Below are 56,811 nucleotides of genomic sequence, written 5' to 3' on the forward strand. Positions count from 1 at the left end.
GTCTATACCGGACTCGGCTTCTTCCAGGTGCTGGAGGGCCGGCGCGCCGCCGTGCAGCCGATCTTCGAGTCGATCCTGGTCGACCGGCGACACCACACCCTGGCGGTGATCGAGATGGATTTCGCCGCCGAGCGGCGCTTCCCGGGCTGGACCATGGGCTTCCTCGGCACCACGCCGGAACTCGACGAGCGATTGAACGGCGACGGTTCCTGTCCCGCCGGCGGCCCGAAGGCCCTCGACCAGCTCCTGCGCCGGGCGCTGCTGCTCCTCGTCGACAGCCCGATCAGCACGCCCTGGCATTCCGGCGCGGCCGGCCGATAGGATCTCCGACACGCCGACCAGGGCTCGCTCCTCGGATCCGCTCGATCGGGCGCTGAGGTCGGCAGGTCGACTATCTTCCAGAACGCTCCGTCCTGCGTCGTGCTCACCCCGCCCGGGCGGACGGCTCGGCGGCGAGGAGCGCCACCGCGACCGCCGGCCCACAGGTCGACGCGAAGGCCGCCGCGTCGGGGGCAAGGCGCGGCGCGATCAGGTCGCTCAGCTCCTCGGCGGGCCGCCGGAGGCGGGCGGCGAGGCGGGCGGCGACGAAGCGGCCGGCGCCGCAGATCACCACCGGCGCCTCCTCCGGCACGTCGCCCCGGGACAGGATCGTGGCGGCGGCATCGTGCAGGAGCCGCAGCTGCGCCTCCGCGAAGACCCCCGCGAGGCGGATCCAGTCTTCGGCGGAGCCCTCGTGGCGGTCGCGCCCGATCATCCGTGCCAGGCGGATCTCGGTCTCGGGCGTCGACTTGCCCTTGAGGTCGGCGGTGTCCTGCTGGTCCTCGGCCTCCGGCAGATCGGAGAGGAGCCGGTAGGCATCCGCCGTGGTGGCGAAGCACTCGGCCATCAGGGCGGTGCGACGGCCGCGGAACGGGACGGCTTGCGCCAGCGCCAGCAGCGGGGTGCGCACCACCCCGGTATAGACGAGTTCCCCGGTCTCCAGCCGCTCGGCATCGCTGTAGCCGAGGGTGCGGGGCTGCCCGTCGCGGATCGGGATCAGGTCGCCGGTGGTCGAGCCGAGATCGACCAGGAGGGCTGCCGGCCGGAGGCGGCCGACGAGGGCCGCGGTGGCGTGCCAGTTGGCGCTGGCGACGTCGGGCGCCCTCCCTCCCGCCTCCCCGGGCGTCACGAAGCCGGCGCGCCCGGCATAGACCGCGACGGTGCCGGGCAGGTGCGCGCCGGCCCAGCCGGCGATCTGCGTCACCCCGTCGGCGCGGTCGGAGAAGCAGTCGGTCAGCTCGCCGGTCATCGTCACGGCGTGGTGCGCCGGCCGGCGCGCCCAGTCCGGCAGGGCCGCGACCGAGGTTTCCAGCGCCGGCAGGCCGTTCCAGAGCGGGCACGGCACCTGGACCACCGCCTGGACGCGCCCGCCCTCGACCAGGGCCGCCTTGACATGGACCCCGCCGAAGTCCCAGCCGATGATGCGCTCGCGCGAGGAAACGGAAGGGGCGGAGGAATGCGGATCAGTCACGGTCGATTCTCGGTCGCGGCGCGTCGGGACCGGGTCGCATGAGCGGCGCTCCCTTCGCAACCCGGACCGAGGTGGTGCCGGTCCTCGACCTGCGCGGCGGCCTCGTCGTGCGGGCCCGGGCCGGGGACCGCGACGCCTACGCGCCGATCGTGACGCCGCTCAGCCCCGGCCCCGCTCCGGCCGACGTCGCCCGCGGCCTCCTCGCCGCCTGGCCGGCGCGCCGGCTCTACGTCGCCGACCTCGACGCCATCGTGGACGGCGCCCCGCCGGATCTCGGCGCGCTGCGGGCGATCCTCGCGGCCTGCCCCGGGATCGAGCTGTGGGTCGATGCGGGGTTTTCGAGCGAGGCCGGCGTCACAGCGTTCCTGGCCTCCGGCCTCGGCCGGCCGGTGCTCGGCAGCGAGAGCCAGGTCGACGACGCCTTGGTGCGCCGCATCGGCGACCGGGCGGTCCTGTCCCTCGACAGCCGCGACGGCGCGCCGATGGGACCAATGGTCCTGCACGAGGATCCGTCCGCCTGGCCGCCGGAGGTGATCGTGATGACGCTCGCGCGCGTCGGCAGCGGCGCCGGGCCGGACCTCGCGGGCCTGCGGGCGTTCAGGGCGCGGGCGCCCCACGTCGCCTTCTACGCCGCCGGGGGCCTGCGCGGGCCGGAGGACCTGCCGGCCCTCGACGAGGCCGGGGCCGCCGGCGTGCTCGTCGCCAGCGCGATCCACGACGGGCGGCTGCGGGCCTGAGCGCCGCCATGCGCGCGGCGGCATCCCCGCCCGACATGGCCGCGCTTGTTCCCTCGCCGCCCCCGTGCTCCGCTGCCGCGATGCCGCTCCAGGACCCCGCGATGCCCGCCACCGATCTCGTGACGATGCGTGCCACCGACCTCGCGCGGGCGATCCGCGATCGGGCCGTCTCGGCCCGGGAGGTGATGCAGGCCCATCTCGACCAGATCGCCCGCCACAACCCGGCGGTGAACGCCATCGTGTCCCTGCGCGACCCCGACGCGCTCCTGGCCGAGGCCGAGGCGGCCGACCGGGAGCTGAAGGAGCGTGGACCGCGCGGGCCGCTCCACGGCCTGCCGCACGCGGTCAAGGACCTCTCGCCCACCGCCGGCCTCCGCACCACCCAGGGCTCGCCGCTGTTTCGCGACACCGTGCCGGAGGCGGATGCCCTCCACGTCGCGCGCCTCAGGGCGGCGGGCGCGCTGCTCATCGGCAAGACCAACGTGCCGGAATTCGGCCTCGGCTCGCACAGCACCAACCCGGTCTTCGGCCCGACCCGCAACGCCTACGACCCGGCGAAGGCCGGCGGCGGCTCGAGCGGCGGCGCCGGGGTGGCGCTGGCGATGCGGATGGTGCCGCTTGCCGACGGCAGCGACCACGGCGGCTCCCTGCGCAATCCCGCCGCCTGGAACAACGTGCTGGGCCTGCGCCCCGCCGCCGGCCGCATCCCGAACGGCACCGAGGAGGTCTTCCTGCCCCAACTCGGGGTGCTTGGCCCGATGGCGCGCTGCACCGCCGATCTCGGCCTGCTCCTCTCGGTCCAGGCCGGCTACGATCCCCGCACCCCGACGGCGTTCCGCGAGGATCCCGCCGCCTTCGCGGTGCCGCCGCCCCGCGACCTGAAGGGGCTGCGGATCGGCTGGATCGGTGATTTCGGCGGCCACATCCCCTTCGAGCCCGGCGTGCTCGCCCTCTGCGAGGACGCCCTGCGGGTCTTCTCGGGCGAGGGCGCGGCGGTCGAGCCGGTGCTCCCGGCCTTCGATCCGGAGGCGATCTGGCAGAGCTGGACGCGGCTGCGCCAATGGATCATCGGTGCGACCCTCGCGGTGCATTGGCGGGACGAGGCGAAGCGCGCCCGGATGCGGCCGGAGGCGATCTGGGAGGTCGAGCAAGGCCAGAAGCTCTCGGCCTTCGACGTCCACGCCGCCAGCCTCACCCGCACCGCGTGGTACCACTGCGTGCGCGGGCTGTTCGAGCGCTTCGACGTGCTGGCGATGCCCGCCGCCCAGGTCTTCCCGTTCGCGGCCGAGGAGACCTGGCCGCGGGAGGTCGGCGGGCGCGCCATGGACACCTATCACCGCTGGATGGAGGTGGTGGTGCCGGCCACGCTGTCCGGCTGCCCGACGATCAGCCTGCCGGCGGGCTTCAGCGCGGCCGGCCTGCCGATGGGGATCCAGCTCATCGCCCCGAACCGCGGCGAGGCGGAGCTGCTGGCCATCGCGGCGGCCTACGAGGCGGTCACGGGCTTCGACCGGGTGCTGCCGCCGGCCCTGCGCGGCTGATTCCGGCCACCGGTCACTGCGACCGATCACGGCGGCGTGAACGGGATAGGCTGTCTGCTGCGCTTGCCGCCTGTCAGGCCTCCCGGCATACATGGCGGGCAACAAGCTCGGCCACGCCGCAACGGCCGAGATCCGGAGGAAATCCCGATGAAGCCCTTCCTGCTGGCGCTCGCCGCCGGCGTCTCCTTCGCGAGCGCCGCCCTGGCCCAGGACACGACCGCCGGGGACACCAAGGCCAAGGTCGACAACCTGGAGAAGCTCGGCAGCTTCAAGCAGACCGGCGTCGCCGAGCCGGCGCCGATCCCGCAGACCGGTCGGCGCGCCGACGCGATCAACAAGACGCTCCAGAAGATCAAGGTCCCGGACGGGTTCAAGATCGAGCTCTACGCCGTGGTGCCGGATGCCCGCGCGATGGCGGTCGGCCCGAATGCCGGCGTGGTCTTCGTCGGCACCCGCAAGTCCAAGATGTACACCGTCACCGACCGCGACAAGGACCGCGTCGCCGACGAGGTGAAGGTCTACGCCCCGGGCGTCGACTTCAAGATCCCGAACGGCGTCTGCTTCTCGCGCGACGGCGTGCTGACGGTGGTGGAGCAGAATCGGGTCCTGGCCTTCCCGGCCGCCGAGTTCTTCTACGAGGGCACGGACGGCCCGGCCGTCGTGGTGGTCAAGCAGGGCGAGCTGATTCCGCCCGCGGAGGAGAGCTACAACCACACCGCCCGGATGTGCCGCATCGGGCCCGACGGCAAGCTCTACGTCTCGCTCGGCCAGCCCTACAACGTACCGCCCAAGGACAAGGCCGACCTCTACGCCAAGACCGGTATCGGCGGCATCATCCGCATGGATGCCGACGGCAAGAACCGGGAGGTCTACGCCACCGGCATCCGCAACTCGGTCGGCATGGACTTCGCGCCCGACAAGACCCTGTGGTTCACCGACAATCAGGTCGACGGCATGGGCGACGACCAGCCGCCCGGCGAACTGAACCAGATCACCAAGCCCGGCCAGAACTTCGGCTTCCCGTGGTACGGCGGCGGCGGCGTGCGTACCGTCGAGTACAAGGACGACAAGATCCCGGCCGACGTCGTGGCGCCCAAGGCCGAGCTGCCGCCGCACGCCGCCGACCTCGGCATGATCGTCTACAAGGGCAAGTCCTTCCCCGAGAAGTACCGCGGCGGCATCTTCACCGCCGAGCACGGCTCGTGGAACCGCACCACGCCGATCGGCGCCCGGGTGATGTTCGTGCCGGTCAACAAGGACGGCAGCGCCGGCAAGCCCGAGCCCTTCGCCGAGGGCTGGCTGACCGAGGGCGGCGAGTATCTCGGCCGCCCGGTCGACGTCGCGACCCTGCCGGACGGCTCGCTGCTCGTCTCCGACGACACGGCCGGCGCGATCTACCGCATCTCCTACGAGAAGTAGGTCCTTTCGGGGTGGGGCGGCCGCGCCGCCCCACCCCCCCCTTCAGGAGACGCCGATGACCCGCACCCTCGCCCTCCTCCTGCTGCTCGCCGCCACCGCGCCGGCCGCCGCCGGGGACGCCAAGGCCGGCCGGGCCAAGGCGATCGCCTGCCAGGCCTGCCACGGCCTCGACGGGCTCTCGAAGCTCCCCGACGCGCCGAACCTCGCCGGCCAGGTCGAGCCCTACCTCGTCAAGGCGCTGACCGAGTTCCGTAGCGGGACCCGCAAGAACGAGGTGATGTCGGTCGCCGCGCAGGACCTGTCGGATGCCGATATCGCCAACCTGGCGGCGTATTACAGCGGGATCCAGATCGACGTGATCCCGCCGGGGTGAGCCGCGTCCGCCAGAGCATTTTTTCGACGAAGCGGGCACCGGTTCGTCGATAGAACACGCGGCAAAACCGATGACTTGGAGCGGCGCCCGGTTGCTGGGCCACGGCACACGACACTGAGAGCTTGTTTGACTTGCGGCGACATGATCGCGAGGGGATTTTCTATCCTATCCTCCACCTCATCCTGAGGTGCGAGGCGATCGAAGATCGCTGAGCCTCGAAGGAGGGATCCAGTGATCTCTGAGGCTTCTGGAACCCTCCTTCGAGGTCAGTCGATCTCCGATCGCCAACACCTCAGGATGAGGTTGCTGATGGGAGAGAGTAGATCTATCGGTCAAACAGGCTGTGAGAATGTGGAGGCCGTCCGAGGGCTTTCCGAGAAGGCTCGCCCCCCCTTTCCCGGACGACTGGAGCGAAGCGGAAGGAGATCCGGGATCCAGCGGAAGATGTGCCGCGAAGCGGCTCTGCTTGGTTCACCGTCGCAGCCGCACGGACGCTTCGCGGCTTGTCGTGCTGGATCCCGGATCTCCTTCCGCTTCGCTTCAGTCGTGCAGGCCCGTACCGGGCCCGGAAAGGGGTTGGCCGACGATGAGCCGGGGAGCCCGGCCACGGCCAGTGTCGTGTGCCGCGGTGCAGAGCGATCGGTTACCGCTCTAGTCGCCGCCCCCGCCGCATCCCCCGCAGCCGCCTCCACCACCGCTTCCGCCGTCCCCGCCGCTTCCGCTACCGTCGCCGCCCCCGCTGTCGGTGACGAAGAAGCGCCGGAGCGACGCGAGCTCGGTGCCGGCGAGCGCCGCCGCGCCGCCGAGCGCGAAGGCGAGCGGGATCTCGTGGCGCAGGGGCGCCCGGGCGGCGCGGGCATGGCGTGCGCGGTGGCGCTCGAGCGCCTGCGCGCCGGCCGTCGTGCAGGTGATCGGCCGGATGTGGAGGCATGTCGCGGCGATGACCGTCGCGATCATCAGGCCGACGAGATAGCCGACCGGGCGCCCGGTGCCGGCGACCCAGGCGACCTTGGCGAGACCGAGCGCCAGCACCAGCGCCACGGCGCCGAGCGAGACGACGAGCGTCCGGCGGTGCTGCTCGGCGCTCGGGCACAGGCCGCGCGCGGCGAGCCGCTCCGCCAGCCGCTCGGTCGGTGCGGTCAGCCTGCCCATCAGCTGGCCGCGGGTCGTCAGCCCGTCCGGCGGCCGGAACGGCGCGAGGTCGGGCGGCAGGGCGATGCCCCGCGCATCGACCCAGATTCCCCGCGGCGGGTCGATGCGTCCCGCACCGGACGTGTGGAGGGCGAGCGCCGTCACGTCCGCCACCCGGTCGGGGCCGCCGGCGAGATAGGCGAGCTCCGGCAGGCCGAGTTCCGCGTCCGGCGCCGATCGCATGGTCTGCCGGCAGCGCGCCCGTGCGACGATTCCGACGAGGAGCGCGCCCGCGGTCAAGGTCCCGTCGAGCCACAGGAACGGCGCCCCCGGCCAGTCGAGGGGGTTGAGCGGCAGGGCGAGCGCCGGCCGCGGCGCGAGGAGGAGCGTCCCGGCGAGTCCCGGCAGCAGGAACCGGCCGAGGCGCGGCAGGCGGAGGATGGAACGGGGGATGACGAGCGCACGCCGCGTGTCGACGGTGCGGTAGCGCGGCCGGCGGCCGAAGCGCTCCCCCGCGCAGGGCCACAGGGCGGGATCGGGCGGGCCGAAATAGGCCTCGTGGCGGGCGAGCGTCGCGGCGTATTGCCGGGCGTAGCGGGTCTGCTCCACCGGTCCGCCGGAGGTCGGCTCATGATGGAGGGCGGTGCACAGGACCGCCCCGCACCACACCTCCCAGTAGTCGCGCGAATAGGTGAGGTGAAGGTGCCAGACCTCGTCCACCTCCTCGCTCGGCGTGACCGGCTCACGGCCGGTGCAGGCGAGGAAGCAGAACCGGCGATAGGCCTCGACCGCCGCCCGCGCGAAGGCGAGGGACCAGTCCCGGTCGCGGGCGAGCCGCCGGGTGAAGTCGAGCGCCCGGTCCGGGTGCTCGAACGGGTGCGCCCGGATGCGCGCCCAGAGCGCGGCTTCCGCGTCCGACCAGGTTGCGGGCAGGATGCACGGCATGACACCCCCGAACGCCGATGGTGGTCCCCGTCGTCAGGGTAACGCGTCCGGGTGCGGAAGGCTCGGCCGGACGCGCGCCGTCTAACCGTTCATCCGCGCGATCACCGCCACCGGCCCGCCCCCGTCCGGCCCCTGGTGCTCGGCCCCGCCGGAGACGAACAGGTCCGTCCGGCCGATCGCCGCGGCGGCGACGCCGCCGACCAGCGCCCGGGCGTGGCGCGTGGCGTTGATGTCGCTGTCGTCGTTCATGATGTGGCGGCGGCCGCGGATCAGGCCGTCGCCGGTCGGCTCGGCCTTGGCGAGCAGTGCGACGACGCGCTCGGCCGCCTCGGGCGGGAGCTGGCCGCAGGCCGGCAGGCCGAGATCGGCGAGCGCGCCCTGGATCGCCGGAAGATCGATGCCGTCGCGCATCACCCGGTGGGCGATGCGCAAGGGGCCGCTCCAACCCGGCGCGTTGCCGAGCACGATCACCTCGTTGCGCATCAGCTCGATCCCCGCCGAGGCGCTGGCGCGGCCCGAGAAAAGGTCGGGGCGGGTGCCGATCACGCCGTCGTCGAGGGCCTCGTCCGGGATCTCGCCGAGCGCCAGCCCGATGCCGAGCGCCGAGGCGCCCCGCGACAGGCCCATCGACGCGTAGGTGTCGTGGGTGGAGACGCCGTGCCCGCGGGCGGCGGCCTCCTGGATGCGGGCGCTGGTGAGGAGCGGGCACTTCACCTGGACGAAATGCACGTCGGCCGGGTCGGTCAGGCCCGCCGCCGCCATGGCGCGCGCCATCGCCGCGGCGGTCGCCCGCACCTGCGCCATGCGGCCGATCTCCTCGGGGAGAAAGTCGTCCGTGAAGGCGGTGCCGACCGCGAGCGCCGTACCGGGACCGCCGGCCCCCTCGCGCCGGGCGACGACCAGCAGGTGGGGCGAGAGCCCGCCCTCGGTGCCGCCGGACATCACGAGCGCGACCCGGGCGCCGATCTCGGCCGGGGTGAGCCCGAGCCGGGCGCCGAGCGCGGCCTCCAGCGCCATCACGGCGAGCGGCCGGGTGAAGTCGTTGACGCAGCCGTTGCCCTCGGTCTTGCCGAACACCGCGACGACCTCCTCCGGGGCGAGCGCGCCGGACGCGAACAGGGCGTCGAGGCCCGAGACGTCGGCGGGGTGCCGGGTCGGCACGCGGAAGACGAGGCATTCGGGCATCGCGGATCCCTGACTTTTCTTGGCGGGAAGATGGGTCTTGGCGGAAAGATGGGCCCGTATCGCCCTGCAACTTCGTCGCCAACCCGCGCCGCTGCGTCGTCCCGGACGGCCGACGATGCGCCGGCGCCACAAGCCTGGCCATAACCGCCGGGCGATCCCGCGGCCCGGGTAGCCGGCTCGGGGGCGGATGCGCTAGTCTGGCCTCCCGCGCCCGGGAGAGCCGCCACCCGATGCCGAACCCGTTGAGCCGCATTCGGCCCGCCGTGTCCGCACGGGCGTGCTCCCTTGCCAGTTCCTGTGCCGGGACGGCCGCGTCCTCGCGGATCGCGACGCGCGCCTGATGGGGATCCCCTTCCCCGCGCCCGGCGCGTCCCCGCAGCGGGTGCTGATCTACTCGCACGACACGTTCGGGCTCGGCCACCTGCGCCGCGCGCGGGCGATCGCGCACGCGCTGGTGGCGGAGGCGCCGGAGCGGCGGGTGGTGATCCTGTCCGGCTCGCCGGTGAGCCACGCCTTCCGGTTCGCCCCGGGGGTGACCTGCCGACGGCTGCCGGGCGTGACCAAGCTCGCCTCCGGCGAGTACCAGAGCCTCGGGCCCGGCCACGGCCTCGACGAGGTGGTGGCGACCCGCGCCGCCCTGATCCGCCACGTCGCCGAGCGCTTCGACCCCGACCTCTTCCTCGTCGACAAGGAGCCGGCCGGCTTCCACGGCGAGGTGCTGCCGACGCTCCACCGGCTCAAGGCCCGCGGCTGCCGGCTGGTGCTGGGCCTGCGCGACGTCCTCGACGACCCGGACCTGCTGGCGCCCGAATGGGAGCGCAAGGGCGCGCTCGCGGTGCTGCCGCTCTACGATTCGCTCTGGGTCTATGGCCTCGAGGCGATCTACGCGCCCCTCGACGGGCTGACGCTGCCGGCGGGCGTGTCCGGGCGCCTGACCTATACCGGCTACCTCCGGCGCGAGGCACCCGAACCCGAGGGCTCCGAGGAGGCAGCGCGGGAGCAGTTCCTCCTCGTCACCCCGGGCGGCGGCGGCGACGGGGTCGAGCTGGTCGAGGCGGTGGTGCGGGCCTACGAGGCGCATCCCCTGGAGCACCCGGCGCTCGTGGTGTTCGGGCCGTTCTTCCCGGCGGCCGAGCAGGCCGACCTGAGCGCCCGCATCGCCGCCCATCCCCGGCTCTCCTCCCTCGGCTTCGATGCCCGGCTGGAGCGGCTGATGCGCCGGGCCGCCGGCGTGGTGGCGATGGGGGGCTACAACACCTTCTGCGAGATCCTGTCCTTCGATCGTCCGTCCCTGATCCTGCCGCGGGTCCGGCCCCGGCGCGAGCAGCTGATCCGGGCCCGGGCCGCCGCCCGGCTCGGCCTCGTCGGCGTGATCGAGCCCGGCGACGCCGACGAGCCGACCGCGGACGAGACCGCCCGGATGGCGGAAGCGCTCTCTGCCCTGCCGCACCGGCCCGCCCCCTCCGCGCGGCCGATCCCCGGCCTCCTCGACGGCCTGCCGGCGATCCGCCGCCTCGCCGCCACCGCCGACGCCGCCTGCGTGGCGGCCGAGTAAGCCCTCCTCTCCCGAACCCCCGACCGTATGGCCCCGCTCCGCATCGCCGTCCTCCTCAAGGGCTACCCGCGCCTGTCCGAGACCTTCATCGCCCAGGAGCTGCTGGGGCTCGAGGCACGGGGCCTCGACCTCGCGATCTGGTCGCTTCGCCGCCCGCATGACGGCGCCGTGCATCCGATGCACCGCAAGATCCGCGCGCCGGTCTCCTACCTGCCCGAATACCTCTACCAAGCACCCTGGCGGGTGCTGCGCGGCGCCGTCTCGGCCCTGCGCCGACCGGGCCTGTGGACCTTCCTGGCGCTCGCCCGCCGCGACCTCGCCCGGGACTTCACCGCCAATCGCGGCCGGCGCCTCGGCCAGGCCCTGGTGCTGGCCCGCGAGTTGCCGGCGCAGACCGACCACATCCACGTCCACTACCTGCACACCCCGGCCTCCGTGGCGCGCTACGCCGCCGCGCTGACCGGCCGGCGATGGAGCGCCTCGGCCCACGCCAAGGACATCTGGACCACGCCGGACTGGGAACTCGCGGGCAAGCTCGACGATCCCCGCCTCGCCTTCGCGGTGACCTGCACGGCGGCGGGCGCGGCGCGGCTGCGCGAGGTCGCGGCCGGGCCGGACCGGGTCTCGCTCGTCTATCACGGCCTCGACCTGTCGCGGTTTCCCGCACCCCCGGAGTCCCGCCCGGCGCGGGACGGGTCGGACCCGGCCGATCCCCTGCGGGTCGTCAGCGTCGGCCGCGCGGTGGCCAAGAAGGGGTTCAACGACCTTCTGGACGCCCTCGCGGCCCTGCCGCCGGACCTGCACTGGCGCCTCGCCCATGTCGGCGGCGGCGAGGAGCTGGCGGCGTTGCGGGCCAAGGCCGCCGCGCTCGGCCTCGGCCAGAAGGTAGTCTTCCTGGGGGCAAAGCCCCAGCCCGAGGTGGTGGCTCTCCTGCGCGAGGCCGACCTGTTCGTGCTGCCGGCCAAGCGCGCGCCCTCGGGCGACCGCGACGGGCTGCCCAACGTGATCATGGAGGCGGCCTCGCAGGGGCTCTGCGTCGTCGCGACCGACTTCGCCGGCATCCCCGAATTCCTGCGCGACGGGATCGAGGGCCGGCTGGTGCCGCCCGGCGACTGGGGCGCGCTCTCGAACGCCGTCAACCTGCTGGCCCGCGATCCCGTCGAGCGGGCCCGCCTCGCCGCCGCGGCGCTCGCCCGCCTCCGGGCCGAGTTCGGCGCCGAGGCCGGCTTCGACACCGTCGCGCACCTGCTCGGGGATGCGGCCCGGCGATGAGGCGCGTCGCCTTCTACGCGCCGCTCAAGGCCCCGGACCACCCGGTGCCCTCCGGCGAGCGCACGATGGCGCGGCTCCTCCTGCGGGCGCTGGCGGCGGCGGGCTTCGCCCCGGAGGTCGCCAGCACCCTGCGCACCCGCGATCCCGACGGGACGCGGCATCCGGGCGTGAGGGAAGAGTCGCTGGCCGAGGCCGGACGCCTGATCGCCGCCTGGTCCTTCGACCCGCCCGCGCTCTGGTTCACCTACCACGTCTATTACAAGGCGCCGGACTGGATCGGCCCGGCGGTCGCCGCGGCGTTCGGCATCCCCTACGTGGTGGCGGAGGGCTCGCGGGCGCCAAAGCGCGCGTACGGCCCGCACGCGCTGGGCCATGCCGGCGCCGAGGCGGGGCTCGATGCCGCCGACCTGATCCTGGCGATGAACCGCCGCGACCGGCCGGCCCTCGAGGCGGCGCGGCCAGCGCGCCAGATGCTGGCGGACTTGCCGCCCTTCCTCGATCCGGCCGATTGGCCTGTAGGAGCGGCCGACCGGATCCCCGGTCCCCTGCGCCTCCTCGCCGTCGCGATGATGCGCGAGGGCGACAAGCTCGCCTCCTACCGCCTGCTGGCCGAGGCCCTGGCACGGCTCGGCGACCTCGACTGGACCCTCGACGTCGCCGGCGACGGCCCGGCCGCGGCGGCGGTGACGGACCTCCTCACCCCCTTCGGCGTCCGGGTCCGCCGGCACGGCGCGGTGGCGCCCGACGCGCTCTCGGCCCTCTACTCCGCCGCCGACCTCCTGGTCTGGCCGGCCGTCAACGAGGCCTACGGCATGGCGCTCCTGGAGGCCCAGGCCCATGGCTGCCCGGTGGTGGCCGGCGCCTATGGCGGCGTGCCGGACGTGGTGCGGGACGGGCTGACCGGCCGGGTGACGCCCCCCGGCGACGCGGCCGCCCTCGCCGCCGCGATCCGCACCCTCGCCGACCGACCCGACCGGCTCGCCGCGATGCGCACGAGCGCCCTCGCCTTCGTGCACGGGGAGCGCAGCCTCGACCGGGCCGCCGCGATCCTGCGCGACACGCTCTCCCCCCTCCTGCGGGCGCCCCGGGCATGAGCCGGATCCTGATCGCCGTCACGCACCTGCTGGGCGCCGGGCACCTGACCCGGGCGGCCGCCCTGGCGCGGGCCTTCGCGGGGGCCGGCCACGCGGTGACGCTGGTGTCGGGCGGGATGCCCGTAGCGCTGCCGCGCCTCGACGGCGTGCGCCTGGTGCAGCTGCCGCCCCTGCGCATCGTCGGCACCGCCTTCACGACGCTGCTCGACCCCGACGGCGCGCCCGTGACGGCGGAGCGCCTGGCCGCGCGCCGCGACGGCCTCGCCGCCGCCTTCGCCGAGGCCGCACCCGACGCGGTGATCACCGAGCTCTACCCGTTCGGACGCCGGGTGCTGGCGCCGGAATTCGAGGCGCTGGTCGAGGCCGTGCGGGCGGCCGTGCCCCGCCCCCTGCTCCTCGCGTCGATCCGCGACATCCTGGCGACCCCGAGCCGGCCCGAGCGCATCGCCGCCACCCACGCGCGCCTGACCGCCTACGACGCCGTGCTGGTCCACGGCGATCCCGCCTTCCTGCCGCTCGACGCCTCCTGGCCGGTCGCGCCGGACCTGGCGCCGCGCCTGCGCTACACCGGCTACGTCGACGACGGCGAGGTCGTGCCCGCGCCGGGCGGCTCCCGCTCCGGCATCGTCGTCTCGGGCGGGTCGAGCGCGGCCGGCCTGCCGCTGCAGGAGGCCGCGGTCGCCGCCGCCGCCCTCACGCCCGGCCTGACCTGGCGCATCCTCGTCGGCCGCGCCGTGCCCGAGCCGGCCTTCGCCGCCCTGCGGGACGCCGCGCCCGCGAACGCGGTCGTCGAGCGGGCGCGGCCGGATTTCCGCGCGCTGCTCGCCGGGGCGGCGCTGTCCATCAGCCAGGCTGGCTACAACACCGTGCTCGACCTCCTGCGGAGCGGCTGCCCGGCCGTGCTGGTGCCGTTCGAGGCCGGGCACGAGACCGAGCAGCGCCTGCGCGCCGACACGCTGGCGGCCCGCGGCCTCGCCCGGGTGCTGCCGGAGGGCGCGCTGACGGCCGAGTGCCTGGCCGCAGCGGTCCAGGCCGCTCCGCTGCCGGGCATGCGCCACGCCGTCGCGTGCGACGGGGCGCGGCGGAGCGTGACGACCGTCGCGGCGATGCTGGATGGCGTCCGTTCCCATCTCGGCTGTCCTCCGTCCATCGACTTCACCCTCCTCACCGATGCGCTGAGCCGCGCCGCGGACGAAGGCCGCCCGATCGCGCTCTGGTGGCGCGACGACGACGCGGTCGCCCACACCCCGGCCCTCGACCGCCTGTTCGCCCTGGCGTCCCGTACCGGCTGGCCGGTGGCGCTCGCCGCGGTGCCGGCCCGGGCCGAGCCGTCGCTGGCCGCGCGCCTCGCCGACGAAGCCGGGGTCGATCTCCTGGTCCACGGTCTCGCCCACACGGACCATGCGCCGCCGGGGACCAAGAAGGCCGAGTTCGGTTCCCACCGCCCACTCGCGGTCTTGCGAGCCGAGGCCGCCGAGGCCCTGGCGCTCGCCCGCGCCTGCCTCGGCCCCCGCCTGCTGCCGGTGCTGGTGCCGCCCTGGAACCGTCTCGCTCCCGACCTGCCGGGAATCCTGCCGGTGATCGGCTATCGCGGCCTCTCGGCCGCAGCCCCCGTCGCCCCGGTGCCCGGCCTGGTCCAGGCCCATGCGGCGGTCGATCCGGTGGCATGGCGCTCCGGCGGCGGGCTCGCCGACCCGGACGGCGTCATCGCCCGGGCGGCCGCGGCGGTCGCGGGCGGCGGCCCGGTCGGGCTCCTCACCCACCACCTCGTGCAGGACGACGCGACCTGGGCGTTCTGCGCCCGGTTCCTCGACCACCTCGCGGATCGCGCGGCCAAAAGCCGGCCTCCAACAATATCGCGCGCCGCCGCATTGTTTGCGAACCCGCCGCTGCCCGTGTCACAACCGGGCCCTATCTTCCGCGATGATCCGGGGGCGCCCCCGCCCCGAGAGGACAGCACGGCATCAGGATGACGGCTCCGCTCCTGTCGATCCGCGACCTCCGGGTCGATTTCTCGGCCGATACCGGCGCGTTCCGGGCGGTCGACGGCCTGTCCCTCGACGTGCCGGCGGGCCGCACCGTGGCGCTCGTCGGCGAGTCGGGCTCGGGCAAGTCGGTCACCGCGCAGGCGATCCTGCAGATCCTGCCGAAGGTCGCGCGGATCTCGGGCGGGAGCATCCGCCTGTCCGATCCGGCCGGTCCCGCCGGCGGCACCGACATCGCGGCGCTCAAGGCCGATTCCGCCCGCATGCAGGCCCTGCGCGGCGGGCGCATCGCGATGATCTTCCAGGAGCCGATGACCTCGCTGTCGCCGCTCCACACCGTCGGCGACCAGGTCACCGAGGCCCTGCGCCTCCACGCCGACGTCTCGGCCGACCAAGCCACGGCGCGGGCGATCGAGGTGTTCGACCGCGTCGGCTTCCCGGATCCGAAGCGGGCGCTGGTCACCTACCCGTTCGAATTGTCGGGGGGGCTGCGCCAGCGCGCGATGATCGCGATGGCGCTGATCACCAGGCCCGCGCTCCTCATCGCCGACGAGCCGACCACGGCGCTCGACGTCACCACCCAGGCCCAGATCCTGGAGCTGATGCGCGAGCTGCAGGCCGAGACCGGCATGGCGATGCTGCTCATCACCCACGACCTCGGGGTGGTGGCCAACATGGCCGACGACGTCGTGGTGATGTATCGCGGCCGGGTGATGGAGGCCGGCTCGCGGGAGGAGATCTTCCGCCATCCCGGCCATCCCTACCTGAAGGCCCTGATGCGGGCGGTGCCGCGCTTCCACATGGCGCCCGGCGAGCGCCTGACCCCGATCCGCGAGGTGAGGAGCGCGGTGCTCGCCCGCAAGGCCGGCGAGCCGCACCGGCCCGATCCGGCAGGCCCCCTCCTCGCCATCGAGGGCGTGCGCAAGTCGTTCACCCTGCGCTCGGGCTGGTTCAAGGGGAAGACCCGCACCATCAACGCCGTCAACGGCGTGTCGCTGAGCCTGCATCCGGGCCGGACGCTCGGCCTCGTCGGCGAGTCGGGCTGCGGCAAGACCACCCTGTCGAAGGTGGTGATGCGGGCCCTGCGGCCCGATGCCGGCACCGTGACCTTCGACGACGGCTCGGGGCGCGGCCCCCGCGACGTCTTCGCCCTCAAGGACCGGGAGCTGAAGGACTTCCGCCGGGCGGTCCAGTTCGTGTTCCAGGACCCGTTCTCGTCGCTCAACCCGCGGATGACGGTCTACGAGCTCCTGACCGAGCCCCTGCGCATCCACGGCGTCGGCACCGCCGACGAGCGCTACGAGCGCGCCAAGGAGCTCCTGGACATGGTCGGGCTCGACCAGGCGTCCCTGCGGCGCTACCCGCACGCCTTCTCGGGCGGCCAGCGCCAGCGCCTCGGCATCGCCCGGGCGCTGGCGCTCAAGCCCCGGGTGCTGCTCTGCGACGAGCCGGTCTCGGCCCTCGACGTCTCGGTGCAGGCGCAGGTGCTCAATCTGCTCAAGGACCTCCAGTCGAGCCTCGGCGTCTCGTACCTGTTCGTCTCCCACAACCTCGCGGTGGTCGACTACATCGCCGACACGATCGCCGTCATGTGCCGGGGCTACATCGTCGAGGAGGCGTCGAAGGAGGCGCTCTTCAAGAACCCGGCCCATCCCTACACCCGGGCGCTGCTCGCCGCCGTGCCCGAGCCCGACCTCGACCACCCCCTCGACCTGAAGCTCCTGATGAGCGACCGGTTCTCCGACCCGGCGAGCTGGCCCGAGCCCTACCGCCTCACCGGGGGCGCGGCCGGCACCATGACCGAGATCGAGCCCGGGCACCGCGTCCGGGTCGCCGGCCCGGCGAGCCGGCAAGCTGCCTGAACCCCACGCCTCCTGAGTCCCAAAGCCGCCCGACCTGACGTACGAGACCCCGATAGAGCCCCCGATGTCGAACGGTGCCGCCCTCCGCCCCCACCCCCTCGTCGAGCGGCTCCGCCGCCGCTTCCTCGGCCGCCTGTTCGACCGCCTCGGCTACGATCTCGTCCCGGCGGTGTCGGATTGGAACCACCGCCCGCTCTCCGGGCCGGAGACCGACGCGCTGATCGCGGCGGCCGCCGCGCGCCTCGACGCCGACCTGGCGCAGGCCGGGCTCGCCCTGCCGGGCGGCGCCGCCCCGGCGGTCGCGACCTTCTGGGACCTGATCGCGACGGCGCCGGTCGCGCAGAAGCGCGGCGGCAACGGCTTCAACGGCGCGCTCCAGCTCTACGTGCTGATGCGGGCGCTCGCCCCCGAGGTGATCGTCGAATCGGGGGTGTTTCGCGGGCTGACCACCTGGGTGATGCGCCAGGCCTGCCCGCAGGCCGAGATCTTCTGCTTCGATCCCGACCTGTCCGGCCTGCGCTACCGCGATCCGCGCGCGCGCTACCACGCCGTCGACTGGTCGACCGTGAGCCTGCCGCGCCTCGACCCGGACCGGGCGGTCGGCTTCTTCGACGACCACATCAGCCAGGCCCGCCGGGTGCTGGAGGCCCGCGAGCGCGGCCTGACGCGCCTGGTCTTCGACGACGACGCGGCCGCCCACCGGCTCCACGCCCATGGCGGGCCCGCCTTCCCGACCATCGCGATGCTGACCGCCCCCCGCTCCGGCGAGCCGGTGCGCTGGCGCCGCAACGGCCGCGAGTTCGTCTACCGGCCCGACGACCCGGAGGCGGAAGGAGCCCGCGCGGCGATCGCCGCCACCCACGCCTTCGACGACCTGCACGCCGCGACCGGCTACTCGCCCACCCGCCTCACCTGGGTGCGCCTGCACGGGAGGGACGGGACATGACTTGGCTCGGACGTCTTTTCACGGACGCGGCCGCCGCTGACCCCTCCCCCCTCTGCTGGGGGGGGGGGCCCCCGGAGGGGGCCGGGAGAGGGGATCCCCGCTTCCGGAGAGGTCGCGCGCTTCAAGAAGGGCGCCTGCTGGATCAGCGTCGCGCTGCCCCTCTCCCGCCCCGCGTTGCGGGGCACCCTCCCCCGCAGAGGGGGGAGGGTTGGGCGCGCGTCGCTCTATCTGTCCTGTTCCTGGCGGGTACCCATCCCGCCCTCGCCGACTCCCCCTCCGACCGCCTGCCCAAGCAACCCCTGGTCGTCGATCCCGTCGCGCACGGCCGCCAGGTCGGCACGCCGGGCGGCGACCTCGTCACACTGGTCTCGAAGGCCCGGGACATCCGCTACATCTCGACCTACAGCTACACCCGCCTCGTCGGCTACGACGAGAAGCTGGGGCTGAAGGCCGACATCCTGGAAAAATTCGAGAACGACGGCGACAAGGTCTATACCTTCACGATCCGCGACGGCCATCGCTGGTCCGACGGCCAGCCCTTCACCGCCGAGGACATCCGCTACTGGTGGGAGGACGTAGCGCTCAGCAAGGACCTGAGCCCGTCCGGCCCGCCGGAATTCATGATGGTCGACGGGCAGCCGCCGCGCTTCGAGGTGCTCGATCCGCTGCACGTCCGCTTCACCTGGGACAAGCCGAACCCGCGCTTCCTGCCGGAACTCGCCTCCCCACGCGATCCCTTCATCTACCGGCCGGCGCACTACCTCAGGAAGTTCAACGTCAAGTACACGCCCAAGGCCGAGATCGAGCCCCTGGTCAAGCAGGCCAAGGTCAAGGGCTGGGCGGCGCTGCACAACCGGCTCGACGCGATGTTCGAGCAGACCAACCCCGACCTGCCGACCCTCCAGCCCTGGCGCGTGACCAACACCGCGCCCGCCGCCCGCTTCGTCTTCGTGCGCAATCCCTACTACCACCGGGTCGACACCAACGGGCAGCAGCTGCCCTACCTCGACAAGGTCAACATGGACGTGGCCGCCGGAGGCCTGCTCGCCGCCAAGGCCAATGCCGGCGAGGCCGACCTCCTGTTTCGCGGCCTCAACATGGAGGACATCCCGATCCTGCGCGAGGGCGAGCGCGCCAAGGGCTACCGCACTCATCTCTGGCCGACCGCCCGCGGCTCGGAGCTGGCGCTTTATCCCAACCTGACCGTCACCGACCCGGTCTGGCGCGCGCTCAACCGCGACCTGCGCTACCGCCGCGCGCTGTCGCTCGCCATCGACCGGCGCACCCTCAACAACGCCCTGCTGTTCGGGCTCGGCACCGAGGGCAACGACACGGTGGTCGAGGAGAGCCCGCTCTACCGGCCGGAATACCGCACCCTCAATGCCGGCTACGACCCGGGGCAGGCCTCCCGCCTCCTCGACGAGATCGGCCTGACCCAGCGCAACGGCGCCGGCATCCGCCTCCTGCCCGACGGGCGCGAGCTCGAGATCGTGGTCGAGACCGACGGCGAGAGCAGCATGCTCACCGACGGGCTCACCCTGGTCTCGGAGTTCTGGCGCGAGGTCGGCGTCAAGCTGTTCGTCAAGCCGCAGGACCGCACGGTTTTGCGCAACCGCGCCTACTCGGGCGCCGCCGTGATGGTGGCGGCGCAAGGTCTCGACCTCGCGATGCCGACCGCCGAGATGTCCCCCGACGAGCTCGCACCCGTCCACCAGGATACCTATGCCTGGCCGAAATGGGGCCAGTACGTCGAGACGCGGGGCAAGGAGGGCGAGCCCTGCGACATCCCCGCCGCCAAGGTGCTGATCGACCTCAACGCCCGCTGGATGGCCACGGCCAACAACGCCGAGCAGGCGACGATCTGGGGGGAGATGCTGCGGAACCGGGCCGAGAACCAGTGGGTGATCGGTACCGTCTCGGGGGCGCTGCAGCCGGTCGTGGCCAAGACCCGGCTGCGCAACGTCCCCGACAAGGAGACCTACAGCTGGAAGCCGACCGCCCTGATCGGCATCTACCGCATGGACGAGTTCTACTGGGGCCCGACCCCGAAGGAGGCCGCGCGGTGATCCGCTACCTCGCCCGCCGCCTCCTCACCATGGCGGCCACGTTGCTCGTCATTTCGGCGCTGGTCTTCGTCATCATCAAGCTGCCGCCCGGCGACTTCCTCACCAACCAGATCGCCGAGCTGCGCTCGCAGGGCGAGGCCGCGTCCGTCGCCAAGGCGCAGTTCCTGATGCAGCAATACGGCCTCGACCGTCCGGTCTGGGAGCAGTACCTGCGCTGGATCGGGCTGTGGCCCAACCCGGAAGGCGCCTTCAACGGGCTGATCCAGGGCAATTGGGGCTGGTCGTTCGAGTACGACCGCCCGGTGCGCGAGGTGGTGGGCGACGCGCTCTGGCTCACCCTCGTGGTCAATCTCGCCGTGGTGGTGTTCGTCCACCTGGTGTCGATCCCGATCGCGATCTACTCGGCGACGCGGCAATATTCGCTCGGCGACTACGTCGCGACCTTCATCGGCTATATCGGGCTCGCCACGCCGTCCTTCCTCCTGGCGCTGGTGATGCTGTTCTACGCCAACCGCTGGTTCGGGGTGTCGATCGGCGGGCTCTACGACAGCGCCTATGCGGGCCAGCCCTGGACCTGGGAGAAGCTGCGCTCGCTCATGGCCCATCTCGTCGTCCCGACCCTGGTGATCGGGTTGGGCGGCACCGCCGCGATGATCCGGCGGATGCGCGCCAACCTCCTCGACGAGCTGGCCAAGCAATACGTCGTCACCGCCCGCGCCAAGGGCCTGCCGCCGACCCGGGCGCTGCTGAAATATCCGTTCCGGATGTCGCTCAACCCGTTCATCGCCGATATCGGCAACCTCCTGCCGCACCTGATCTCGGGCTCGGTGCTGGTGTCGCTGGTGCTGAGCCTGCCGACCGTCGGGCCGATCCTGCTCGCCGCCCTCAAGAGCCAGGACCAGTTCCTGGCCGGGTTCATCCTGATGTTCGTGGCGATGCTCACGGTGATCGGCATGCTGGTCTCCGACCTGCTGCTCGCCTGGCTCGATCCGCGCATCCGCCTCGGAGGAGACGGTCGATGAACCTGGAGTTGCGCGACCGGCCGCCCCACTACGTCGATCCCGCCCCCTTCGACCCCGGCCGCACCGAGCCGGTGGGGGCGGAGAGCAGCGCCGTCGACCGCGCCTCGTCCTGGCGCCTGACCTGGTGGAAGTTCCGCAAGCACCGGGTCGCGGTGGCGGCGGGCCTGATCCTGATCGCGTTCTACGCCCTGATTCCGTTCGTCGAGGTGATCGCGCCCTACAGCCCGGCCAAGCGCCACGGCGATTTCCTCTACGCGCCGCCGCAATCGATCCACCTCTTCCACGAAGGCCGGTTCGTCGGGCCCTACACCCATCCCTACCATTTCACCTTCAACATCGAGACCTTCCACCGCGACTACACGGTGGACCGCACGAAAGTGCAGCCGCTGCGCTTCCTCTGCCGGGGCGATGCCTATGCCTTCTGGGGCCTGGTCGATACCGACTGGCACCTCGTCTGTCCGCCCCAGGACGGCACGATGTTCCTGCTCGGCACCGACCGGCTCGGGCGCGACCTCCTCTCGCGGATCGTCTCGGGCACCCGGATCTCGCTCACGGTGGGCCTCGTCGGCATCGCGGTGTCGTTCGCGCTGGGGCTCTTCTTCGGTGGGCTCGCCGGCTATCTCGGCGGCTGGGTCGACAACGTGATCCAGCGGGTGATCGAGATCCTGCGCTCCCTGCCCGAGCTGCCGCTCTGGCTCGCGCTCTCGGCGGCCTTGCCGCCGAACTGGAGCCCGATCCTGGTCTTCTTCGGCATCACCCTGATCCTCGGGCTCCTCGACTGGCCGGGCCTCGCCCGGGCGGTGCGCTCGAAGCTCCTGGCCTTGCGCGAGGAGGATTACGTCCGCGCCGCCGAGCTGATGGGCGCCTCCAAGACCCGGATCATCGCCCGGCACCTGATCCCGAACTTCATGAGCCACCTGATCGCCTCGGCGACGCTGTCGATCCCCTCGATGATCCTCGGCGAGACCGCCCTGTCGTTCCTCGGCCTGGGCCTGCGCCCGCCGGTGACGAGCTGGGGCGTACTCCTCAACGAGGCGCAGAACCTCGCCGCGGTGCAGCTCCATCCCTGGCTGCTGGCGCCGATCCTGCCGGTAGTGATCGTGGTGCTGGCGTTCAACTTCCTGGGCGACGGCCTTCGCGACGCGGCCGATCCGTACCACTAGCGGCCATGCTGCGCGAACGCCCCGCCTCCCGGCTCCTCGTCCTCGACGGCGAGGACCGGCTGCTCCTGTTCCGCTTCGCCTTCCGCAGCGGGGCGCTCGCCGGCGAGGAATACTGGGCGACGCCGGGCGGCGGCGTCGAGCCCGGCGAGAGCTTCGCCGAGGCCGCGATCCGGGAATTGCGGGAGGAGACCGGGATCGACTGCCCGGAGATGGCGCCCGAGGTCGGTGCCTGCCGCTTCGACATGCAGTTGTCGGACGGCGAATGGGTCCGGGCGGAGGAGCGTTTCTTCGCCGTGCGGGCGGGGACCGATTCCCTCTCCCGCGACGGCTGGACGGAGAACGAGGTCGAGGTTCTGGCCGAGCACCGCTGGTGGTCGCGGGCCGAGCTGGCAGCACCGCCGATACAGGTCTACCCCGAGGATATCCTGGCCTACTACGACGCCGCGCGCTCCGCCCTGGAGGGTCCCGCGTGAGGCCGCGGGACCGATGGGGGGCTCCGCCGCTAGAGAGCGGCCTCCTCGGCGTCGAGCGAGGCGAGTTCGGTGCGGGCCTGCGAGATCAGGCGGGCATGCTGGAGCTGGAGGGCGCGGCTGTTGGCGCCCAGGCCGGCGGAGGAGCGGATCTCGGCGAGCGTCCGCTCGTAATCCTCGAGCTGCGCTTCGAGGCGGCGACGGCGTTCGTTGAGGGTATGGGGCATTCCGGGTTCCCTTGGTGGGGCCGGGCCCGCGCGGTGGCGGGCCGGCCATGAGCCAAGCTTGGGCCGCCGGAACGGCCAAGCTCTGCCAACCATGGTCACGGATGCGGCGACAATGCGGCACGGCCGCCCCGCAAGGGGGCGGCCGCCTAACCGGTGTGGCTTAAGTCCCTCGGCTCAGAAGCCGCGGTAGTAGCCGCGCGGGCCGCCGTAGCCGTAACCGCGATGACCCCAGTGGCGGTGCCCGAAGTGGCGCGGGCCGCGGAAGCCGTAGCCGGGACCGAAATGGCGACGGTGGCCGTAGCCGTAGCCGCGGTGGCCCCAGTGGCGGTGGCGGCCGTAATAGCCGTACTGCGCCCACGCGGTCGGCGCGGAGGTCGCCGCCGGGGCGGCGGTCTCGCTCAGCGGAGCGGCGCTCGCGCCCTGCGGCATGGCGGCCGCGCCGCCCAGGATCAGTCCGGCCGCCAGAATCACGGTCTTCAGCACGTCGTCGGTCCTACTCATGCAAGAAGGCCTCCCGGGAGAGGCGGTCGCCTCTCGATCGAGGCATGGACGGCTGAAACGCACGGAGGCGAGAAAGCGTTGCGTGTCGAACCGACGGTGTGGCGCGTGAAGGAGATGCGTTTCGCAAAGATTAACGACCCCTTGCTAGGATCGATCGACGGCTTGTGCCACCCGGGGACGATCGACGCATGCGCTTCACCGACACCCGCCACGCCCGAACCGTGATGGAGGAGCGGGGCTTGGATGCCGGCTGGGTCGAACGGACGATCCTCCACCCTGATCAGTCGGAGCCGGATGCGCGAGATCCCACTCTCCTGCGCGCTTTCACGGCGATACCCGAGCGCAACGGTCGGGTCCTTTGCGTGGTATACCGGCCCGAGCCCGACGGCTGCGACATCGTCACGGCATTCTTGGACCGAAGGAGGCGTACGACGTGAAGCTGCGTTACGACGACGAAGCCGATGCGCTCTACGTGCGCTTCGCCGAGACCGCCGTCGCGGAGAGCGAGGAGGTCAAGCCTGGCCTGATCCTCGACTTCGACGCGGACGGCCGCCTCGTCGCCCTGGAGATCCTGGACGCGTCCGCCGCCCTGGCGGCGGGAGCCGATATCAAGAACTTCAGACCCGAGGCGGCCTGAGATCGAGCCTCGCTCTCAGGCGATCTTGAGCGTCATATCGACGACCCGGGCGCTGGTCGCCCCCTTCACGAGCGCGATGCCGTGCTCGCAATCCTCGCGACGGACGTAGCCCTCCCCCGAATCGGCCACCACCTCGCCGTTCTCGGCCCGCAGGCGCCAGCGCCACTCGCCCTTGCCGTCGCGATAGAGTTCGAAGCGCATCGGCGGTCTCCTGCCCGGATGACATGAGGGATGGAGATGGGGCCGCATGGACCGACGACAACGCCGAGAGGCCGGAGAGCCTGACGCCATGTCATCATGGTGCCACGTCGCGGCAACGTCCTCTCCGTCCGCGGGACGGGCCAGTTCGCCACCAAGCCGAATCCCGCGCGGGTCGACGTCGGCATCGTCACCCGGGGCAAGACGCTCGATGGCCCGGTGGAGGCCCACCGTGACCCCACCCGGCGCGCTCAGGAGATTCTCGAATCGCTGCCGTCGACGAGGCGGTCAACCGGCTGGCGGCGAGCGGAGTCGTCGAGGTTCGCAGGATCACCGACGCGGTCGCCTCGGAGCGGCAGGCCCTCAACGAGGTGCGGCGTGCCGCCGTGCTCGATGCCCGCGAGCCGGCGCGCATCTATGCCGAGGCCGCGGAGCTGAAGCCGGTGGAGATCACCGAGATCACCGACGGCGAGGGTTCGCCGCCGGACGGCTATGCCGACATGCCACGCTCCCGCGTCGCCCAGATCATCCCGCCGGCGGTTGTCACCTTCTCTGCCGCCGTGACGATCCGCTGGCGGATCGCGCCGCGCTAACGCGGCGCCCGAAACGAAAGAAGCCCGCGCTCCTGTCCGGAGCGCGGGCTTCTCGATTTTCAGTGAGGGTCAGGCCGTTCAGCGCGGGGCGCGGTCGAGCCAGCCGATCGCGCGGCCGTCACGGTTGCCGCCGCCACCCGCCGGGCGCTGCTGGCGGTTGCCGTCGGCGCGCTGGCCGCCCTGGGGACGACCCTGGCCCTGGCCCTGCGGCCGGCCCTGACGGCCCTCCTGGCCGCCGCGGCCATCGTTGGCGCGGGGCTCCTGCGGACGGCCGGCGCCGTGGCGCGGCTGGCCCTGACGGCCGGCCGGCTGGCCCTGGCGCCCACCGGGCTGCTGGCCCTGGCGACCGCCGCCGGGACGCTGGCCGCGCGGGCCCGAGCCGGGCTGGCGCCGGTCGCGCTCGGCCTCGGCCACGGCCTGGGCGGCCTCCTCGCGGCTCGGGGGCACGAAGCCCTCGGGAATCGCCATCACCGGCACCTTCTGGCGGGTCAGGCGCTCGATGTCGCGCAGGTAGGCCTTCTCCTCGTCGTTGCAGAACGAGATGGCCAGGCCGTCCTTGCCGGCGCGCGCGGTGCGGCCGATGCGGTGGACGTAGGCCTCCGGCACGTTCGGCAGGTCGAAGTTGACGACGTGGGACACGCCGTCGACGTCGATACCGCGGGCGGCGATGTCGGTCGCCACCAGCACCCGGCAGGTGCCGGCGCGGAAGGCGGCGAGCGCCCGCTCGCGCTGCGGCTGCGACTTGTTGCCGTGGATCGCCGCCGAGCCGATGCCGTCGCGCTCGAGGCCCCGCACCACGCGGTCGGCGCCGTGCTTGGTGCGGGTGAAGACCAGCACCCGGTCGATCGACTGGTCGCGCAGGATGGTGGCGAGCAGCGACTGCTTCGAGCCGGTCGGCACGAAGACGACCTTCTGGTCGACCCGCTCGGCGGTGGTGGCGACCGGGGTCACGGCGACCTGGACCGGGTTCTTCAGGTACTGGTCGGCCAGGCCGGCGATGTTCTTCGGCATGGTGGCCGAGAAGAACAGGCTCTGGCGCTGGGCCGGCAGCAGCTTCACGATCCGCTTGAGGGCGTGGATGAAGCCGAGGTCGAGCATCTGGTCGGCCTCGTCGAGGACGAGGAACTCGACGCCGTCGAGGGTCAGCGAGCGGCGGTCGATCAGGTCGAGGAGCCGGCCCGGGGTGGCGACCAGCACGTCGACGCCGTTCGCCAGCACCCGCTCCTGGCGGCCGATGGTGACGCCGCCGAACACCACCGTAGTGGTGAGCTTCAGGAACTGGCCGTATTCCTTGAAGCTGTCGGCGATCTGGCTGGCGAGCTCACGGGTTGGCGCGAGCACCAGCACGCGGCAGCTGCGGCGCGGCGCGGGCTTCGACGGGCTCTCGCTGGCGAGACGGTGCAGGATCGGCAGCGCGAAGGAGGCGGTCTTGCCGGTGCCGGTCTGCGCGATGCCGCACAAGTCCTTGCCTTGCATCGCCGGCGGGATCGCCTGGGCTTGGATCGGGGTCGGCGTGACGTAACCGGCCTGGGCGAGCGCCTTCAGGATCGGCGCCGCGAGGCCGAAATCGGTGAACTGGGTCAAGGGAATCTTCTTGAATTTTGGCAGCGGGATCGCCGCAAGGCGCGCACAGGGCACGGCCTTCATCGCGATCCGATGTCAGGAGACCGCCCGCGTGATGGAGCGGTCCGAGGGACGAGCGATTAAGAGAGGGCCGGGCCTGCCGCGCAGGTGCCGCGGCGAAATCCGTCACGCAGCCCTCTCGAGCGGGCCACGATAGGCCGCTGACGCTGCAATCCGCCATATGGCGTTGTGCGGGTGCGAAGTCAATCGCGGGAGGTGGTACGGCGCGACGGTCTCCCCTGCCCCGGACGCTTGGCTCGTCCCGCCGGTGGCCGGCTTGCCTGCCGCCCCGGGGGATCCGATGCTGCCGACGAGCACCCGCCGGGTGTGCCTGCCCGGAGCCCGCCCGTGACGCGTCGTCATCCCGCCCTCGCCCGTACCGAGGCCTTCGCGGCGGCCTACGGCCTGCGCCGGCCGCTGCTGCTCGCGCCGATGGCCGGGGCCTGCCCGCCGGCGCTGTCGCTCGCGGTGATGCGGGCGGGCGGCCTCGGGGCCTGCGGGGCGCTGCTGATGCAGCCCGCCGCGATCCTGGCCTGGGCCGAGGCGGTGCGGGCGGTCGGCCCGTTCCAGATCAACCTGTGGATCCCCGATCCCGCCCCCGTCCGCGACCCCGCGCAGGAGGCGCGCCTGCGGGCATTCCTGGGCGGCTTCGGTCCCGCCGTGGCGCCGGAGGCGGGCGACGCGACGCCGCCGGACTTCTCCGACCAGTGCGAGGCCGTGATTGAGGCCCGGCCCCGGATCGTCTCCTCGATCATGGGGCTCTACCCGCCGGACCTCGTCGCGCGGCTCAAGGCGCGCGGCATCGCCTGGTGGGCCACCGTCACGACGGTGGCGGAGGCGCTGGCCGCGGAGGCGGCCGGCGCCGACGCGGTGGTGGCGCAGGGCGCCGAGGCCGGCGGACACCGCGGCAGCTTCGATCCGGCGAAGGCCGAAACATCCGCGATCGGCCTGATGGCGCTGCTGCCGGCGGTGGTCGACGCGGTGCGGATTCCGGTCATCGCCACCGGCGGCATCGCCGATGCCCGTGGCGCCGCGGCGGCCCTGCTGCTCGGCGCCAGCGCCGTGCAGGTCGGGACCGGGTTCCTGCGCTGCCCCGAGGCCGGGATTCCCGCCCCCTGGGCCGACGCCCTCGGCCGGGCCCGCCCCGAGGACACGCGGCTGACCCGCGCCTTCAGCGGCCGCGCCGGCCGCAGCCTCGCGACCGAGTACGTCGCGGCCGCCGCGGCGCCGGATGCCCCGGCGCCCGCCCCCTACCCCGTCCAGCGCGGCCTGACGCAGGCGATGCGCGAGGCGGCGGCAAAGGCGGGGGACCTCGGCCGGATGCAGGCCTGGGCCGGGCAGGCGGCGGGACTGGCGCGGGCGGTGCCGGCGGGGGAGGTGGTCGTGGAGATCTGGGACGGGGTGGCGGAGACGCTGGGCTGAGCCTCAAGTCTCGGCTGCCAGGGGCTTCGCTACGTCCTCCAGCGACTTCCGCTCCGCCGCCACGCCCCAGATTCCCGCGACGATCCCGGCCGCGATCATCAGACCAGAGGCCAGCAGGTAGCCGCCGAAGATGGCGTTGCGCGAATGCCCCTCGATCAGCACCCCGAACAGGGCCGGCCCCGCCGCCCCGACCGAGGTGCCGACCGCGTAGAACAGAGCGATGGCGAGCGCCCGGATCTCGAGCGGAAACACCTCGCTCACCGTCAGGTAGGCCGAACTCGCCGCAGCCGAGGCGAAGAAGAATACCGCCATCCAGCACAGGGTCAGGGTCGTCGCGGTGACGATCTCCTGCTGGAACGCCCATCCGCTCAAGGCGAGCAGCACCCCCGACATCCCGTAGGTCGCGGCGATCATGGGTTTACGGCCCACCGTGTCGAACAGCCGCCCGAGCAGCACCGGACCGAAGAAGTTGCCGGCGGCGAAGGGCAGGATGTACCAGCCGACCCCGTTTGCCGGCACCTGGTAGAAATCGATCAGGATCAGCGCGTAGGTGAAGAAGATCGCGTTGTAGAAGAACGCCTGCGCCGACATCAGCGCGAGGCCGACCCAGGCCCGCTGCCGGTAGGCCTTGAGCGCGGCAAACACCTCGGCGAGCGGCGTGTGGCTGCGCTGGCGCAGCCGCGCCTTCGGGAACGGGCCTTCGGTGAGGGTGTGACCCTCGGCGCGGAAGCGCGCCTCGATCCCGGCGACCAGCGCCTCGGCCTCCTCGTGGCGGCCATGCGTCATCAGCCAGCGCGGGCTCTCGGGGATCCAGGTGCGCAGAAAGAGGATCACGAGCCCCAGGAAGGCGCCGAGCCCGAAGGCGACGCGCCAGCCCGTATCCGGCCCGAACAGGGCGGGATCGAGCACGACGAGCGAGGTGCCGGCCCCGAGCACCGCGCCGAGCCAGAAGCTGCCGTTGATGACGAGGTCGGTCCAGCCGCGTGCCCGCGCCGGGATCAGCTCCTGAATGGTCGAGTTGATCGCCGTGTACTCGCCGCCGATGCCCGCGCCGGTGAGGAAGCGGAAGAGGCAGAAGCTCCACAGGTTCCAGGACAGGCCGGTGGCGGCGGTGGCCGCGAGGTAGACCGCCAGCGTGATGAAGAAGAGCTTTTTCCGCCCGAGGCGGTCGGTGAGCCAGCCGAAGCCGACGGCGCCCAGCACCGCGCCCGCGAGGTAGCTCGAGGTCGCGAGCCCGATCTCGGCGTTGGAGAACTGTAGCGTCGGGCTCGCCTTGAGAGCGCCGGCGAGCGCGCCCGCCAGCGTCACCTCGAGCCCGTCGAGCACCCAGGTGATGCCGAGCGCCAGCACCACCAGCGTGTGGAACCGGCCCCAGGGCAGTCGGTCGAGCCGGGCCGAGACGTCGGTCTGGATCACGCCGCCAACGGCGGGGCGGGTGGCGGTGGGATGCGTCATCGGGGCCCTTCGCTCTGGACGTGCCGGAGAGGAGATGGCCCCCGACGCCGCCAGGGGAACCCGAAACCGATCGGAAACCTCGGCGACCCGCCCGGAAGCCCGCCCTACGCCTTGGCGTGTTCCTTCACGTTGACCGGCTTGAACACCCCGGTCGAGGTCGCGACCACCCGCCCGGCCTCGTCGCGGATCTCGGCGTCGCAGAACAGGATCGACTGGCCGGCCCGCGCCACGCGGCCCTCCGCCAGCAGCACGCCGTGGCCGGGGGACAGGAAGCGGGTCTGCATGTCGAGGGTCACCACCGGCCGGCCGGCGGTGAGGCGCGCCACCGTACCCATGGCGATGTCGAGCAGCGTGCAGAGGATGCCGCCATGGGCGATGCCGAGGTTGTTGCCGTGCTGCGGCCCGAGCGCCAGGCGCAGGCGGGTGCGCCCCTCCACCACCTCCAGGGCCTCGATGCCGCAGTGCCGAGCGAACGGGATCGTCGCCCCGTAGATCGTGCCGTCGTCCGTGCCGTGCTCCGCCTCGTCCATCATCCGCTCCCGCTTGCTCCAGGCCCGTATGGGCAGAGTTCGCCGGCCTGGCAATTCGGGCCGGCATTTCGGCTCGCCGCCGTCCGAAGTCGGTCTGGCGGTGCCGGGGGGCGGTGCTAAGAGTGGGGGCATGAGCGCTTCTCCCCCCTCCTCCTTCGTCCGTACCCGCTGGTGGTGGGTGCGCCACGCCCCCGTCCGGGGCGACGGCGGCCGCATCTACGGTGGCGCCGACATCGCCTGCGATTGCAGCGACGCCCACGTCTTCTCCGCCCTCGCCCCGGTCCTGCCCCGCGGCGCGGTCTGGGTCGCGAGCCATCTCGGCCGCACCCGGCAGACCGCCGAGGCGCTGTGGCAGGCGGGCGACTTCACGGTGGACGGCAGCGGCCCCAGGCTCACCGCGCTTCCGGCCCTGGCCGAGCAGAACCTCGGCGCCTGGCAGGGCCAGGACCGGGTGCAATTCTTCGCCGACCGCCAGCCCCTCGCGGCGAGCTACTGGTTCGCCCCCGCCGAGGAATGCCCGCCCGGCGGCGAGAGCTTCTCGGACCTCTCCGCCCGGGTCGGCGGCGCCATCGCCGAGCTCACCGCCGAGCATAGCGGGCGCGACATCGTGGCGGTGGCCCATGGCGGCACGATCCGGGCCGCGATCGCGCTCGCCCTGAACCTGCCGCCCCAGGGCGGCCTCGCCTTCGCGATCGAGAATTGCTCGCTCACCCTCCTCGACCATTACGACGGCCCGGACGGCGCCGGCTGGCGCGTCGGGATGGTCAACGCCCAGCCCTGGCTCGGGACGGCGGAGGGAGGCGGACCGGCGGCGTGAGGCGCCGCCATACCGATTTTCCCGGGCCGACCTGCTCGGCCCGCAGTTGACAACCGGGGGCGCTTGTCCGGACCATGCATCCGGGCGCCCTCGACGGCGTACCGCACGAACGAACGTCTTCGACGAAGGACGGACCGGGTGAGGACAACGCTTCTGGCGGCGACGCTCGTCGCCGCGATGCCGATCAATGCTCTGCAGGGCATGGTCTGGCAGGGGGTGGCGCGTGCGCAGACCGCGCCGGCTCCCAAAGTCTCCCGACAGATCTCCGACGGGGTGGTGCGCCTCGGTTTCCTGCTCGACATGTCGGGGCCCTATGCCGACGTCACGGGGCCCGGCAGCGCGGCCGCCGCCCGCATGGCGGTGGAGGATTTCGGCGGCACGGTGCTGGGCGCCCCCGTCGAGGTCGTGGTCGCCGACCACCAGAACAAGCCCGACATCGCCGCGACCACCGCCCGGGCCTGGTTCGACACCGGCGGGGTCGACGCGATCCTCGACGTGGCGGCCTCCGCCACGGCGCTCGCCGCCGCCGACATCGCCAGGGCCAAGAACAAGGTGATCGTGTTCAACGGTCCCGGCGCGGTGCGGCTCACCAACGAGGCGTGCTCGCCGGTCTCGGTGCACTGGGCCTACGACACCTACGCGCTGGCAAATTCCACCGCGCAGGCCACCGTCAAGGCCGGCGGCGATTCCTGGTTCTTCGTCACCGCCGACTACGCCTTCGGCCAGGACCTCAAGCGCGACGCGAGCGCGGTGGTGAAGGCCCAGGGCGGCACGGTGCTGGGCTCCGTGCGGGTGCCGCTCAACACGGCCGACTTCTCGTCCTTCCTGCTCCAGGCGCAAGGGTCGGGTGCCAAGGTGGTGGGGCTCGCCAATGCGGGGGCCGACACCACCAACGCGATCAAGCAGGCGGCGGAGTTCGGCCTGACGCAAGGCGGCCAGAGGCTCGCCGGGCTGCTGGTCTACATCAGCGACGTCCACAGCCTCGGCCTCAAGGCGACGCAGGGGATGCTGCTCACGGAAGGCTTCTACTGGGACCTCGACGACGAGACCCGGGCCTGGTCGAAGCGCTATTTCGACCGGGTCGGCAAGATGCCGAACATGTCCCAGGCCGGCGTCTACTCGACGGTGATGCACTACCTGAAGGCGGTGCGGAAGGCCGGCACCGACGAGACCGGGCCGGTGATGCAGGCGATGCGCGACACGCCGGTCGACGACTTCTACGCCCGCGGCGGCCGCATCCGCGACGACGGCCGCATGGTCCACGACATGTACCTGTTCGAGGTCAAGAAGCCCGAGGAATCGAAGGGGCCGTGGGACCTCTACAAGCGCGTTGCGACCGTGCCGGGCGACAAGGCGTTCCAGCCGCTCGCGGCCTCGCGCTGCCCGCTGGTGAAGAAGTGACGGCGGACGCGCGCCGCGGACCGGCGCGCCGGCCTGTTACCCCTGAAGGGAGGTCCAGACCATGAATCTGCGTTGGCGCCGCCGGCCGGAGGGCTCGACCTGGGGCGATTTCGGCCCCGACGACGAGCTCGGCCGGCTCAACCTCCTGACCCCCGAGAAGGTGCGCCAGGGCGCGGCCGAGGTGCGCGAAGGCCTGACCTTCTGCCTCAGCCTGCCCCTCGACTATCCGGGTGGCAACGTGCTCAACCCCCGGCGCCACCCGCCGCAGATCCGCCCGACCGTGCGGGCGAGCGGCCGCCCGAACATGAACTTCCCGGTCTGCGAGGAGGTGCCCGACGCCACCGACGTGATCAGCGACGACCTCGCGGTGCTCCACCTGCAATACTCGACGCAGTGGGACAGCCTCGCCCATGTCGGCTCGCTGTTCGACGCCGAGGGCGACGGCACCCCGCGCCCGGTCTACTACAACGGCTTCCGGGCCGGGACCGACATCACCGGCCCCGCTACCCCGGAGGAGGCCGGCGCGCCCTCCCGCGCCTGGGCGCTCGGCATCGAGCGGCTGGCCGAACGCGGCATGCAGGGCCGCGGCGTGATGATCGACCTCCACGCCCATCTCGGCGAGGCCCGGGTGGCGGTGGGCTACGAGCAGCTTCGCCGCATCCTCGATGCCGACGGGGTGACGGTCGAGCCGGGCGACATGGTCTGCCTGCATACCGGCTTCGCCGAGCGCCTGCTCGGCATGAACCGCAACCCGGACCCGGCGATCGTCCACGACCTCTGCGCCGGTCTCGACGGGCGCGACCGCAAGCTCCTCAACTGGGTCACCGATTCGGGGCTCGCCGCCCTCATCGCCGACAACTACGCGGTCGAGGTCCATCCGGCGATGCCGGCGGAGGGGTGCTGCGCCACCCTCCCCCTCCACGAGCACTGCCTGTTCCGCCTCGGGGTCAATCTCGGCGAGCTCTGGCACCTGACGCCGCTCGCGACCTGGCTGCGGGCGCATGGGCGCCACCGCTTCCTCCTGACGGCGCCGCCCCTGCGGCTGCCCGGCGCGGTCGGCTCGCCGACGACGCCGATCGCCACCGTGTGAGCCCGATCATGACCGCGCCGCTCTTCACCCCCGTCTCCCTCCGCGACGTCGCCTTGCGCAACCGCGTCGTGATCCCGCCGATGTGCCAGTACTCGGCGGCCGACGGGATGGCGGGCGACTACCACCTCGTCCATTACGGCCGCCTCGCCCTCGGTGGCGCTGGGCTGGTGATCCTGGAGGCGACCGCGGTGGTGCCGGAAGGCCGCATCACCCACGGCGATCTCGGGATCTGGTCGGACGCGCACGGCGCCGCGCTCGCCCGGATCGCGGCCTTCCTCAAGGCGCACGGCGCGGCCGCCGGGGTGCAGCTGGCGCATGCCGGCCGCAAGGCCAGCATGCAGCGGCCCTGGGAGGGCAACGGCCCGCTCTCGGCCGAGGAGATCGCCCGCGGCGAGGCGCCCTGGCCGATCGTGGCGCCGAGCGCGGTCCCGCTCGACGAGGGCTGGCTGATGCCGGCCGAGCTCTCGGGCGACGACCTCGACGCCCTGACCGGGGCCTTCGTCGCGGCGGCCCGGCGGGCCGAGGCGGCGGGGTTCGACGTGATCGAGCTCCACGCCGCCCACGGTTACCTGCTGCACACCTTCCTGTCGCCGCTGACCAACCGGCGCGAGGACGCGGTCGGGGGCGACCGCGCCGGGCGGATGCGGTTTCCCCTGCGCGTCGCCCGGGCGCTGCGGGAGGCCTGGCCGGCGGACAAGCCGCTCTTCGTGCGGGTCTCGGCGGTCGACGGGCTCGAGGGCGGCCTCACGCTCGACGACACGCTGGCCTTCGCGGGCGAATTGCGGGCGCTCGGCGTCGACGTGCTCGACTGCTCGTCGGGCGGGCTCGCGGGCTCCGCCACCGCCGCGCGGATCCGGCGCGACTACGGCTTCCAGGTCGGCTTCGCCGAGGCGGTGAAGCGGGAGACGGGCCTGTCCACCATGGCGGTCGGCCTGATCGTCGATCCGCGCCAGGCCGACGCCATCGTGGCCGAGGGCCGCGCCGACCTCGTGGCGGTCGGCCGCGAGGCGCTGGCCGACCCGAACTGGGCGGTCCGGGCGAGCCGGATCCTCGACGGCACGCAGGAGCCCGGCTTCGAGGCGTGGCCGCAGCAGGCCGGCTGGTGGCTGGAGCGGCGGGAGAAGGACATCGCCCGGCTGGGACCGTGGCGGGCGTGAGCCTCGGCATCCGGCCCCTCCCATCCACGACCTCGTCCTGAGGTGTCGGTCCATCGAACATGGATCGACCTCGAAGGAGGGAGCCGGATGTCGGCGCGCTTCCTTGGAGTCCTCCTTCGGGGCTCCTCTTATACCAACGGTCGTTGAAAACGACCTTTGGTTCCGTTCTCGAATTTTCGTCAAGCCTTTGGCTTGGCGTCGAAAATTCGAGATGGGTCATCGGCCCGATGCGTCAGCATCTTGGGCCGATGGTATTACGTCTGCGATCGACGATCGCCGGAACCTCGGGATGAGGGTGCGGGTGGGACGAGCCGTCGGCCGCGGATCGACGCCCGTCGCGGACGGCGCGCAACGATGACAATCAATCGAGACGGGAGGACATCATGAGCGAGATCGCGGTCGTCGGCGCCGGACTGATGGGGCACGGCATCGCCCTGGTGCTGGCGCTCGGCGGGCACCGGGTGCGGTTGACGGACAGCCGGCCCGAGACCCTGGAGCGGGTGCCGGGCCTGATCGCCTCGGCCCTCGACACCCTGCGGGAGGCCGGCGCGGTCTCCGCCGACTGGACGCCGGAGCGGGCGGCACAGGCCATCCGCCTCGAACCGGACCTCGCCGCGACCGTGGCGGGGGCGAGCCTCGTCATCGAGGCGATCACCGAGAACCCGGAGGCCAAGCGCACCCTCTTCGCCGAGCTCGACCGGCTGTGCGATCCCGAGACCCGGATCGCCAGCAACACCAGCTACCTCGACGTCTTCCCGCTGATTCCGGAGGCCCGGCAGGCGCGGGCGCTCGTGATGCACTGGTACACCCCGCCCTACATCGTCGATCTCGTCGACGTGGTGCCGGGCCCGCAGACCGATCCGGCGGTGATCGAGGAGGCGCGCCAGCTGGTGCTCGGCCTCGGCCAGGTGCCGATCGTGCTCAAGCGCTTCATCCCGGGCTACGTCGCCAACCGGATCCAGTCGGCGATCTCGGCCGAGGTCTACCACCTGCTCGACGAGGGCGTGGCGTCGGCCCGCGAGATCGACGATGCGATCATCCACGGCCTGGCGCTGCGCATCCCGATCCTCGGCCACCTCGCCAAGGCGGACTTCACCGGCATCGAGCTGCTGCGCCACGCTCTTGCCAATGCGAGCTACAGCCCGCCTCCGGCCCGCACCCGCTCGGACGCGGTCGACGATCTCGTCGCGCAGGGGCGCACCGGCGTGATGGCGGGAAAGGGCTTCTTCGACTGGGGCGGGCGCGACCCGGCCGAGCTTTTTCGCGACCGCGACCGGCGCCTGCTCGCGCTGAAGCGGGCCATGAAGGATGTCGGCCGGATGGAAGGCGAGTGAACCGGTCGACCGGAGCCGCCGCGGCGCTATAACGGGTAGCCCTGAGGCGGAGCGAAGCGGCGGCCCATGTTCGAGTTCCCGGTCCTGTTCGGCGACATCGGTGGCACCAACGCGCGCTTCGCGGTGCAGGAGACGCCCGGGGCCGAGCCGGTGGTGCTCGCCCACGAGAAGACCGCCGCCTATCCCGATCCGAGCGCGGCGATCCGGGCGGCGCTGGCGAAGAGCGACGTCGCCCCGCCCCGCTCGGCGATCCTGGCGGTGGCCGCCCGGGTCGACGGGCCGTCGGTCCACCTCACCAACGCCCACTGGGTGATCGAGGGCGAGCGGATCGGCCGCGATTTCGGCCTGACGAGCTGCCGGGTCGTGAACGACTACGTCCCGGTGGCGGCCGGCGCCGCCGCCCTCGACCCGGCCGGGCGCGACCGCTCGATCCTCGAGCAGATCGGCCCGACGCTGTGCCCCGACGGGGGCGCGCGGCTCGTCCTCGGCCCCGGGACCGGGTTCGGTGCCGCCGCGCTCGTGCCCTACGGCAAGCAGCTCGCCATCGTCTCGACCGAGGCCGGGCACATCGATTTCGGGCCGAGCGACGCGGACGAGGCCGCGTTCTGGTCGAACCTCGCCCGGATCGAGGGGCGGATCACCGTCGAGTCGCTGCTCTCCGGCCCCGGGCTGACCCGGCTGCATGCCGGCCTCGGCGGCGGCGAGGCCGACCCGAAGGACATCACCGAGCGGGGCATATCGGGCGAGGACCCGGCGGCGCGGCGGACCCTGCAGGTGTTTTCCAAGCTGCTCGGGCGGCTCTGCGGCGACCTCGCCCTCACCTTCCTGGCCACCGGCGGGGTCTATATCGGCGGCGGCATCGTGCCCCGCATCCTCGATGTCCTGAACGACGGCACCTTCCGCCGCGCCTTCGAGCACAAGCCGCCCTTCTCCGACCGCATGACGCAGATCCCGACCTGCGTCATCACCATCGCCGACCCGGCGCTCACAGGTCTCGCGGCGCTCGCCTGCCAGCCCGACCGGTTCGCCTATGACGGGCAGCACTGGGTGGCGTGAGCGGGGCCGCTCAGTACCCGTTCCACAAGCCCGGCGTCGCCAGCTCCACGAGGTGGGCGTCGGGATCGCGGAAGTAGAGGCTGGTGCCGCCCCGCGGCCAGGTGGTGCGGCCCTCGACCGCGATGCCGTGCGCCCCGAGGTGCCGCTCCCAGGCGTCGAGCGCGCCGGCCGGGATCGACAGGGCGAGGTGGAGCGGGCCCGCCCCGTCATGCGGCGGGATGGTGCCGCCGGGGGTCGCGACCGGGCGGAGCGAGCCGCCGCGGGGAAACAGCAGCAGGACGCCGCGCCCGGCGACGTCGTAGGCCCGCATCCGGTGGTCCTCGTACAGGCAGGGCAGGCCCATCGGCCCGCCCCAGAACGCGGCCGCCCGCGCGAGGTCGTCGACGTAGAGGACCGTCTCGAGGATCCCGGCGATCGGCGGCATGGCTGGCACCTCCCGTCGGACCAACGCCCGGACGGCCCCTGCGGTTACGCCGCCGCGGCCGGGTTGACCGCGTCCTCGGCGAGTTCCGACAGCACCTCGTCGGTATTCTCCTCCTCGATCAGCGTCTCCTTGATCAGCTCCTCGGCCTCGCTGAATCCCAGCTGGCGCGCCCAGGCGAGCAGCGTGCCGTAGCGGGCGATCTCGTAATGCTCGACCGCCTGCGCGGCGGCGATCAGCCCGGCATCGAGAGCCTCCCCGCCGGCGAAATCCCGCATCACCTACTCGCCCTCGGCGATGATCCCCTGGATCGCCTGGCAGGTGACACCCTCGGGCTTCTCGCCGACGATCCGAAACACCTGGTCGAGGCGCTTCACCTGCTCGCGGGTCTCCTCCAGGTGGACGCCGAAGACCCCGCGCAGGGCGTCGGAGCGAGCGGCCTGGGCCATCCTCGGCAGGACCTTCAGGATCGCGTTCTCGGCGAAGTAGGTGTCCTTGAGCTGGTGCAGGAAGAGCGCCCGAAGGGTCTTGTCGTCGGCCATGCGTATGCTCCCACGGGGTACCAAAGTGCCCCCGGCAACGCCCTGTCGCCCGGCTTCGTTCCGGCACGCGCGCCCCTGCGGTCGGCCCTGGCAGGCACTCGAAGAAAAACTCCAGGAGCCTTCATGCCCGCTGGAGGATTCCTCCAAGGTCGGCCCATCTTCGATGGGTCGAGTGCCTGTCCAGCAAATCCAATACGCTCACGGAGGGTCTTATCTCCAACCCGCAACCTCATCCTGAGGTGTCGGTCGATTGAAAATCGACTGACCTCGAAGGAGACCTCCAGCAGGCGGTGTGATCCTTGGAGACCTCCTTCGAGGTCAGTCCATCTCCGATGGATTGACACTACAGGATGAAGGCGCGGGTGTGACAAGGTCTCTTGCTCTATTCAGGCCGGCGTCGATGATCCAATACATCGGGATGAGGTTGTCGATGGGATGAAAAGCGCTCGCGATCGCAGGCGCACCTGTCGAACAGGCCATGCGAGACGACACTTCTACAAGTCCGGTAGCTGGCCCATGACATCAAAAAAAGGCCCGACCTCGTCGACTGCCGCGAGGTCGGGCCTGACAATTTACCGTCCCAAGGCGCGCACTCAGCGCACCGCGACGATCTCGATCTCATGCTCGGCGAGCGTGACGGTGTCGCCGGCCTGCTTGCCGGTCAGCGCGCGGGCGAGCGGCGCCACGTAGGCGATGCTGCCCTTGGCCGGATCGGCCTCGTCCTCGCCGACGATGCGGAAGGTCTGCTCGTCGTCGTCGTCGCGGGCGATGGTGACGGTCGAGCCGAAATGCACCGTATCGCCGGGGGGCTGCTCGACCACCTGGGCCGAGTTGCGCCGGGCGGTCCAGTAGCGCAGGTCGCGGTTCACCCGCGCCATGTTCGCCTTGTCGTCGGGCGACAGGCCGGCATGCTCGGTGTGCAGCCGGTCGAGTTCCGCGTCGATGAGGGCGAGGCCCTCCGGCGTGACGAAGTTGGGGTGCGGGGAGACGGGACGGTCGGGGAGGTCCTCGAAGGCTTCCCCGCCCTCCTTCTCGCGAACGAAGGCGATGCTCATGAAACGGGCAATGCGCGAGGCCACACCAAGGTTCCGTCTCCCGGGGCGATCAGGCGATCGTCACCACCACCCGCCCGCGGGTGCGCCCGGCCAGGATCTCGGGGCCGCGCGCGATCACCTCGGCGAGCGGCACCGTGGTGGTCATCGCCGAGAGGGCGGCGGGATCGAGGTCGCGGGCAAGGCGAGCCCAGGCCTCGCGGCGCAAGGGGAGCGGTGCCATCACGCTCTCGATGCCGTAGAGCGCGACGCCGCGCAGGATGAAGGGCGCGACCGAGGTCGGCAGGTCCATGCCGCCGGCGAGCCCGCAGGCGGCGACGCCGCCGCCGTAGCGGGTCATCGCCAGGGCGTTGGCGAGCGTCGTCGCGCCGACCGCGTCGATCGCGGCGGCCCAGCGCTCCTTGCCGAGCGGCTTGCCCGGGGCGCTCAACTCGGCGCGGTCGATGATCTCGGCCGCGCCGAGGCCGCGCAGGTACTCCGCTTCCTCCGCGGCGCGCCCGGTCGATGCGACGACGTGCCAGCCGGCGCGCGCCAGCAGCGACACCGCCACCGAGCCGACGCCGCCCGCGGCCCCGGTCACCAGGGCCGGACCGGATTCGGGCGTGAGTCCGTGGCGCTCCAGCGCCAGCATGGCGAGCATCGCGGTGTAGCCGGCGGTGCCGATCGCCATCGCCTGCTCGGGGGTGAGGCTGGCCGGCAGCGCCACCAGCCAGTCGCCCTTGACGCGGGACTTCTGCGCATAGGCGCCGAGATGGGTCTCACCGGTGCCCCAGCCGTTGAGCACCACGGCGTCGCCGGGCTTCCAGTCGGGGTGCGAGGAGGCCTCGACCACACCGGCGAAGTCGATGCCGGGAATCATCGGCCAGCGCCGCACCACCGGCGCCTTGCCGGTGAGCGCCAGCCCGTCCTTGTAGTTGAGGGTGGAGTGGGTGACCCGGACGGTGACGTCGCCGTCCATCAGATCGGCCTCGTCGAAGTCCCTGAGCGCGACGCGCTGGCCGCCCTCGCCCTTCTCGATCACCACCGCCTTGAAGGTACCCACGCCGTCGCCTCCCTGTCCGCGCGCGGCCTTCGTGCCGCGTCGCCGACCCGGGTTGTGGGGCGCGAGCCCCCCGGCGGCAAGGTGACGGCGGCCCGGGTTCGGCCAGGGCCGGGGGTCGGCAAGGGAGCGGCCCGGGTCCGGCCCGGGCCGCGCATCGGCTCAGTAGCCGTCGTAGATGCTGCCGCCGCCGAAGACGAGGCCGGTGCCGGCACCGACCGCCGCGGCACCGAGCCCGATCCCGGCACCCGCGAGGCCGAGGCCCGCGCCGACGAGGCCGCCCGCGGCCGGGCCGGCGCCATAGCCACCGCCATAGCCGCCGCCATTGGCCGGCACCCAGCCCGAGCGGCCGGGCTCGACCAGGACGCGGCGCTGGTAGGAGGCGTAGGCCGGCGGGATCACCTGCGGCACCACCTGGGCCGGGCGCACCAGCACCCGGCGGGTCTGGGTCGCGTAGCGCGGCGGGATCGTGACCCAGCAGCCGACGGTCTGGCCGTAGGCGTCGACCGAGGTCTGCCAGACGCGACGGGCCGGGGCCACGAGCACCTGCTCGGACACGGTGTCGTAGACCGGCGGCACGACGTGGGTCACCGTGCGCGGCGGGCGCACCATCACCTGCTCGGACACGGTGCCGTAGACCGGCGGCGTCGAGACCTGGCGGTAGCAGTCGGTGGTGCAGCCGTAGCCGCCGGCGAGCGCCGGGGCGGCGGAGACGAGGCCGGCCGCGAGCGCGGTCGCGGCGATGGCACGGGTGACCGGAGCGGTCATGGTCGGGAATCCTCGGGGGTCGCGGGGAATGACGCTGGCGCGACGCTCGCCAGCGCCACGCTTGTCCGGCAGTGAAGCCGGGGCCGAGCCCGCGAGGCAAGCCGAAACCCCCAAGAGGGTAAAATTGCCCTCGGGATTTATTACGTATTTCGGCGAATTGCGGAGGGTTTGTCGCAAGCCTGAGAGTCGATCGACTCCACGGGCGCCGGAACCCCCGAATCCTGCGTGATCTCTATACTTGTGGTAAACCACGTACGCCGCTTCGCCGATGGATGGGCGGAACCGTCCGGCAGGATGCGCAACGGGGGGAACACCGTCCGTCCCGGAGAGCGATCGGGGGCCTCGGGCGCCGATGGTTCGGGAGGCCGCGTCGGACCCGTCGACCGATCCGCTCGCGTCGCGATGGAGGCGACAGCCGGAACGGCACCGGCCGGAGCGGGCAGCGGCGACATCGACCCTCGTGACTGCCGTTACGTCAATGTCGATCGTCCGTGCCGGGCCCATTTTTCGGCCCTGTCTCGGCAAGTCCGCAAATCGCGGGAAAATTCACTCATCTCGGCGGATCAGCCGTCCCTTTTACGGCGCAGTAGGAACATGCCGTGCAACCCGGAAGGCGGAGGGCGATCACCTTGCTGCCACTGAGCCGTCGCATCACTGCACGATGCCTGTCCTGGACGCGGTCCTTGCTGGGCAGGATGACCATCTTCGTGCTGGCCTCCGTCATGCTCGCCTACGCGCTCGGGTCGGGCACGGGGCTGCTCATCATGGTGCGGGGCCAATCCCGACAATGGGAGCACGATGCCGGCCTCTACGCGCAGGTGGCCAGCACGGCTTTGCGCGGCATCTACACCTTCGTGTCCGTTCACATCGATCGCGACGGGCGCGTGAACTGGATCGAGACCGGCCGGCCGGTGGGAGACGACCCGTCGATCGTGACCACCGGTTTCACGCCGGCCGACGTGCTGGCCCTCGCCTCGGCGCAGACGGGGCAGGACGTGTGGCTGGTGACGGCGGACGAGGCCGGCAGGCTCACCAGCGTCAGCGACAGCCAGGGCCAGGGGGCCGGCCTGCGCTTCACGTTTCCCGACAGCGAGGACCAGACACCCAAGCGCCTGTTCACCGGCTGGATCGAGGTCGGGTCCAGCACCCACTTCGCGGGATTCATGCCGATCCTGTCCAAGGAAGGCCGCCTCACGGGAGGGCTGGTGGCGAGCGTCGGTTCGGCGGAAGCGCTGCTGGCGGCCCGCAACCAGGCGCTCCGGACGCTGACGCTCTTGATGATGGCGACCCTGGCCGCCTCGGCCTTCGTGGTCGCGATCGCCCTGCGCCGCGCATTCCGGCCGATCCCGGCCCTGACCGGTGTCCTCACCGCCCTGGCCGACAACGACACGGGTGTGCGGATCCCGTTCCAGGAGCGGACCGACGAGCTGGGTCAGCTCGCCACCGCCATCGAGACGCTGCGTTGCGCGGTGGTGGAGCGGGGCCGGCTGCGCCGGATCGGCGAGCACGCGGCCGTGATGGAGCATCGCGCCCACCACGACAGCCTGACCGGGCTTCCCAACCGGGCCCGCTTCACCGCGCTGCTGGATGGGGCGATGGAACGGATGGCGGCCGGCACCGGCGCCTACAACCTGATGCTGATGGACCTCGATCGCTTCAAGGAGGTGAACGACACCTTGGGGCATGCGGCGGGCGACGCGGTGCTGGTGGAGATCGGCCTTCGCATCGCGCCGCTGCTGGCGCCCCACGATGTGGTGGCCCGGCTGGGTGGCGACGAGTTCGCGTTGCTGCAGCGCGTGGACGGGAGCGATCCGGTCGAGGAAGCCCAGCGCGTCGCCCGCGCAATCGTGGCGGCCGTGGCGCGTCCCTTCGTCTACGCCGGCACCCCCGTGAGCATCGGCGTCAGCATCGGGATTTCCGGCATGCCGGACGACGGCGCGGAGCGCAGCGTACTCCTCGAGCGGGCTGATCTCGCGCTCTACGTCGCCAAGAAGGAGGGGCGCGGCCGCTTCGCGCTGTACCGGCCGGGCATGACGATGCGGATCGCGGGCGATGAGGCGGCGAGCGCCTGCGGTCGGCCGGCCAGGCCCGCGTGAAGGCAAGAATACGTGAAGGCAGAGGCGCGTGAAGGGTTGCGACGACGATGGAGAACCGGGCGATGCGACACGGGCGAGGATGTCTGCCGCGGCGGCTGCGCTCCGTGATGGCGACGATTACGGCCATGGTGGCCGCCGCGTGCTGGGCCGGACCGTCGGCGGCCGATCCCGGGCGGTCCGTGCTGCAGAAGCTCGCGGCCGCCAAGCGCATCACGATCGGTTACCGGGCCGGCTACCCGCCGTACTCGGACGCGCCGGACGGCAAGCCCGTGGGTTACGTGATCGATCTCTGCCGGCAGGTCGTGGACGGCCTCCGGCACACGCTCGGCGTCGATCGACTGGAGATCGATTTCGTTCCCATTCCCATGGCGGCCCGGTTCGTGATGATGCGCGAGGGGCACATGGACATGGAATGCGCCGCAACCACGATCACGCCGGAACGGCAGCGGCAGGTGGGCTTCAGCACACCGATCTTCTTCGCCACCACGCGCTTCGTGGCGCTGCGGCGGAACGGTTACAAGACCTTCGCGGATCTCGCGGGGCGCACGGTGGCCTCGCTGGCCGGCACCACCGAAACGGTGAAGCTGAACGCGGCCAACAGGCAGCGCAACCTCCACATCGCCATTCTGCTCTGCAGGGAAGATGTCGAGGCTTTCGCGGCCGTCAGAACCGAACGCGCCGCCGCCTACGTCATGGACGACGTGCTGCTGGCCGGCGTGATGGCAGGTTGGGGCAGGTCGGACGATCTCGTGATGTCCGAGGATACCCTCGGCGCCACGGAAGCCTACGGCATCATGCTTCCCTTGGGCGACGAGGCGTTCCTCCAGGCCGTGAACGCCGCGCTGCAGGCCAGTGCTGCCAGCGGCCGGTGGAAGCAGATCTACGACGCCTGGTTCCTGACTCCCGACCCGTCCACGGGCCGCAGTCCGAACCTTCCCCTCTCGCCCGGTCTGAAGGCCATCCTCGCCCGTCAGGGCGGGTGATCCGGCCGCAGATCGGGCTTGGAGAGCCCGGGTTCTACCCCTCGCCGAGCCTTCGCGATCGGGAATCGAGCCACAGCATCCGGGATCGCCCCGTTCCCGTCGACCCCGCCTTCGGGCCTGACCGCCACTCCTGGACGCCGTCAGGCCGGTCGCGACGGCAGCAACATCCGCGTCCGATGCCGCGACGGTGCCGGCTCGCGTGGAGGTCCCGTCTCGGGGGAGGTCCCGTCTTGGGCGAGGTGCCGTCTTGGGGCCAACCCCTTCCCCCGTCGGAACCCGCACGTCACACGATCATGTCTGCCCGGGCCGCAACTGGTAGAAGATGTGGCGGCCGATCACGTCCATCTTGCGCAGGCGGCGCGACCAGCGCGGCTTGACGTAGTCGGCGTGGTAGTGGGTCGCCCCGCCGACATCGGCCAGGTAGGTGCGGCCCTCGACCACCGCATGGGCGACGCGGGTCGCCGTCTGCCAGGAGGCGTCGTCGGTGATGCGCAGCGACTTGCCCTCGCAGGCGAAGGAGAACTGGCAGCCCATGTAGCGATGGCGGTTCTGGTAGACCACGCCGCAGATGTTGGCCGGGTACAGGCCGCTCTTGGCGCGGTTGAGCACCACCTGGGCCACCGCCGCCTGGCCCTGCTCGGGCTCGCCGCGGGCCTCGAAGTAGACGGCCTCGGCGAGGCAGCGCTGCTCCTTCTCGGCGTTCTCCGGGGTGATGAGATCGGCGTAGCGGCGCTTCGCGTCCTCGCTCGGCAGCGCCTCGGGGGCGATGCGGGCGGCGGTGGTGACGCCGGCGCGGGCGTCGCGATCGAGGCGCGGCGAGATCTGGCCGCCGGCCGCGATCTCGACCGGGGTCGCCTCGGCCGGGGCCGGGGTGGTCGAGGACAGGGCGACGGCGCGGGGCACCGCCGGGGTGCCGCCCTGATCCGCCCGGGTCTCGGTGTCCCGGACCTTGGCCGCGCGGGTCTTGTCGGCGGTCTGGCCGCCGGCGGCGGCCCCGCGGGTCGGCGCCGTGGCGCCCGCGGCGGGCGAGCTGGCGCCCGCCTCGCTCGGCGTGTCCGGCAGGGGCACGAAGCCTTCCTGCGGCTCGAGGTCCGGGCTCCAGGTCGCGGGGCCGGGGGTGAAGGTCGAGGCGACGCTCGGGCCGGTGCTGCCGAGCCAGCCGCTCGCGACCGCGGCGGGCCGGCCGGCGCCGCCGACGCGGCCGGGCATCAGCGGGTCGGTCTTGCGGGCGCGCTGGGCCAGCGGCTGGGTGCGGGCATCCGCCTTGAGGTCGGGGCGCAGCGGCTCGGCGTCGAGGGCGAGGCGCAGGGGGCCCGACAGGCTGATCTGCGACGGGGCGACCGGGGTGATCAGGCCGCGCTCCGGCAGCGGCGGCATCCCGCGCGGGACGAGGCGGGCGACGGCGCTGGAGCCTAGCGAGGTCTCGTAGCCCGCCGAGGCCGTGAACGAGACGAGGACGCCCAGACCCACGGCCCAGGGCGCCACGGCGGCGGCGAACCAGCGCATGCCCTTCGTCCGCCGAATCTGCCGTCTGCGCAGCTCCCGCTTGCGCACGTACCGCCTGCCCAAGGTCCCGACCCCACTCTACCCACGCCCCGCCCGCCCCTGCCGGGAGCGGCGATCGTCACGGGCAAGTGTCGCGGGGTATGGTTGAGCGTTGGTTAAGCCGATGCGCGCGAACCGAGGCGCCCGGCGAGGTCGCCGGCCCGCGCGGCGTAGATCACCGGCAGGGGGGCGGCCACGCCCCGCACCGCCACGGTCTCGACCCGCAGGCCGTCGAGGCCGATCCCTGCTCGCGACGCGGCCTCCGCCGAGGCGACGATCTGCACGTCGGCGGCCTTGGCGAGGGATTCGAGCCGGCTCGCCAGGTTCACCGCCGGGCCGATCACCGAGCGGCCCCGGCTCGCGCCGTAGCCGAGGCGGCCGAGCACCAGGGGGCCGGCATGCAGGCCCATCGCCATGCGGAGCGCGGTGGGCAGCTCGGCGGCGAGCTGGCGGTTGAGGTCGGTCACCGCCTGGTCCACCGCCCCGGCGGCCGCGAAGGCGCTGCGGCAGGCCGGGGCGATCCCGTCCGGATGGGTGAACAGGGCGAGCAGCCCGTCGCCGGCGTAACCCCCGATCCAGCCGCCCGCCGCCTCGATCTCGCGGCCGACCGCCTCGAAGAAGCGGTTGAGGATGAACACGACGTCGAAGGGCAGCTTTCGCTCGGAGAGCGTCGTGAAGCCGCGGATATCGATGAACAGGATCGCCACCTCGCGCTCGATGCCGGCGACGTCGGTGTTGGTCAGGTGCTGGTCCGCGCTCTCGCGGCGCGGGTCGAGGATGCGCACCACCGCGACGTCGCCGCCGGGCTTGGCCTGGCAGGCGAGCCGCACGTTGGCGGGCGCGCCGATCGCCCGGAGCGCTGCGCTCTCCTGGACGCCGGGGGGCGAGAGGTGCCCCTCCCCGCCCACCACCAGCACGCGGCAGGTCGAGCAGCGCCCGCGCCCGCCGCAGACCGAGACGTGCGGCACCCGGTTCGCCCGGCTGATCTCGAGGAGCGTCGGCCCCTCCAGGCTCCGCACCGTGGGGCCGCCGACATACGAAACGGTGAAGCGCCGGGCCCGGAGCGTCGCGGCGGCCCGCACCAGCACGATGCCGAGCGCGACGGCGACCGCGGCGTAGATCGCGCCGGTGACGGTGTCGCCCCAGGCGGCGACCGTCGAATCGAGGGGCGGCACCTGCCAGCGGGCGGCGAGGTCCGGCGCGTCGAAGCGGCGCGCCAGCACCATGTCGCGCTCCATCAGGCGCCCTTGCGTGACGATGCCGGCGAGCGCCGCCGCCGGCAGGCCGACGGCCGGCACGGCGAGCACCGGCGCCATCCGCCGGTAGAGCGGCGACAGGCGCAGCCAGGCATGGAGGCCGAGGCAGCCGTGCAGCCAGACGACCAGCAGCAGGGCGGTCTGGAAGCCCATCCCGTCCGGCCAGATGCGGACGATCACGTAGGGGTAGTTGGTGCGCGTGCCGTCGACGAGGCTGGCGATCCGCGTGCCGAGGACGTGCGGCACCAGCAGGAAGGGGATCGCGAAGCCGAGCAGCGTCTGCGCCGCCTCCCAGGGCGGCATCCGCAGCGTCCGGCGCTCGGCGAGGCGCACCAGCGAGAACGCGACGTGGGCGAGAAGCGCAAGGCCGAGCACCAGGCTGCCGGGGATCGACCGGGTGACCGCGACCCGCCAGCGGGCCACGTCCATCATCGTGTCGAGGCCGACGAGGCCGAGCGCGTGGTTGGCGAAGTGGGTGCCCGCGAAGGCGAACAGGACGAGGCCCGAGACCAGCCGTAAGCGTTGCGCCAGCGAGCCGCGCCACAGGCGGGCACCGGCTTCCGCATCGGGGATGCCGGCGGGAGGCGGTGCGCGCATGGACTCCTCTCGGGACGACGAGGCGCCTGTATCGCCATTCGGAAGCGTCGGCGCAAAATGACAAAGCACCTCCCCTTCCCGTAATCGGGAAGGGGAGGTGCTTTTTTACATTACCGGATGGCTCACGCCTCGCCGCGGCCCTTCACCTTGAGCGCCGCCTGCGCCGCGGCCAGCCGAGCGATCGGAACCCGGAACGGCGAGCACGAGACGTAGTCGAGGCCGGTCTCCTGGCAGAAGGCGATCGAGGCCGGGTCGCCGCCGTGCTCGCCGCAGATGCCGAGCTTCAGCTTGTCGCGCACCGCCCGGCCGCGCTCGGCGGCAAGCCGCACCAGCTCGCCCACGCCCTCCTGGTCGATCGACACGAACGGGTCGGAGGCCAGGATGCCGCGCTGGGTGTAGGGGCCGAGGAAGCGGCCCGCGTCGTCGCGGCTGATGCCGAGCGTGGTCTGGGTCAGGTCGTTGGTGCCGAAGGAGAAGAACTCCGCCGTCTGGGCGATGTCGCCGGCCCGGAGCGCCGCGCGCGGCAGCTCGATCATCGTGCCGACCTGGTACTCGACCTTGCTGCCGGTCTCGGACGCCACGGCCTGCGCCATGGCATCGATGCGGGCCTTCACCAGGTCGAACTCGGTGCGGGTGAAGACCAGCGGCACCATCACCTCGGCCATGATCGGCGTGCCGGTCTGCTTGGCGGCTTCCACGGCCGCCTCGAAGATGGCTCGCGCCTGCATCTCGGCGATCTCGGGATAGAGGATCGCGAGCCGGCAGCCGCGGAAGCCGAGCATCGGGTTGAACTCGTGCAGCTCGTTCATCCGGCGCCGCACCTTGTCCTCCTGGACGCCGGTGGCGGCGGCGACCTCGCCGATCTCCTTGTCGGAGTGCGGTAGGAACTCGTGCAGCGGCGGATCGAGCAGGCGGATCGTCACCGGCAGGCCCGACATGATGGTGAACAGCTCGACGAAGTCCTGGCGCTGGTACGGCAGGAGCTTGGCGAGGGCCGCGCGCCGGCCCTCCGCGTCATCGGCCAGGATCATCTCGCGCATCGCCACGATGCGCTCCTCCTGGAAGAACATGTGCTCGGTGCGGCACAGGCCGATCCCTTCCGCGCCGTACTTGCGGGCGGTGCGGGCGTCGAGCGGGGTCTCGGCGTTGGTGCGGACCTTCATGGTGCGGACCTCGTCCGCCCATTCCATCAGCGCCGCGAAGTCGCCGGACATCTCGGGCTCGATCATCTCGACCGATCCCTGCATCACCTGGCCGTTCGAGCCGTCGATGGTGATGCGGTCGCCGGCCTTCAGCGTCACGCCGCCGACCGACAGGGTGCGGGCGGCGTAATCGACCCGGATCTGGCCGGCGCCCGAGACGCAGGGCTTGCCCATGCCGCGGGCGACGACCGCCGCGTGCGAGGTCATGCCGCCGCGGGTGGTGAGAATCCCTTCCGCGGCGTGCATGCCGTGGATGTCCTCCGGCGAGGTCTCGATGCGGACCAGGATGACCTTGCGCTCGGCCTTCTTGGCGGCCTCGGCCTCCTCGGAGTTGAACACGATCTCGCCCGAGGCGGCGCCCGGCGAGGCCGGCAGGCCGGTGGCGATGACCTTGCGCTCGGCCTTCGGGTCGATGGTCGGGTGCAGCAGCTGGTCGAGGGAGGCCGGCTCGACGCGGCCGATCGCCTCCTGGTGGGTGATCAGGCCTTCCGCCGCCAGCTCGACGGCGATGCGCAGCGCGGCCTTCGCCGTGCGCTTGCCGTTGCGGGTTTGCAGCATCCAGAGCTTCCCGGTCTCGACCGTGAATTCCAGGTCCTGCATGTCGCGGTAATGGTGCTCGAGCATCCCGTAGATGCGCACGAGCTCGGCATAGGCCTCCGGCATCGCCCGCTCCATCGACGGCTTGTCGGAGCCGGATTCGATGCGGGCGACCTCGGTGATGTCCTGCGGCGTGCGGATGCCCGCCACCACGTCCTCGCCCTGGGCGTTGATCAGGAACTCGCCGTAGAGCGCTTTCTCGCCGGTGGAGGGGTTGCGGGTGAAGGCGACGCCGGTGGCCGAGGTCTCGCCCATGTTGCCGAAGACCATGGCCTGGACGTTGACCGCGGTGCCCCAGCTCGCCGGAATGCTGTGCAGCTCGCGGTACTTGTTGGCGCGCGGGTTCATCCACGAGCCGAACACCGCGCCGATCGCGCCCCAGAGCTGGGCCTGGGGATCCTGCGGGAAGTCCTGGCCGAGCTCGCGCTTCACCAGCGCCTTGTACTCGCCGATCAGGTGCTTCCAGTCGGCCGCACCCAGCTCGGTGTCGAGGGTGAGGCCCTTGTCGTCCTTGTAGCGCTCCAGCACCTCCTCGAAGGAGTGGTGCTCCACGCCGAGCACCACGTTCGAGTACATGGTGATGAAGCGGCGGTAGCTGTCATAGGCGAAGCGCTCGTCGCCGGCGCCGCGGGCCAGCGCCTCGACGGTGACGTCGTTGAGGCCGAGGTTCAGCACCGTGTCCATCATGCCGGGCATCGAGGCCCGGGCGCCGGAGCGCACCGACACGAGGAGCGGCGACTCGGAATCGCCGAAGCGGCGGCCGGCCAGGGCACCGACGGCCTCGAGCGCACCGGCGACCTGACCCTCCAGTTCCGGCGGGTATTGCCGGCCGTGGTCGTAGTAGTAGGTGCAGACCTCGGTGGTGATGGTGAAGCCGGGCGGCACCGGAAGCCCGAGATTCGACATCTCGGCCAAGTTCGCGCCCTTGCCGCCGAGCAGGTCGCGCATCGCCGACTTGCCCTCGGCCTTGCCGTCGCCGAAGGTGTAGACCCACTTTGCCATGTCACTTCCGGCCATGTCACTCGTCCGTTCGTAGCGGCTGCCGCCTGACGTTCCCGCCGGGTTGGACCATTCGGAACCCCAACGCAAGCTGAACGGTAGCGCCGTCCCGACGTCTTCGCGGTGAGTCGGGCGTGACGCCGCGCCGTTCGGAACGGATCGCGGCGCGCGGCGGTAGTCCGGCCCCGCTCGGAAGTGGAGCGCGGCGGCGCCGCGCACGCGTCAGGCGAGCTGGACGATGAGGCCGTTCTGGATCGTCACCCGCCGGTCCATGCGGGCGGCGAGTTCCAGGTTGTGGGTGGCGATCAGCGCCGCGACGCCGGAGGCCCGCACCAGCGAGACCAGGATCGCGAAGACGTGTCCGGCAGTCTGCGGGTCGAGGTTGCCGGTCGGCTCGTCGGCCAGCAGCAGGCGGGGGCCGTTGGCGAGCGCCCGGGCGATGGCGACGCGCTGCTGCTCGCCGCCCGACAGCTCCGCCGGGCGGTGGCTCAGCCGCTCCTTGAGGCCGAGGAACGACAGGAGTTCGCCCGCCCGTGCCCGCGCCTCCTTGGCGGCCAGGCCCCGGATGAGCTGGGGCAGGGCCACGTTCTCCAGCGCCGAGAACTCGGGCAGGAGGTGGTGCGACTGGTAGACGAAGCCCATCTCCTCGCGCCGCATCCGGGTGCGGGCCGCGTCGTCCATCCGGGCGCTCGGCTGGCCACCGATATAGACCTCGCCCGCATCCGGGCGCTCGAGCAGCCCGGCGACGTGCAGCAGGGTCGACTTGCCGGTGCCGGACGGCGCGACCAGCGCCACGATCTCGCCGGGCCAGATCGCGAGATCGGCGCCGCTCAGGATCTCGAGATGGCCGGCGCCTTGCGCATAGCGCCGCTCGACCTGCGCGAGGAAGAGCGCCGGGACCGGCTGCTGCTGGGTGTCGTCCATCGGCGTCAGGCGCCCCGCGCCGAGGCGTGGGGAGTGGAGCGTTCGGGGAAGGCGGGCAACGGCATCCGGACGGTACTCGGGTACGGGGCCGGACGAGCGCCCGGCCGGGACGAAGGATCAGCCGTAGCGCAGGGCCTGCACCGGGTCGAGCCGGGCGGCGCGCCAGGACGGGTAGAGGGTCGCGAGCAGCGACAGCACCATCGACATCGCGACGACGGCCACGACCTCGCTGGCATTGGTCTCCGACGGGATCTCCGACAGGAACCGCACCGTCGGGTCCCAGGCGCCCGGGAACAGCGTGCGCTGGATCACCGTGAGGTTGGCCGAGAAGACCAGCCCCAGGACGAAGCCCGCGATGGTGCCGAGGATGCCGATCGAGGCGCCGGTGATCAGGAACACCCGCATGATCGCGCCACGGGTCGCCCCCATGGTTCGCAGGATCGCGATGTCGCTCGACTTGTCCTTCACCAGCATGATCAGGCCGGAGACGATGTTGAGCGCCGCCACCAGCACGATCAGCGTAAGGATGATGAACATCACGTTGCGCTCCACCTCGAGGGCGGAGAAGAAGGTGCGGTTGCGCTGGCGCCAGTCGGTGATCAGCACCGGGCGCTCGGCGGCAAGCTCCAGCTCTCCCCGCGCCTCCCCGACCGAATCGGCGTTGTCGAGGAAGATCTCGATCACCGAGACGTCGCCGTCGCGGTTGAAGAAGGCCTGCGCTTCGGTCAGCGGCATGTACACGAAGGTGCCGTCGAACTCGGACATGCCGACCTCGAACACCGCCGCCACGTTGTAGCTCTTGATCCGCGGCGCGGTCCCGAACGGCGTCGTCGCGCCCTTCGGCGTCGCCAGCGTGATCGTGTCGCCGGCCTGAAGCCCGAGAGATTCGGCGAGCCGCTTGCCGATGGCGACGCCGCCGGCGGCGTCGAAGTTATCCAGCGTGCCGCCCCGGATGGTCTTGGCGACCGAGGGGATCTTCTGCAGGTCGTCGGCCCGCACGCCGCGCACCAGCACGCCCGAGCCGCCGAACTGCGACGAGGCGAAGGCCTGGCCCTCGACCATCGGCAGGGCGAGGTGGACGCCCGCCACCTTGCCGAGCCGCTCCGACAAGTCGGTGAAATCGGTCAGCGGCCGGTCGATCGGCGCCACGAAGATGTGGCCGTTGATGCCGACGATCTTGCTGAGAAGCTCCTTGCGGAAGCCGTTCATCACCGAGAGCACGATGATGAGGGTGGCGACGCCCAGCATGATGCCGAGGAACGAGAACAGGGCGATGACCGAGACGAAGCCCTCTTTGCGCCGGGTGCGCAGGTAGCGCCCGGCGATCGTCCATTCGAAGGGCGCGAACGGCAGGGTGCCGCCCCCGCCGCGCGGCCGGAGGAACGCGCCGACCTTGGGCAGGCGCTCGCGGAGCGCGGCGAGGGTCATCGGTTCAGGCCGTCCGGTTCTGGCGCAGGAAGGCCGGCACGGCGTCGGGGGCCACGGTCTCGCGGGCCCCGGTGGCGCGGCGCTTCACCTCGACCTTGCCGTCGGCCAGGCCCTTGGGCCCGACGATGACCTGCCAGGGCAGGCCGATCAGGTCGGCGGTGGCGAACTTTCCGCCCGGGCGCTCGTCGCGGTCGTCGTAGAGCACGGTCAGGCCGGCGGCCTCCAGCTCGCCCTGGAGCTTGGCGCAGGCCGCGTCGGTCGCGGCGTCCCCGACCTTGAGGTTGAGGAGCGCGACGTCGAACGGCGCCACCGCGTCCGGCCACACGATGCCGGCTTCGTCGTGGCCCGCCTCGATGATCGCGGCGACCAGCCGGCTCGGGCCGATGCCGTAGGAGCCCATATGGACCGGGCGCTCCTGGCCGTCCGGCCCGGTGACCTTCGCGCCCATCGGCTCCGAGTACTTGGTGCCGAAGTAGAAGATGTGGCCGACCTCGATGCCGCGGGCGGCCATCTGCTCACCGTCCGGCACCTGCGCGAAGGCGTCGGCGTCGTGCATCTCGGAGGTCGCGGCGTAGCGCGACGTCCAGTGGTCGACGGTGGCTTGAAGCCCGGCGACGTCGTCGAAGTCGATCCCCGCCTCGGGGGTCGGGAAGTCGAGATAGGCGCGGTCGCAGAAGACCTCGCTCTCGCCGGTCTGGGCCAGGATGATGAATTCGTGGCTGAGGTCGCCGCCGATCGGCCCGGTCTCGGCCCGCATCGGGATCGCCTTGAGGCCGAGCCGCGCGAAGGTGCGCAGGTAGGCGACGAACATCTTGTTGTAGGAGTGCCGCGCGCTCGCCTGGTCGAGGTCGAACGAGTAGGCGTCCTTCATCAGGAACTCGCGCGAGCGCATCGTGCCGAATCGCGGCCGCACCTCGTCGCGGAACTTCCACTGGATGTGGTAGAGGTTCTTCGGCAGATCCTTGTAGGAGCGCACCGCCGAGCGGAAGATCGCCGTGATCATCTCCTCGTTGGTCGGCCCGAACAGCATGTCGCGCTCGTGCCGGTCCTTGATGCGCAGCATCTCCTTGCCGTAGGCGTCGTAGCGGCCGGATTCGCGCCAGAGGTCCGCCGACTGGATCGTCGGCATCAGGAGCTCGACGGCGCCCGAGCGGTCCTGCTCGGCCCGGATGATGTCGGCGACGCGGTTGAGCACCCGCAGGCCCAGCGGCAGCCAGGCGTAGATGCCGGCCGCCTCCTGGCGGATCATGCCGGCACGCAGCATCAGCCGGTGCGAGACGATCTCGGCTTCCTTGGGCGTCTCGCGCAGGATGGGCAGGAAGTAGCGGCTGAGACGCATGGTGGACCTTGGCGTGGCAGGCGGTGGCTTCGCGGGGGCGGAAGGGCCCCGCCGGGGCGGGTTGATCCCCGGGGACCGCTCTTTTGCACGCTTCCGGCCTCGTTCGCAAAACATGAAACGCGTGGCGCGAGCCCGCGCTCTTCGCCCGGTCCCGGCTCTCCCCGCACCCGACGCGGGGCGGAGGAGGAAAATGCGGTTGCCATGCAAAAAAACGCATCACCCTGCTCGAAAGCAGGTGACAATGCGAATTCTTATTCCTATAAGCGGCATCGCGATGATGCGCAGGCAGGCCGAACGGCGCCGCGCAAGGTCCGAGTCTCGGGAGGAATAGCCAGCCTCAACACCCAACGGGGTGAATAATAGAATACGGACTGGCGAAAACATTCAGAAAGCTATCAAGCAAGGCTTCCGAGCCTTGCTTTTTTATTTTGTGCTTCGATCGTCAATGAAGGCCGGACTATTCGGATGGCCGCGGCGCCGGGCGCCGCAGCTCTGCTACAACCCGGCGAGAGGAAACGCCGCCACGGCGACGAGGAAGACCACGTCGGCGACGAGCGTAGTCCACACCGCCTTGCGGCGCATCTGCGGCTTGTGCGGCGCGCCGAGGTCCTGGCCCGGCACCACGACCTCGGTGCCGTCGGGCGCGGCCCGGAACGGCAGCACCGAAAAGAGCATCGTCCACCAGACCACAAAATAGAGCGCCCCCGCCCCGAAGCCGCTGAGGCGGAAGCCCCAGACCGCCAGGGCGAGCATCGGCAGCATCAGCGCGATGCACGCCGCGAGGGTGCGGGGGATCGACGTGGTGGCACGGTCGAGAAGGGCGGAGAACAAGGTCAGGCCTGCTCCAGCTCGACGAGCGTGCCGAGGAAGTCCTTCGGGTGCATGAACAGCACCGGCTTGCCGTGGGCGCCGATCTTCGGCTCGCCCGAGCCGAGGATGCGGGCGCCCTGCGCCTTCATCCGGTCGCGCGCGGCCAGGATGTCGTCGACCTCGTAGCAGACGTGATGGATGCCGCCGCCCGGGTTGCGCTCCAGGAAGGCATTGATCGGCGAATCCGAACCCAGCGGCTCCAGCAGCTCAATCTTGCTGTTGGGCAGCTCCACGAAGATCACCGTCACGCCGTGCTCGGGCTGCGGCAGCGCCTCCGACAGGGTCGCGCCGAGGGTGTCGCGATAGACCTTGGCCGCCGCCTCGAGATCCTTCACCGCAATGGCGACGTGGTTGAGCCGGCCGATCATGGGGGGTTCCTCCGGTGGTCCGTGGGGTGACTTGTTGGTTTTAGGGTGCGGCACGGGGTGGCGCCACGGCATCGCCCTGCCCTCTTGCCCAAAGGTATACCGCTCGAAGCGCGGGTTGATCCCCCCTTGCGGGAGATGGGAACCCGCTTCCGCACAAGTTCGAACCGCTGTGAAGGGCGCCGCCTGGATCGGCGTCGCGGCGCCCCACCCGGCGGGACTTCGTCCCGCTGCGCCCACCGCGTCCGCCGCCCTCCCCCGCAGGCGGGGGAGGGTTGGCGCCTCACTCGGAAGCGTCGGCGAGAGAGGCCCGTCAGACCTCGACCACCATCACGTGGCAGGCCGGCTTCTTGCCCCACACCTCGTTGACGGCCGAGCGGATCGCCCGGTCGACGGCGTTCTCCACCGCCTCGGAATCGCGGCGCTTGACCCGCGACAGGCCGTTGAGCGTGCGCTCCACCGCGTCGCCGACGACGTCGATGATGACCTCGCCCTTGCGGCCGTAGCTCGGCAGGCCCATCAGGTCGATCGAGGGCTCGCCCTTGATCTCGCCGTTGCGGTCGAGCGCGACCGCCACCGAGACGATGCCCGTGAAGGCGAGCTTGCGCCGCTCGGGGATGGCGCGGTCGTTCGCATCGACCAGGACGTTGCCGTCCTTGTAGACCCGGCCGCTCTTCACCTTGGTGACGATCTCCGGCTCGCCCGGCGCGAGGCGGATCAGGGTGCCGTTGCGGGCCTTCATTACCTTGTCGACGCCCTGCTTGCGGGCGAAGGTGGCGTGCTCGGCGAGATGCAGCGCCTCGCCGTGGACCGGCACCGCGATCTTCGGCTTGGTCCAGCGGTACATCGCCGCCATCTCGTCCCGGCGCGGGTGGCCGGAGACGTGGACGAGCTCGGTGCGGTCGGTGATGACCTCGATGCCGGCCTCGATCAGGTCGTTGATGATCGCGCCGACCGCGCGCTCGTTGCCGGGGATCGCCCGCGAGGAGAAGATCACCCGGTCGCCGGCCGCGAGCGCGATTTCCGGATGCTCGTCGCGCGACACGCGGGCGAGGGCCGCCCGCGCCTCGCCCTGCGAACCGGTGAGGAGCGCCACCACCTTCTCGCGCGGCAGGTAGCCGTAGGCCTCGGCCCCGCGGATCTCGGGCAGGCCGTCGAGGTAGCCGCACTCGCGCGCGACGTCGATCACCCGGTCCATGGCGCGGCCGACCGCCACTACGTCGCGGCCGCAGGCCTGCGCGGCGAGGCAGACGGCGCGCATGCGGGCGACGTTCGATGCGAAGGTCGTGACCGCGACCCGGTGCGGCGAGTTGCGGATCAGCTCGGCGAGATGCTCGGCGACCTCGGACTCGCTCGGCGAGCTGCCCTCGCGGGTGACGTTGGTCGAATCGCAGACCAGCGCCAGCACGCCCTCCTCGCCGAGTCGCGTGAAGGTCTCCTCGGAGGTCGAGTTGCCGGCGACCGGCGTGTCGTCGAGCTTCCAGTCGCCGGTATGCAGCACCAGGCCGAGCGGGGTGCGGATGGCCAGCGCGTTGGCCTCCGGGATCGAGTGGGCGACCGGCACGTACTCGATCGAGAACGGGCCGAGCTCGAGGCGGCCGTCCGCCGGCACCTCGCGCATGTCGACCTTGGGCGCGCCCGGCTCGCCGAGGCGGCGGGCCTCGATCAGGTTCTTGGTGAAGCGGGTGGCGTAGATCGGCACCTTGAGCTTGGGCCACATCTCGCCGATGGCGCCGATATGGTCCTCGTGCCCGTGGGTTATCAGGATGCCGAGGATGTCCTTGCGGTGCTCCTCGGCGAAGCTGAGGTCCGGGTACATCAGGTCGACGCCCGGCAGGTGCTCCTCGCTGGCGAACCCCATGCCGAGGTCGACCATGATCCACTTGCGCGCCTTGGGCGGGCCGAAGCCGTAGAGGCCCGCATTCATGCCGATCTCGCCCACCCCACCGAGGGGCACGAAGATCAGCTCATCTCCCTTGTTCGACATTCCCATACCATCACTGCACGGACCGCCGTCGCGGTCCCACTCGAGGAACGGCCTCGTCTGCCGTCACGGTCACGGCGCCGTCATGTCCCTTTGCGGCCGGAAACGGCCGCGCGGCGGCGGCGCCAGGGGCGCCCCGCCGTGTAAACCCAACCTGTCGGGGAGCCGCCGTCGCCATCCCGGCGCCGGGCCGCCCACCCCCGTCACGCCGCCGTGGCGGCCGTTCCGAAATGCACCTCGCCGGCCGAGACCGCGAGGTGGCCGCCATCCGCCAGGCGCACGACCAAGCGTCCGCCCTCGTCGATCGTCTCGAAGGTCCCGGCCACGCTACGCCCGCCAGCCTGAACGTTCACCGGACCGCCGAGGCCCGCCGCCGCGCCGAGCCAAGCGTCGCGGATGCGGGAAAAGTCCCTGCCCTCGTCCCAGAGCCGCTCGGCCTCGACCCAGGCGGCGCTGAGGAGCCGGAACAGCCCTGGGGCGTCGACCG

The 56,811-nt window shown here is 72.1% G+C and carries 50 protein-coding genes and 1 pseudogene (2 of these 51 cut by a window edge); 27 read left to right on the forward strand and 24 right to left on the reverse strand.

Features of this window, described 5'->3' with window-relative positions:
• Positions 1 to 321: the 3' portion of a BLUF domain-containing protein gene (locus tag BMX97_RS15385; protein WP_091751711.1), read on the forward strand. Its footprint begins 141 nt before the window's first position; the window shows 321 of its 462 coding nt (coding positions 142-462); its start codon lies off the left edge, out of view; its stop codon occupies positions 319 to 321.
• Between the two features lie 103 nt (positions 322 to 424).
• Here the strand turns inward: BMX97_RS15385 and BMX97_RS15390 are convergent, their stop codons facing one another.
• Positions 425 to 1,510 carry a hydantoinase/oxoprolinase family protein gene (locus tag BMX97_RS15390; RefSeq protein WP_091751714.1) on the reverse strand — a complete coding sequence of 362 codons (1,086 nt, stop codon included), beginning with the start codon at positions 1,508 to 1,510 and terminating at the stop codon, positions 425 to 427.
• 38 nt (positions 1,511 to 1,548) lie between these two features.
• On the opposite strand from BMX97_RS15390, the gene BMX97_RS15395 reads away from it, so the two are divergent.
• The 4 genes from BMX97_RS15395 (at position 1,549) to BMX97_RS15410 (ending at position 5,580) form a co-directional block, all read left to right on the forward strand.
• Positions 1,549 to 2,247: a HisA/HisF-related TIM barrel protein gene (locus tag BMX97_RS15395; RefSeq protein WP_091751717.1), complete on the forward strand. Its 699-nt coding sequence runs from the start codon at positions 1,549 to 1,551 to the stop codon at positions 2,245 to 2,247.
• Positions 2,248 to 2,348: 101 nt separating this feature from the next.
• Positions 2,349 to 3,788 (forward strand): amidase, encoded by a 1,440-nt coding sequence (locus BMX97_RS15400; RefSeq protein WP_091751720.1) that lies wholly within the window; start codon positions 2,349 to 2,351, stop codon positions 3,786 to 3,788.
• Positions 3,789 to 3,935: 147 nt separating this feature from the next.
• Positions 3,936 to 5,207, forward strand: a complete 1,272-nt coding sequence (locus BMX97_RS15405; protein WP_091751724.1) for a PQQ-dependent sugar dehydrogenase — start codon at positions 3,936 to 3,938, stop codon at positions 5,205 to 5,207.
• A gap of 55 nt (positions 5,208 to 5,262) precedes the next feature.
• Positions 5,263 to 5,580 (forward strand): c-type cytochrome, encoded by a 318-nt coding sequence (locus BMX97_RS15410; protein ID WP_091751727.1) that lies wholly within the window; start codon positions 5,263 to 5,265, stop codon positions 5,578 to 5,580.
• Between the two features lie 651 nt (positions 5,581 to 6,231).
• Here the strand turns inward: BMX97_RS15410 and BMX97_RS15415 are convergent.
• Both BMX97_RS15415 and BMX97_RS15420 read right to left on the reverse strand, forming a co-directional pair.
• Positions 6,232 to 7,656: a TIGR04222 domain-containing membrane protein gene (locus tag BMX97_RS15415; protein ID WP_091751730.1), complete on the reverse strand. Its 1,425-nt coding sequence runs from the start codon at positions 7,654 to 7,656 to the stop codon at positions 6,232 to 6,234.
• Between the two features lie 81 nt (positions 7,657 to 7,737).
• Positions 7,738 to 8,841 carry a cyanuric acid amidohydrolase gene (locus BMX97_RS15420; protein WP_091751734.1) on the reverse strand — a complete coding sequence of 368 codons (1,104 nt, stop codon included), beginning with the start codon at positions 8,839 to 8,841 and terminating at the stop codon, positions 7,738 to 7,740.
• 340 nt (positions 8,842 to 9,181) lie between these two features.
• On the opposite strand from BMX97_RS15420, the gene BMX97_RS15425 reads away from it, so the two are divergent.
• The 10 genes from BMX97_RS15425 to BMX97_RS15470 all read left to right on the forward strand — a co-directional run bounded on the left by BMX97_RS15425 (position 9,182) and on the right by BMX97_RS15470 (position 22,279).
• Entirely contained in the window at positions 9,182 to 10,396 is a 1,215-nt protein-coding gene (locus tag BMX97_RS15425; protein WP_091751737.1) for a glycosyltransferase family protein, read from the forward strand.
• A 27-nt stretch (positions 10,397 to 10,423) separates the two neighbouring features.
• A complete protein-coding gene (locus BMX97_RS15430) occupies positions 10,424 to 11,668 on the forward strand; it encodes a glycosyltransferase (protein WP_091751740.1) in 1,245 nt (414 codons plus the stop codon).
• On the forward strand, positions 11,665 to 12,762 hold the full coding sequence (locus BMX97_RS15435; RefSeq protein WP_091751743.1) for a glycosyltransferase family 4 protein: 1,098 nt from the start codon (positions 11,665 to 11,667) through the stop codon (positions 12,760 to 12,762). The genes BMX97_RS15430 and BMX97_RS15435 overlap by 4 nt, the downstream gene beginning before the upstream one ends.
• Positions 12,759 to 14,735 carry a glycosyltransferase gene (locus tag BMX97_RS15440; protein ID WP_091751746.1) on the forward strand — a complete coding sequence of 659 codons (1,977 nt, stop codon included), beginning with the start codon at positions 12,759 to 12,761 and terminating at the stop codon, positions 14,733 to 14,735. The genes BMX97_RS15435 and BMX97_RS15440 overlap by 4 nt, the downstream gene beginning before the upstream one ends.
• Positions 14,732 to 16,609 (forward strand): ABC transporter ATP-binding protein, encoded by a 1,878-nt coding sequence (locus BMX97_RS15445; RefSeq protein WP_091751749.1) that lies wholly within the window; start codon positions 14,732 to 14,734, stop codon positions 16,607 to 16,609. The genes BMX97_RS15440 and BMX97_RS15445 overlap by 4 nt, the downstream gene beginning before the upstream one ends.
• Positions 16,610 to 16,673: 64 nt before the next feature.
• Positions 16,674 to 17,555 carry a hypothetical protein gene (locus BMX97_RS15450; RefSeq protein ID WP_091751752.1) on the forward strand — a complete coding sequence of 294 codons (882 nt, stop codon included), beginning with the start codon at positions 16,674 to 16,676 and terminating at the stop codon, positions 17,553 to 17,555.
• Complete coding sequence (locus BMX97_RS15455) at positions 17,552 to 19,621, forward strand: ABC transporter substrate-binding protein (RefSeq protein WP_244538449.1); 2,070 nt, start codon at positions 17,552 to 17,554, stop codon at positions 19,619 to 19,621. Before BMX97_RS15450 ends, BMX97_RS15455 begins: the two co-directional genes overlap by 4 nt.
• Positions 19,618 to 20,643 carry an ABC transporter permease gene (locus BMX97_RS15460; protein ID WP_091751755.1) on the forward strand — a complete coding sequence of 342 codons (1,026 nt, stop codon included), beginning with the start codon at positions 19,618 to 19,620 and terminating at the stop codon, positions 20,641 to 20,643. Before BMX97_RS15455 ends, BMX97_RS15460 begins: the two co-directional genes overlap by 4 nt.
• Entirely contained in the window at positions 20,640 to 21,806 is a 1,167-nt protein-coding gene (locus tag BMX97_RS15465; protein WP_091751758.1) for an ABC transporter permease, read from the forward strand. Before BMX97_RS15460 ends, BMX97_RS15465 begins: the two co-directional genes overlap by 4 nt.
• A gap of 5 nt (positions 21,807 to 21,811) precedes the next feature.
• A complete protein-coding gene (locus tag BMX97_RS15470) occupies positions 21,812 to 22,279 on the forward strand; it encodes an NUDIX hydrolase (RefSeq protein WP_348273124.1) in 468 nt (155 codons plus the stop codon).
• Between the two features lie 29 nt (positions 22,280 to 22,308).
• On the opposite strand, the gene BMX97_RS15475 is transcribed toward BMX97_RS15470, so the two are convergent.
• Entirely contained in the window at positions 22,309 to 22,503 is a 195-nt protein-coding gene (locus BMX97_RS15475; protein WP_060848604.1) for a hypothetical protein, read from the reverse strand.
• Positions 22,504 to 22,677: 174 nt separating this feature from the next.
• Complete coding sequence (locus BMX97_RS15480; RefSeq protein WP_244538450.1) at positions 22,678 to 23,004, reverse strand: hypothetical protein; 327 nt, start codon at positions 23,002 to 23,004, stop codon at positions 22,678 to 22,680.
• Positions 23,005 to 23,192: 188 nt separating this feature from the next.
• Here BMX97_RS15480 and BMX97_RS15485 point away from each other — a divergent pair, with 188 nt between their 5' ends.
• Positions 23,193 to 23,441: a DUF4258 domain-containing protein gene (locus BMX97_RS15485; protein WP_091751764.1), complete on the forward strand. Its 249-nt coding sequence runs from the start codon at positions 23,193 to 23,195 to the stop codon at positions 23,439 to 23,441.
• Positions 23,438 to 23,641: a DUF2283 domain-containing protein gene (locus BMX97_RS15490; RefSeq protein WP_091751767.1), complete on the forward strand. Its 204-nt coding sequence runs from the start codon at positions 23,438 to 23,440 to the stop codon at positions 23,639 to 23,641. Before BMX97_RS15485 ends, BMX97_RS15490 begins: the two co-directional genes overlap by 4 nt.
• A 15-nt stretch (positions 23,642 to 23,656) precedes the next feature.
• On the opposite strand, the gene BMX97_RS15495 is transcribed toward BMX97_RS15490, so the two are convergent.
• A complete protein-coding gene (locus BMX97_RS15495; protein ID WP_091751769.1) occupies positions 23,657 to 23,842 on the reverse strand; it encodes a YegP family protein in 186 nt (61 codons plus the stop codon).
• Between the two features lie 263 nt (positions 23,843 to 24,105).
• Here BMX97_RS15495 and BMX97_RS15500 point away from each other — a divergent pair, with 263 nt between their 5' ends.
• The gene (locus BMX97_RS15500; protein ID WP_091751772.1) at positions 24,106 to 24,432 is read left to right on the forward strand and encodes an SIMPL domain-containing protein; all 327 of its coding nucleotides are present in this window, start codon (positions 24,106 to 24,108) and stop codon (positions 24,430 to 24,432) included.
• A 78-nt stretch (positions 24,433 to 24,510) separates the two neighbouring features.
• Here the strand turns inward: BMX97_RS15500 and BMX97_RS15505 are convergent, their stop codons facing one another.
• Positions 24,511 to 26,016, reverse strand: a complete 1,506-nt coding sequence (locus BMX97_RS15505) for a DEAD/DEAH box helicase (protein WP_091752072.1) — start codon at positions 26,014 to 26,016, stop codon at positions 24,511 to 24,513.
• Between the two features lie 387 nt (positions 26,017 to 26,403).
• Between BMX97_RS15505 and BMX97_RS15510 the strand changes: the two genes are divergently transcribed.
• Entirely contained in the window at positions 26,404 to 27,477 is a 1,074-nt protein-coding gene (locus BMX97_RS15510) for an NAD(P)H-dependent flavin oxidoreductase (RefSeq protein WP_091751775.1), read from the forward strand.
• Between the two features lie 3 nt (positions 27,478 to 27,480).
• Here the strand turns inward: BMX97_RS15510 and BMX97_RS15515 are convergent, their stop codons facing one another.
• Positions 27,481 to 28,932: an MFS transporter gene (locus tag BMX97_RS15515; protein WP_091751777.1), complete on the reverse strand. Its 1,452-nt coding sequence runs from the start codon at positions 28,930 to 28,932 to the stop codon at positions 27,481 to 27,483.
• Between the two features lie 104 nt (positions 28,933 to 29,036).
• A complete protein-coding gene (locus tag BMX97_RS15520) occupies positions 29,037 to 29,462 on the reverse strand; it encodes a PaaI family thioesterase (protein WP_091751780.1) in 426 nt (141 codons plus the stop codon).
• A 130-nt stretch (positions 29,463 to 29,592) separates the two neighbouring features.
• Between BMX97_RS15520 and BMX97_RS15525 the strand changes: the two genes are divergently transcribed.
• From BMX97_RS15525 to BMX97_RS15550, 6 genes are all read left to right on the forward strand, one after another.
• Positions 29,593 to 30,279: a histidine phosphatase family protein gene (locus BMX97_RS15525; protein WP_091751783.1), complete on the forward strand. Its 687-nt coding sequence runs from the start codon at positions 29,593 to 29,595 to the stop codon at positions 30,277 to 30,279.
• 201 nt (positions 30,280 to 30,480) lie between these two features.
• On the forward strand, positions 30,481 to 31,680 hold the full coding sequence (locus tag BMX97_RS15530) for an ABC transporter substrate-binding protein (RefSeq protein ID WP_210187638.1): 1,200 nt from the start codon (positions 30,481 to 30,483) through the stop codon (positions 31,678 to 31,680).
• A gap of 61 nt (positions 31,681 to 31,741) precedes the next feature.
• On the forward strand, positions 31,742 to 32,770 hold the full coding sequence (locus BMX97_RS15535; RefSeq protein ID WP_091751790.1) for a cyclase family protein: 1,029 nt from the start codon (positions 31,742 to 31,744) through the stop codon (positions 32,768 to 32,770).
• An 8-nt stretch (positions 32,771 to 32,778) separates the two neighbouring features.
• Positions 32,779 to 33,927 (forward strand): NADH:flavin oxidoreductase/NADH oxidase, encoded by a 1,149-nt coding sequence (locus tag BMX97_RS15540; protein ID WP_091752075.1) that lies wholly within the window; start codon positions 32,779 to 32,781, stop codon positions 33,925 to 33,927.
• A 383-nt stretch (positions 33,928 to 34,310) separates the two neighbouring features.
• Positions 34,311 to 35,261, forward strand: coding sequence for a 3-hydroxyacyl-CoA dehydrogenase family protein (locus tag BMX97_RS15545; RefSeq protein ID WP_091751793.1), 951 nt, complete (start codon positions 34,311 to 34,313; stop codon positions 35,259 to 35,261).
• A gap of 66 nt (positions 35,262 to 35,327) precedes the next feature.
• A complete protein-coding gene (locus tag BMX97_RS15550; RefSeq protein ID WP_091751796.1) occupies positions 35,328 to 36,317 on the forward strand; it encodes a glucokinase in 990 nt (329 codons plus the stop codon).
• 10 nt (positions 36,318 to 36,327) lie between these two features.
• Here BMX97_RS15550 and BMX97_RS15555 read toward each other — a convergent pair whose 3' ends face one another.
• From BMX97_RS15555 to BMX97_RS15575, 5 genes and pseudogenes are all read right to left on the reverse strand, one after another.
• Positions 36,328 to 36,741, reverse strand: coding sequence for a VOC family protein (locus tag BMX97_RS15555; RefSeq protein ID WP_091751798.1), 414 nt, complete (start codon positions 36,739 to 36,741; stop codon positions 36,328 to 36,330).
• Positions 36,742 to 36,785: 44 nt separating this feature from the next.
• Positions 36,786 to 37,280, reverse strand: a pseudogene (locus tag BMX97_RS15560) (DUF892 family protein).
• A gap of 593 nt (positions 37,281 to 37,873) precedes the next feature.
• Complete coding sequence (gene greA / locus BMX97_RS15565; RefSeq protein WP_091751801.1) at positions 37,874 to 38,335, reverse strand: transcription elongation factor GreA; 462 nt, start codon at positions 38,333 to 38,335, stop codon at positions 37,874 to 37,876.
• A 49-nt stretch (positions 38,336 to 38,384) separates the two neighbouring features.
• Positions 38,385 to 39,374, reverse strand: coding sequence for an acrylyl-CoA reductase (NADPH) (locus tag BMX97_RS15570; protein WP_091751804.1), 990 nt, complete (start codon positions 39,372 to 39,374; stop codon positions 38,385 to 38,387).
• Positions 39,375 to 39,533: 159 nt separating this feature from the next.
• On the reverse strand, positions 39,534 to 40,139 hold the full coding sequence (locus BMX97_RS15575; RefSeq protein WP_060848591.1) for a hypothetical protein: 606 nt from the start codon (positions 40,137 to 40,139) through the stop codon (positions 39,534 to 39,536).
• 707 nt (positions 40,140 to 40,846) lie between these two features.
• On the opposite strand from BMX97_RS15575, the gene BMX97_RS15580 reads away from it, so the two are divergent.
• The gene (locus BMX97_RS15580; RefSeq protein WP_210187637.1) at positions 40,847 to 42,235 is read left to right on the forward strand and encodes a diguanylate cyclase domain-containing protein; all 1,389 of its coding nucleotides are present in this window, start codon (positions 40,847 to 40,849) and stop codon (positions 42,233 to 42,235) included.
• 125 nt (positions 42,236 to 42,360) lie between these two features.
• Positions 42,361 to 43,218 (forward strand): amino acid ABC transporter substrate-binding protein, encoded by an 858-nt coding sequence (locus BMX97_RS15585; protein ID WP_177202235.1) that lies wholly within the window; start codon positions 42,361 to 42,363, stop codon positions 43,216 to 43,218.
• Positions 43,219 to 43,509: 291 nt separating this feature from the next.
• Here BMX97_RS15585 and BMX97_RS15590 read toward each other — a convergent pair whose 3' ends face one another.
• The 10 genes from BMX97_RS15590 to BMX97_RS15635 all read right to left on the reverse strand — a co-directional run.
• On the reverse strand, positions 43,510 to 44,724 hold the full coding sequence (locus BMX97_RS15590) for a cell wall hydrolase (protein ID WP_091751813.1): 1,215 nt from the start codon (positions 44,722 to 44,724) through the stop codon (positions 43,510 to 43,512).
• Positions 44,725 to 44,879: 155 nt separating this feature from the next.
• The gene (locus BMX97_RS15595) at positions 44,880 to 46,616 is read right to left on the reverse strand and encodes an adenylate/guanylate cyclase domain-containing protein (protein WP_091751816.1); all 1,737 of its coding nucleotides are present in this window, start codon (positions 46,614 to 46,616) and stop codon (positions 44,880 to 44,882) included.
• 122 nt (positions 46,617 to 46,738) lie between these two features.
• Entirely contained in the window at positions 46,739 to 49,417 is a 2,679-nt protein-coding gene (ppdK, locus tag BMX97_RS15600) for a pyruvate, phosphate dikinase (protein ID WP_091751819.1), read from the reverse strand.
• A gap of 219 nt (positions 49,418 to 49,636) precedes the next feature.
• Complete coding sequence (locus BMX97_RS15605; protein WP_060845617.1) at positions 49,637 to 50,338, reverse strand: ABC transporter ATP-binding protein; 702 nt, start codon at positions 50,336 to 50,338, stop codon at positions 49,637 to 49,639.
• Between the two features lie 117 nt (positions 50,339 to 50,455).
• Positions 50,456 to 51,766 (reverse strand): lipoprotein-releasing ABC transporter permease subunit, encoded by a 1,311-nt coding sequence (locus BMX97_RS15610; RefSeq protein WP_091751822.1) that lies wholly within the window; start codon positions 51,764 to 51,766, stop codon positions 50,456 to 50,458.
• 4 nt (positions 51,767 to 51,770) lie between these two features.
• Positions 51,771 to 53,105 (reverse strand): proline--tRNA ligase, encoded by a 1,335-nt coding sequence (proS, locus tag BMX97_RS15615; RefSeq protein ID WP_091751825.1) that lies wholly within the window; start codon positions 53,103 to 53,105, stop codon positions 51,771 to 51,773.
• 495 nt (positions 53,106 to 53,600) lie between these two features.
• On the reverse strand, positions 53,601 to 53,936 hold the full coding sequence (locus tag BMX97_RS15620; protein ID WP_091751828.1) for a DUF1467 family protein: 336 nt from the start codon (positions 53,934 to 53,936) through the stop codon (positions 53,601 to 53,603).
• A gap of 2 nt (positions 53,937 to 53,938) precedes the next feature.
• Positions 53,939 to 54,343, reverse strand: coding sequence for a methylmalonyl-CoA epimerase (gene mce / locus BMX97_RS15625; RefSeq protein ID WP_091751831.1), 405 nt, complete (start codon positions 54,341 to 54,343; stop codon positions 53,939 to 53,941).
• A 310-nt stretch (positions 54,344 to 54,653) separates the two neighbouring features.
• Positions 54,654 to 56,327: a ribonuclease J gene (locus tag BMX97_RS15630; protein ID WP_091751834.1), complete on the reverse strand. Its 1,674-nt coding sequence runs from the start codon at positions 56,325 to 56,327 to the stop codon at positions 54,654 to 54,656.
• 200 nt (positions 56,328 to 56,527) lie between these two features.
• Positions 56,528 to 56,811 carry the 3' end of a biotin--[acetyl-CoA-carboxylase] ligase gene (locus tag BMX97_RS15635; protein ID WP_091751837.1) on the reverse strand. It continues 517 nt past the right edge of the window, so 284 of the gene's 801 nt are visible here — the last part of the coding sequence; its start codon lies off the right edge, out of view; it ends in the stop codon at positions 56,528 to 56,530.

It is taken from the genome of Methylobacterium sp. ap11, assembly GCF_900110515.1.
In the GTDB taxonomy this organism is placed as follows: domain Bacteria; phylum Pseudomonadota; class Alphaproteobacteria; order Rhizobiales; family Beijerinckiaceae; genus Methylobacterium; species Methylobacterium ajmalii.

Coding starts and splice junctions, on each gene's coding strand:
- BMX97_RS15590 (WP_091751813.1), bottom strand. CDS start 44,724: ATGCGCTGGTTCGCCGCCGCCGTGGCGCCCTGGGCCGTGGGTCTGGGC.
- BMX97_RS15430 (WP_091751740.1), top strand. CDS start 10,424: ATGGCCCCGCTCCGCATCGCCGTCCTCCTCAAGGGCTACCCGCGCCTG.
- BMX97_RS15465 (WP_091751758.1), top strand. CDS start 20,640: ATGAACCTGGAGTTGCGCGACCGGCCGCCCCACTACGTCGATCCCGCC.
- BMX97_RS15485 (WP_091751764.1), top strand. CDS start 23,193: ATGCGCTTCACCGACACCCGCCACGCCCGAACCGTGATGGAGGAGCGG.
- BMX97_RS15445 (WP_091751749.1), top strand. CDS start 14,732: ATGACGGCTCCGCTCCTGTCGATCCGCGACCTCCGGGTCGATTTCTCG.
- BMX97_RS15585 (WP_177202235.1), top strand. CDS start 42,361: ATGGTGGCCGCCGCGTGCTGGGCCGGACCGTCGGCGGCCGATCCCGGG.
- BMX97_RS15515 (WP_091751777.1), bottom strand. CDS start 28,932: ATGACGCATCCCACCGCCACCCGCCCCGCCGTTGGCGGCGTGATCCAG.
- BMX97_RS15455 (WP_244538449.1), top strand. CDS start 17,552: ATGACTTGGCTCGGACGTCTTTTCACGGACGCGGCCGCCGCTGACCCC.
- BMX97_RS15440 (WP_091751746.1), top strand. CDS start 12,759: ATGAGCCGGATCCTGATCGCCGTCACGCACCTGCTGGGCGCCGGGCAC.
- ppdK (WP_091751819.1), bottom strand. CDS start 49,417: ATGGCAAAGTGGGTCTACACCTTCGGCGACGGCAAGGCCGAGGGCAAG.
- BMX97_RS15535 (WP_091751790.1), top strand. CDS start 31,742: ATGAATCTGCGTTGGCGCCGCCGGCCGGAGGGCTCGACCTGGGGCGAT.
- BMX97_RS15520 (WP_091751780.1), bottom strand. CDS start 29,462: ATGGACGAGGCGGAGCACGGCACGGACGACGGCACGATCTACGGGGCG.
- BMX97_RS15400 (WP_091751720.1), top strand. CDS start 2,349: ATGCCCGCCACCGATCTCGTGACGATGCGTGCCACCGACCTCGCGCGG.
- BMX97_RS15450 (WP_091751752.1), top strand. CDS start 16,674: ATGTCGAACGGTGCCGCCCTCCGCCCCCACCCCCTCGTCGAGCGGCTC.
- mce (WP_091751831.1), bottom strand. CDS start 54,343: ATGATCGGCCGGCTCAACCACGTCGCCATTGCGGTGAAGGATCTCGAG.
- BMX97_RS15410 (WP_091751727.1), top strand. CDS start 5,263: ATGACCCGCACCCTCGCCCTCCTCCTGCTGCTCGCCGCCACCGCGCCG.
- BMX97_RS15495 (WP_091751769.1), bottom strand. CDS start 23,842: ATGCGCTTCGAACTCTATCGCGACGGCAAGGGCGAGTGGCGCTGGCGC.
- BMX97_RS15610 (WP_091751822.1), bottom strand. CDS start 51,766: ATGACCCTCGCCGCGCTCCGCGAGCGCCTGCCCAAGGTCGGCGCGTTC.
- BMX97_RS15480 (WP_244538450.1), bottom strand. CDS start 23,004: ATGAGTAGGACCGACGACGTGCTGAAGACCGTGATTCTGGCGGCCGGA.
- BMX97_RS15555 (WP_091751798.1), bottom strand. CDS start 36,741: ATGCCGCCGATCGCCGGGATCCTCGAGACGGTCCTCTACGTCGACGAC.
- BMX97_RS15475 (WP_060848604.1), bottom strand. CDS start 22,503: ATGCCCCATACCCTCAACGAACGCCGTCGCCGCCTCGAAGCGCAGCTC.
- BMX97_RS15540 (WP_091752075.1), top strand. CDS start 32,779: ATGACCGCGCCGCTCTTCACCCCCGTCTCCCTCCGCGACGTCGCCTTG.
- BMX97_RS15470 (WP_348273124.1), top strand. CDS start 21,812: ATGCTGCGCGAACGCCCCGCCTCCCGGCTCCTCGTCCTCGACGGCGAG.
- BMX97_RS15435 (WP_091751743.1), top strand. CDS start 11,665: ATGAGGCGCGTCGCCTTCTACGCGCCGCTCAAGGCCCCGGACCACCCG.
- BMX97_RS15525 (WP_091751783.1), top strand. CDS start 29,593: ATGAGCGCTTCTCCCCCCTCCTCCTTCGTCCGTACCCGCTGGTGGTGG.
- greA (WP_091751801.1), bottom strand. CDS start 38,335: ATGAGCATCGCCTTCGTTCGCGAGAAGGAGGGCGGGGAAGCCTTCGAG.
- BMX97_RS15395 (WP_091751717.1), top strand. CDS start 1,549: ATGAGCGGCGCTCCCTTCGCAACCCGGACCGAGGTGGTGCCGGTCCTC.
- BMX97_RS15425 (WP_091751737.1), top strand. CDS start 9,182: ATGGGGATCCCCTTCCCCGCGCCCGGCGCGTCCCCGCAGCGGGTGCTG.
- BMX97_RS15545 (WP_091751793.1), top strand. CDS start 34,311: ATGAGCGAGATCGCGGTCGTCGGCGCCGGACTGATGGGGCACGGCATC.
- proS (WP_091751825.1), bottom strand. CDS start 53,105: ATGCGTCTCAGCCGCTACTTCCTGCCCATCCTGCGCGAGACGCCCAAG.
- BMX97_RS15405 (WP_091751724.1), top strand. CDS start 3,936: ATGAAGCCCTTCCTGCTGGCGCTCGCCGCCGGCGTCTCCTTCGCGAGC.
- BMX97_RS15575 (WP_060848591.1), bottom strand. CDS start 40,139: ATGACCGCTCCGGTCACCCGTGCCATCGCCGCGACCGCGCTCGCGGCC.
- BMX97_RS15420 (WP_091751734.1), bottom strand. CDS start 8,841: ATGCCCGAATGCCTCGTCTTCCGCGTGCCGACCCGGCACCCCGCCGAC.
- BMX97_RS15415 (WP_091751730.1), bottom strand. CDS start 7,656: ATGCCGTGCATCCTGCCCGCAACCTGGTCGGACGCGGAAGCCGCGCTC.
- BMX97_RS15630 (WP_091751834.1), bottom strand. CDS start 56,327: ATGTCGAACAAGGGAGATGAGCTGATCTTCGTGCCCCTCGGTGGGGTG.
- BMX97_RS15595 (WP_091751816.1), bottom strand. CDS start 46,616: ATGCGCGCACCGCCTCCCGCCGGCATCCCCGATGCGGAAGCCGGTGCC.
- BMX97_RS15605 (WP_060845617.1), bottom strand. CDS start 50,338: ATGGACGACACCCAGCAGCAGCCGGTCCCGGCGCTCTTCCTCGCGCAG.
- BMX97_RS15530 (WP_210187638.1), top strand. CDS start 30,481: ATGGTCTGGCAGGGGGTGGCGCGTGCGCAGACCGCGCCGGCTCCCAAA.
- BMX97_RS15550 (WP_091751796.1), top strand. CDS start 35,328: ATGTTCGAGTTCCCGGTCCTGTTCGGCGACATCGGTGGCACCAACGCG.